The sequence below is a fragment of the Streptomyces sp. NPDC002054 genome, from assembly GCF_040296685.1.
GTDB lineage: Bacteria > Actinomycetota > Actinomycetes > Streptomycetales > Streptomycetaceae > Streptomyces.
This window is the reverse complement of the sequence record NZ_JBEOXT010000022.1, coordinates 1-57,671: the sequence shown is the minus strand read 5'-3', so window position 1 is coordinate 57,671 and position 57,671 is coordinate 1. Positions and strand designations below refer to the sequence as shown.

11 protein-coding genes and 2 pseudogenes (1 of these 13 running past the window's edge) are annotated in these 57,671 nt (G+C 73.5%); 6 read left to right on the top strand and 7 right to left on the bottom strand.

The window, feature by feature from the left end:
• The 3 genes and pseudogenes from ABT123_RS21560 to ABT123_RS21550 all read right to left on the bottom strand — a co-directional run.
• A pseudogene (locus ABT123_RS21560) lies at positions 1–9,360 on the bottom strand (type I polyketide synthase) (its annotated part extends 6,570 nt beyond the left edge of the window); the annotation flags it as partial.
• A 96-nt stretch (positions 9,361–9,456) separates the two neighbouring features.
• A complete protein-coding gene (locus ABT123_RS21555; RefSeq protein WP_351316992.1) occupies positions 9,457–19,365 on the bottom strand; it encodes an SDR family NAD(P)-dependent oxidoreductase in 9,909 nt (3,302 codons plus the stop codon).
• 11 nt (positions 19,366–19,376) lie between these two features.
• Positions 19,377–48,017: a type I polyketide synthase gene (locus ABT123_RS21550; RefSeq protein ID WP_351316989.1), complete on the bottom strand. Its 28,641-nt coding sequence runs from the start codon at positions 48,015–48,017 to the stop codon at positions 19,377–19,379.
• A gap of 173 nt (positions 48,018–48,190) precedes the next feature.
• Between ABT123_RS21550 and ABT123_RS21545 the strand changes: the two genes are divergently transcribed.
• The gene (locus ABT123_RS21545) at positions 48,191–48,436 is read left to right on the top strand and encodes a chorismate mutase family protein (protein WP_351316986.1); all 246 of its coding nucleotides are present in this window, start codon (positions 48,191–48,193) and stop codon (positions 48,434–48,436) included.
• Between the two features lie 333 nt (positions 48,437–48,769).
• Entirely contained in the window at positions 48,770–49,546 is a 777-nt protein-coding gene (locus tag ABT123_RS21540) for a GNAT family N-acetyltransferase (protein WP_351316983.1), read from the top strand.
• 2 nt (positions 49,547–49,548) lie between these two features.
• Here the strand turns inward: ABT123_RS21540 and ABT123_RS21535 are convergent, their stop codons facing one another.
• Both ABT123_RS21535 and ABT123_RS21530 read right to left on the bottom strand, forming a co-directional pair.
• Complete coding sequence (locus tag ABT123_RS21535; protein ID WP_351316980.1) at positions 49,549–51,126, bottom strand: GlnX family signal transduction membrane protein; 1,578 nt, start codon at positions 51,124–51,126, stop codon at positions 49,549–49,551.
• Positions 51,127–51,348: 222 nt separating this feature from the next.
• Positions 51,349–51,537, bottom strand: a pseudogene (locus tag ABT123_RS21530) (response regulator); the annotation flags it as partial.
• Positions 51,538–51,715: 178 nt separating this feature from the next.
• On the opposite strand from ABT123_RS21530, the gene ABT123_RS21525 reads away from it, so the two are divergent.
• Complete coding sequence (locus tag ABT123_RS21525) at positions 51,716–52,276, top strand: hypothetical protein (protein ID WP_351316977.1); 561 nt, start codon at positions 51,716–51,718, stop codon at positions 52,274–52,276.
• Here ABT123_RS21525 and ABT123_RS21520 read toward each other — a convergent pair.
• Positions 52,254–54,164, bottom strand: coding sequence for a serine/threonine-protein kinase (locus ABT123_RS21520; RefSeq protein ID WP_351316974.1), 1,911 nt, complete (start codon positions 54,162–54,164; stop codon positions 52,254–52,256). The two genes, ABT123_RS21525 and ABT123_RS21520, sit on opposite strands and share 23 nt — an antisense overlap.
• Positions 54,165–54,207: 43 nt before the next feature.
• Complete coding sequence (kdpB, locus tag ABT123_RS21515) at positions 54,208–56,367, bottom strand: potassium-transporting ATPase subunit KdpB (RefSeq protein WP_351316971.1); 2,160 nt, start codon at positions 56,365–56,367, stop codon at positions 54,208–54,210.
• A 288-nt stretch (positions 56,368–56,655) separates the two neighbouring features.
• Between kdpB and kdpF (ABT123_RS21510) the strand changes: the two genes are divergently transcribed.
• The 3 genes from kdpF (ABT123_RS21510) to ABT123_RS21500 form a co-directional block, all read left to right on the top strand.
• Positions 56,656–56,745, top strand: a complete 90-nt coding sequence (gene kdpF, locus ABT123_RS21510) for a K(+)-transporting ATPase subunit F (RefSeq protein ID WP_351316968.1) — start codon at positions 56,656–56,658, stop codon at positions 56,743–56,745.
• 288 nt (positions 56,746–57,033) lie between these two features.
• Positions 57,034–57,123 (top strand): K(+)-transporting ATPase subunit F, encoded by a 90-nt coding sequence (gene kdpF, locus ABT123_RS21505; protein ID WP_063789431.1) that lies wholly within the window; start codon positions 57,034–57,036, stop codon positions 57,121–57,123.
• A gap of 6 nt (positions 57,124–57,129) precedes the next feature.
• Positions 57,130–57,671, top strand: a 542-nt coding sequence (locus ABT123_RS21500) for a potassium-transporting ATPase subunit KdpA (RefSeq protein ID WP_351316963.1), incomplete at its 3' end; no start/stop codon positions are given.

The following is a 57,671-nucleotide window of genomic DNA, read 5'->3' as shown; positions in this document are numbered from 1 at the left end:
GAGTTCGGCGAGCAGGTGCTCGGCGAGGACGGTGGCGGTCGGGTAGTCGTAGACGGTGGTGGCGGAGAGCTTGAGGCCGGTGGCGAGGTTGAGTCGGGCGGGGAGTTCGACGGCGGTGAGCGAGTCGAATCCGAGGTCGCGGAATTTCCGGTCGGCGGAGACGGCCGCCTTGCCGCTGTGGCCGAGGACCGCGGCGACGTGGGTGCGGACCAGGTCGGTGACGAGGGTCAGGCGCTCGGCGGCGGGCAGGGCCCGCAGCCGCAGGGTGAGTTCGTGCGCCTGCGAGGTCATGTCCTCCCGGGCCGTCTCGGCGTCGGCGAGGGCCTGCCGGGCGGCGGGAAGTCCGGCCAGCAGCGGGTTGCCGCGCAGCCCTACGAGGGTGTCGAGGATCTGCGGCTGCCGCAGGTCGAGCACGATCAGGGTCGGAGCGGACCGGGTAACGGCCTGCCGCAGCGCGGCAAGCGCCAGCTCGGGGTGCACGGCGGGCACGGCCGTACGGCGGGACGCGCCGTCGGCCGGACCCTCGTCGACAGCAGGTTCGGCGTCCATCCAGGCGCCCCAGGCCAGCGAGTTCGCGGGCAGGCCGCGGGCGTGGCGCTGATGGGCGAGCGCGTCGAGGACGGCGTTCGCGGCGGCTACCGCCGCCCGGCCGGGGGTGCCGACGGCGCCGGCCACGGACGAGAACAGCACGAACGCCGACAGGTCCAGCCCGCGCGTCAGCTCGTCCAGGTGGAGTGCCGTCAGCGCCTTGGCCCGGTGTACGGCCGTCAGCCGCTCCGGGGTCAGGTCGTCCAGCACCCCGTCGTCGACGATGCCGGCCGCGTGGACCACGGCCGTGAGCGGGTGCTCGGCGGGGACGGCCGCCAGTACGGCGGCCAGGGCCTCCCGGTCGGCGGTGTCACAGGCCACGACGGTGGCTTCGGCGCCCAGGGCGCGCAGTTCGTCGACGAGTTCGGCGCTGCCGGGTGCGGCGGGGCCGCGTCGGCCGACGAGCAGCAGGCGGCGTACACCCGCAGCCGCGAGCCAGTGTGCGGTACGGCTGCCCCGGCCGCCGGTGCCGCCGGTGACCAGCACCGTGCCGTCGGCGTGTGCGGCGGCGGGCTGCCAGCCCGCGTCCGGCGAGCCGGCAGGCGCGGGCACCAGCCGTCGTACATACACGGCGGAGTCCCGCACCGCGATCTGGTCCTCGCCGTCGAGCCCCGCCAGGACGGCGCCGAGCCGCCGGGCGGCCCGCCCGTCGAGGGTTTCGGGGAGGTCGATGAGCCCGCCCCAGCGCTGCGGGTGCTCCAGGGCGGCGACCCGGCCGAGTCCCCAGATGCCGGCCTGGGCCGGGGACGGCAGGTCCTCGGTCCGGGCGACGGCGACCGCGCCCCGGGTCACGCACCAGAGCGGCGCCGTGATCCCCGCGTCGGCCAGGGCCTGGAAGAGCACGGCCGTCGCCGCGGCGGCGACCCCACCCGGGGTCGGTAGAGCCAGTACCCCGACGAACCCACCTACAGGAGAGGGGAGTTGCCCCAGCAGGGCGGCCAGCGAAGCCCGGTCCGCCCCCGCCTCCACCGTGAGGTGCACCGCGTCGGGCCCGGCCGCTTCCCGCACCGGGGCGGTCCAGCTGTCGTCCGCGCCGTCGGCGGGTACGACCACGAGCCAGGTCCCGGCGGGCTTGCCGCCCGCCACCGCGCCCAGCGGCTGCCACGCCTCGTGGAACCGCAGGGCGTCGAGCAGTGCCTGGTCACGGCGGTGCCTGCGCCAGTTCGACAGCGCGGGCAGCACAGCGCCGAGCGCCTCGCCGTCCACGTCCAGGTCGGTGGCCAGGGCGGCCAGGTCCTCGCCCTCGACAGCCGTCCAGAACTCCGCGTCGGCGGGATCGGCCGCAGTGGCGGGGGCGATCCCAACCGCGGGGCCGGTCTGCGGCCAGTGGCGGGCGCGCTGGAAGGCGTACGTGGGCAGGTCGACGGACCGCGCGGCGGTGCCGTCGAAGAGCCGCGTCCAGTCGACGCGTACGCCGCTGACGTGCAGCCGGGCGAGCCCCTCGACCAGGGCCCGCTCCTCGGGCCGGCCGGCCCGCAGCGCGGGCACGGCGGCGCAGACCTCGTCCTGGCCTCCGAGAGCGGTACGGGTGGCGGCGGTGAGGATGCCGTCGGGGCCGAGTTCCAGGAACGCGGACACCCCGGCCTCGCGCAGCGCGCCGACCCCGTCGGCGAAGCGGACGGTCTCGCGGACGTGCCGCACCCAGTAGTCGGGGGTGGAAACGAGCTCCGGGCCGGCCACCGCACCCGTCAGGTTCGACACGAGCGCCAGCTGCGGCTCGGCGAAGGCGATCCGAGCCGCCACGGCCCGGAACTCGTCCAGCATCGGGTCCATCAGCGGGGAGTGGAAGGCATGCGACACCCGCAGCCGGGTGACCTTGCGGCCCGCGGCCTCGAAGTGCGCGCCGATCGGCGCGAGCGCGTCGGCGGCGCCGGAGACGACCACCGAGGACGGCCCGTTGACCGCCGCGATCGACACCACACCGGCATCGAGCAGCGGGCGCACCTCCTCCTCCGTGGCCTGTACGGCCAGCATGGCGCCGCCCTCGGGCAGAGCCTGCATCAGCCGGCCGCGCGCCGCGACCAGCGCGCACGCGTCGGCGAGGCCGAACACCCCGGCGACGTGCGCGGCGGCGATCTCGCCGACCGAGTGGCCGGCCACGAACTCAGGCCGCACACCCAGCGATTCGACCAGCCGGAACAGCGCCACCTCGACGGCGAACAGCCCCGCCTGGGCGTACGCCGTACCGTTCAGCGTGTCCTCGTCCTCGCCCCACACGACCGTACGGACGGGACGGGTCAGGTGCTCGTCGAGCGCCGCGCACACGGCGTCGAAGGCCTCGGCGAACACCGGGAAGCGCGCGTACAGCTCCCGGCCCATGCCGAGCCGCTGCGAGCCCTGCCCGGAGAACAGCACGGCCGTGATCCGGCTCTCCGCGGCCGTGCCACGGGCGATCTCGGCGCCGTCCACCAGCACGGCCCGGTGCTCGAACGCGCCGCGCCCCGCGGCGAGGGAGTACGCGACGTCCAGCGCGGGCAGGGCGCCGCCGAGCAGCGGGGCCAGCCGGTCCGTCTGCGCGTCGAGGGCGGCCTCGGACTTGCCGGACACCACCCAAGGCGCGACGGCAGGCAGCACGGAGGCTTCCTGGGCCGGCGCGTCAACCGGCGGGGCCTGCTCGATGATCGTGTGGGCGTTGGTGCCGCTGATACCGAACGCCGATACGGCGGCCCGGCGCGGCCGGTCGACCGCCGGCCAGGGCGTGGTCTCGGTGAGCAGCCGCACGTCACCGGCGGACCAGTCGACATGGGTGGAGGGTGCGTCCACGTGCAGGGTCCGCGGGACGGTGTCGTGGCGCAGGGCCATGACGATCTTGATCACACCGGCCACACCGGCCGCGGCCTGGGTGTGCCCGATGTTCGACTTGAGCGAGCCGAGGAGGAGGGGCAGACCGCCCTCGCCGCGCTCCCGGCCGTAGGTGGCCAGCAGGGCCTGCGCCTCGATCGGGTCGCCGAGGGTGGTACCGGTGCCGTGTCCCTCGACCACGTCGACGTCGGCGGCCGTCAGGCCCGCGTTGGCGAGGGCCTGACGGATGACCCGCTGCTGGGCGGGTCCGTTGGGGGCGGTGAGGCCGTTCGAGGCGCCGTCCTGGTTGACGGCGGAGCCGCGAAGCAGTGCCAGGACCCGGTGTCCGTTGCGGCGGGCGTCCGAGAGCCGTTCCAGTACGAGCACGCCCACGCCCTCGGACCAGCCGGTGCCGTCGGCGGCGTCCGCGTACGCCTTGCACCGCCCGTCGGTGGCGAGGCCGCCCTGCCGGGTGAAGCCGGGGAATCCGAGGGAGGAGGACATCACGGTGACGCCGCCGGCGAGAGCGAGCGAGGATTCGCCGCTGCGCAGCGACTGGGCGGCCAGGTGCATGGCCACGAGGGAGGAGGAGCAGGCGGTGTCCACGGTCACGGCCGGGCCTTCCAGCCCGAAGGTGTAGGACACCCGGCCGGAGACCACGCTGGCCGCGAGGCCGGTGCTGGCGTGGCCCTCGATGTCCTCGGGGGAGTTCATCACGAGGGTGAGGTAGTCCTGGCCGCCGGTGCCGACGAACACGCCGGTCGCGCTGCCGCGCAGGGCGGCCGGGTCGATGGCGGCGCGCTCGATGGCCTCCCAGGAGGTCTCCAGGAGCAGCCGCTGCTGCGGGTCCATGGCGAGGGCCTCACGCGGCGAGATGCCGAAGTGGCCCGCGTCGAACTCGGCCACGCCGTGCAGGAATCCGCCCCTGGCGGTGGCGCTGCGGCCCCGGCCGTCCGGGCCGTGACCGGCACCGAGGAGGGTGTCCAGGTCCCAGCCCCGGTCGGTGGGGAAGTCGGCGATTCCTTCCCGGCCTTCGAGGACGAGGTCCCACAGGTCTTCGGGCGAATCGATGCCACCGGGCAGCCGGCAGGCCATGCCGACGATGGCGATCGGGTCGTCGGCCACGCCGGTGGCCACGGCGGCCGGGAGGCGTACGTCGCCGTTCTCGTCGAGCAGTTCGGCGAGGAGGTGGGCGGCGAGTGCGGTGGGGGTGGGGTAGTCGAAGACGAGGGTGGCGGGCAGCCGCAGGCCGGTGACGTCGGTGAGGCGGTTGCGCAGTTCCAGTGCGGTGAGGGAGTCGAGCCCCAGGTCGTGGAAGTCCCGGTCCGCGCCGATGGTCTGCGCGGAGGCGTGTCCGAGGACGGATGCCGCTTCGGTACGCACCATCTCTACGACGGCACGGATACGGTCCGCCTCGCGCAGCTCCCACAGCCGGGCGGCGAGCGCAACGGCCGTTGCGGCCCCGCCGGCGGTGGTGGCGGCCATCCGCCGCCCACCGCGGACCAGCCCGCGGAACATGGTGGGCACTTCGCCGCGCAGCCGCGCGCCGGCTCCGGTCGCGAGTCGGCCGAGGGGGGCGAGGAAGGGGGTGTCCGTGGCCATCGCCGCATCGAGGAGGGCCAGCCCCTGCTCGACGGAGAGCGGCGGAACACCCGAGGAAGCGATCCGCTCCCGGTCCGCCTCGGACAGGGTCGCGGTCATACCGCCGGTGGGCGCCCAGGCGCCCCAGGCGAGGGACTGCGCCGCCAGACCCTGAGCACGGCGGTGTTCGGCGAGGGCGTCCAGGAAGACGTTGGCGGCGGCGTAGTTGCCCTGACCCGCCGAACCCATCACACCCGAGATCGACGAGAACATCACGAACGCCGAAAGGCCCATCTCGCGGGTCAGCTCGTGCAGATGCCAGGCCGCGTCCACCTTCGGACGCAACACCTTCGAAACCCGCTCGGCGGTCAGCGAGGTCACCACGCCGTCGTCAAGCACACCAGCAGTGTGAATCACCGCCGACAGCTGAACGCCGGCCAACACCCCTGCCAGCGCAGCCCGGTCCGCCACATCACACGCGACGACAGAGACATCCGCACCGGAAGCGGCCAGTTCGTCCCGCAGCTCCACCGCGCCCGGAGCATCCAGCCCCCGACGCGACACCAGCAAAAGGCTCCGCACCCCGTGCACGGCCACCAGATGCCGGGCCACTTCACGACCCAGACCACCCGTACCACCGGTCACCAGCACAGTCCCGTCCCCCAACGGGGACTCCACCACACCGAGCGAGGACTTCAACCGGGCCAGCCGCGGCAGGTGCACTGCTCCGTCGCGCACCAGAACCTGCGACTCACCCGCCGCAAGCACCTCCGCGACCGGCAGCTCGCCGCCGTCCTCGATGTCCACCAGCAGGAACCGGCCCGGGTTCTCCGACTCCGCCGCCCGCACCAGACCCCATACCGCGGCACCCGCCAGATCAGCACCCGAGACCGCACCCCGCGTCAGGACGACCAGGCGCGAGCCCTCGGGCCCCTCCAGCACGTCCTGCACCGCGGCAAGAGCCCGGGCACACGCCTCATGGACGGCCTCAGGCGAGACACCGCCCTCGACCGGGAAGACCGTGAGCGCAGCATCATCGGCAGCGGACGCTGCCGACACATCGGCCGGCACCCACTCCAGGCCCAGCAGCCCGTCCCGTTCCGGCACCGCCCCGACCGGCACCACCGGAGCGCCCAGAACGAGCTCCTCTACCGACAGCACCAGCCCGCCCTCGGCGTCCACCAGCGCCAGCGAAACCGAGTCCTCCGTCATACGGCCGATCCGCGCCCGCACCACCGACGCACCCGCCGCATGCAGCGAAACCCCACGCCAGGACACCGGCACCAGCTCCCGATCCCCCGCCGCATTCCGCACCACCTCGGCCAGCAACGCCGGATGCAGACCAAACCGATCCGCCTCCCGCGCCACCTCACCCGACAGCGCGAACTGCACCTCCGTGTCGGTGGCCTCCACCGCCGCGGCAGACGAACCGGCGACCAATACGCCCGTGGCGTGCTCGGTCCACTCGGCGTCCGAGTCCTGCTCACGCCGTGAGTGCAGCCGGAACGGCCGTGCGCCCGACGCGTCCGGGGCGCTCACCCAAACCTGAACGGCCACCGCGCCGTCCTCCGCGAGCACCAGCGGTTCGGTGTGTGTCAGTTCTTCGACACGTCCGCAGCCGACCTGGTCGGCGGCCCGGATGGCGAGTTCCAGCAGTCCGGTTGCCGGGAAGACCACCTGGCCGTCCACCACGTGCTCCGCCAGCCACGGCTGTGAGGCGCACGACAGCCTTCCCGTGAGCACCGTCCCGTCCGAACTGGCCAGGAAGACCGCGGCTCCCAGCAGCGGGTGCTCGGCAGGCATCAGCCCGGCGCCGGCGACGTCCCCCACGGGCAGCGCGGGCCGCGGCCAGTACCGCTCGTGCTGGAAGGCGTACGTCGGCAGGTCGACGCCCTGAGCGCCCGTACCGTCGTACCAGCTCGCCCAATCCACCCCCACGCCCGCGCAGTGCAGCCTGGCCAACCCGGCGGCCAGCGCGCTCTCCTCACTCCGGCCCTTGCGCAACACCGGGGTGACGGCCACGGCATCCACGCTCAACTGGGCCAGTGCGCACAGGCTGCCGTCCGGACCCAGCTCCAGGAAGGTGTCCACACCCTGGCCGGCCAGAACACGCACCGCATCGGCGAACCGTACGGTCTCCCGGACATGCCGCACCCAGTACTCCGGGTCGCACACCAGCTCGGCATCCGTGGCCAGCGCAATCTCAGGCGCCGAGAACGACAGCCCCGACACCACCGCACGGAACTCGTCCAGCATCGGATCCATCAACGGCGAATGGAACGCGTGCGAGACCCGCAGCCAGGTCGCCTTGCGACCCAGCCCCTCGAAGTGGCCTCGTACGGCCTCAACCGCCTCCTCGGCACCCGAGACAACAACGGCCGAAGGACCGTTGACCGCCGCGATCGAAACGGACTCGCCCAGCAGCGGCTGGACTTCCTCCTCCGTGGCCTGGACGGCGAGCATGGCGCCACCCTCCGGCAGCGCCTGCATCAACCGGCCGCGCGCCGCGACCAACGCACACGCATCTGCCAACGACAGCACACCCGCCACATGAGCAGCCGCGATCTCACCCACCGAATGACCGGCCACAAAATCCGGCCGCACACCCAGCGACTCGACCAGCCGGAACAGAGCCACTTCCACAGCAAACAGACCCGCCTGGGCATACGCCGTACCGTTCAGCGCCTCCTCGTCCTCACCCCACACCACCTCACGCACCGGCATGCCCAGCCCCGCACACACCGCGTCAAAGGCCTCCGCAAACACCGGGAAACGCGCATACAACTCCCGCCCCATCCCCAGCCGCTGCGACCCCTGCCCCGAGAACAACACCGCAAGAGACCGATCACCGGCCACACCACGCGCAATCTCGGCGCCCTCCACCAGGACGGCCCGGTGCCCCAGGTTCGTGCGTCGCGCGGCCAGCGAATAGCCCACGTCCAGCGGGGACTTTCCGAGGACCGTGGCCGTGCCCAGCCGCGTCAGCTGCGCGTCCAGCGCGGCCTGGGACTTGGCCGACACCGCCCACGGAGCGACGGTCGGCGTCACGGTCGGCTTGGTCTCGTCGCCCTCGGCGGGCGGGGCCTGCTCGATGATCGCGTGGGCGTTGGTGCCGCTGATACCGAAGGCCGACACGGCGACCCGGCGCGGTCGGCCCGTGGCCGGCCAGTCCGTCTGTTCGGTCAACAGCGAGACGTCACCGGCCGACCAGTCCACGTGCGTGGTCGGCTTGTCCACGTGCAGGGTGCGCGGCAGCACGCCCTCCCGCATGGCCATGACCATCTTGATCACACCGGCCACACCGGCCGCGGCCTGGGTGTGCCCGATGTTCGACTTGAGCGAGCCGAGCAGGAGCGGTCTGCCCTCGGGGCGGTTTTCGCCGTACGTCGCCAGCAGTGCCTGCGCCTCGATCGGGTCGCCCAGCGGCGTACCCGTACCGTGCCCCTCCACCGCGTCCACATCCGCCGCCGACAGGCCGGCAGCCGCCAGCGCCTGGCGGATCACCCGCTGCTGCGACGGACCGTTCGGCGCGGTCAGGCCGTTGGACGCACCGTCCTGGTTCACGGCCGAGCCGCGGATCACGGCGAGGACGTCGTGACCGTTGCGCTTGGCGTCCGAGAGGCGTTCCAGAACCAGTACGCCCACGCCCTCGGACCAGCCGGTGCCGTCGGCGGCGTCCGCGAACGCCTTGCAGCGCCCGTCGCCCGCCAGCCCGCCCTGCCGGCTGAATCCGGCGAAGCTCATCGGCGTGGACAGGACCGTCACACCACCGGCCAGGGCCATGGTGCAGTCGCCCGAACGCAGGGCATGGGCGGCGACATGGAGCGCGACGAGCGAGGAGGAGCACGCCGTGTCCAGGGTGACCGCCGGTCCTTCCAGGCCCAGGGCGTACGAGATGCGGCCGGACAGCACGCTGGCCGTCAGACCGGTGGTCGCATGGCCTTCCACGTCCTCCAGGGAGTTCATGACCACGCCGACGTAGTCCACGCCCGCCGTGCCGACGAACACGCCGGTCCGGCTGCCGCGCAGGATCGTCGGGTCGATGCCGGCCTGCTCGAACGCTTCCCAGGAGGTCTCCAGCAGCAGCCGCTGCTGCGGGTCCATCGCCATGGCCTCGCGGGGAGAGATCCCGAAGAAGTCCGCGTCGAAGGATGCGGCGTCGACGAAGCCTCCCTCTACCGAGGCACTGCTGCCGTTCCCCTCGCCTGCCAGGGCCGCCAGGTTCCAGCCCCGGTCGGTGGGAAAGGCAGAGATGCCGTCGCGGCCCTCCGTCACCAGCCGCCACAGGTCCTCGGGCGAGCGCACCCCACCCGGCAGGCGGCAGGCCATGCCGACGATCGCGATCGGCTCCTGCTTCTCCGACTCGGCTTCCAGCAGTCGTTGGCGAGTCTGGTGCAGATCAGCAGTGACCCACTTGAGGTAGTCAACGAGCTTGCCGTCGTTCGACATGGGGGTGGAGCCTTCCTACAGCGTGAGAGAACAGGTGAATGACGACAGACGGCCGGATCAGCGGTCGCTCAGGCGGCCGAGCTCGTTGTCGATGAACGCGAGGACTTCGTCTGCGGTCGCGGATTCGATCCGCTCCACGACATCGGCGGACTCCCCGCCCTCGTCGTCGGCGCGCCACTTCTCCAGGAGGTGGCGCAGCCGCTGGGACACCGCCATACGGGTGTGCTCGTCGGGCTCCGACGCCGTCAACGCGGCGTCCAGCCGGTCGAGTTCGGCAAGGAGGGCGGACTGCCCGTCCCGGCTGTCCCGGTGTTCGTGGAGCAACGTGGCCAGCAGGTGCTCGGCCAGGGCGTTCGGCGTCGGGTAGTCGAAGACGAGGGTGGCGGGCAGCCGCAGTCCGGTGACGGACGTGAGCCCGTTGCGCAGTTCCAGCGCGGTGAGGGAGTCGACACCGAGGTCCTTGAAGTCCAGCCCGGCGTCGACGGCCTGCGCCGATGCGTGCCGGAGCACGGCCGCTGCCTCTGCCTGTACGAGTTCCCGTACGTGCCGCAGCCGATCCCCTTCGCGCAGCTCGCGGAGCCGGGCGGCGAGCATGTCCTGGGTGCCGGCCGCAGGGCCGCCGCCGGCGGCGGCCTGCCGCTTGGCGCTCTTGACGAGCCCGCGCAGCAGCGGGGGCACTGCACCGCGCATCTGGGGTGCGCCCGTGCGGGACATCCGGCCGAGGGCGACGAGGTACGGGATGTCGGTGGCCATGGCCGCGTCGAGGAGGGCGAGACCTTGCTCTACGGAGAGCGGCGGGACTCCGGAGGCGGCGATCCGCTGGCGGTCCGCTTCGGACAGGGTCGCGGTCATACCGCCCGTGGGGGCCCAAGCGCCCCAGGCGAGGGACTGGGCCGGAAGGCCCTGGCCCTGGCGGTGTATGGCCAGAGCGTCGAGGAAGACGTTCGCGGCGGCGTAGTTGCCCTGACCCGCCGAACCCATCACACCCGAGATCGAAGAGAACAGCACGAACGCCGACAGGTCCATCTCGCGGGTCAGCTCGTGGAGGTTCCAGGCCGCATCCACCTTCGGACGCAGCACCTTCGACAGCCGCTCGGCCGACAGGGAGGTCACCACGCCGTCATCCAGCACACCCGCGGTGTGAATCACCGCAGACAGCTCGACCCCGGCCAACAGACCCGCCAGCGCAGCCCGGTCCGCCACATCACACGCGACGACAGCGACGTCCGCACCGGCAGCTGCCAGCTCGTCCCGCAGCTCCACCGCACCGGGAGCATCCAGCCCCCGACGCGATACCAGCAGAAGACTCCGAACTCCCTGGGTGGTCACCAGATGCCTGGCCACCTCACGACCCAGACCACCCGTACCACCCGTCACCAGCACGGTCCCGTCCCGCAGCGGGGATTCCACCACACCGAGCGAGGAGTTCAGCCGCGCCAGCCGCGGCAGGTGCACTGCTCCGTCGCGGACCAGAACCTGCGACTCACCCGCCGCAAGGACCTCCGCGACCGGCAGCTCGCCATCGCCTTCGATGTCCACGAGCAGGAAGCGGCCCGGGTTCTCCGACTCCGCCGCCCGCACCAGACCCCACACTGCGGCACTCGCCAGGTCGGCACCCGACACCGCACCCCGCGTCAGGACAACGAGACGCGAGCCCTCGGGCCCCTCCAGCAACTCCTGCACCGCGGCCAGCACACCAACACACGCTGCGTGCACGGCCTCGGGCGACACACCACCCTCGACCGGGAGGACCGTGAGCGCCGCGTCATCGGCGCCAGAGGCTCCCGACACGTCCGCCGGAATCCACTCCAGGCCCAGCAGCCCGTCCCGGCCCGGCACCGCGCCCACAGGCACGGCAGGAGCCCCGAGTACCAGCTCCGCGACCGAGAGCACTGGCCCGCCCTCGGCGTCGACCAGCTCGACGGACAGCAGGTCCTCGCCCGTCTGCACGATGCGCGCCCGTACCACCGACGCGCCCGCTGCATGCAGCGAGACCCCGCGCCAGGTCACCGGCACCAGATCCCGCTCCCCCGCGACCGCCCGTACCACGTCGGCCAGCAACGCCGGATGCAGACCGTAGAGCCCCGCGTCGTCCGCGCGGCCCGGCAGGGACGCGTCGACCATCACACCGCCGTCGCCAAGGTTCACGTCAGCCGTCGCAGGCGTCAGCCGTCCCGCGGCGTGGCAGGCCCACGGCCCGTCGGGCGTCTCCTCGGGGCGTGCGTAACAGCCGACCGTACGAGCCCCGGTCTCGTCGGGAGCAGAGACCGTCACCTGGACGATCACGGCGCCCGTCGCGGGCAGGACGAGCGGCTGGTCGGTGAGGGTGAGTTCCGCGACGTGCTCGCAGCCGGCCTGTTCCCCGGCTCGCAGCACCATCTCCAGGAGGCCCTCGCTCGGGAGGACGGCCACCCCGTCGACGAGGTGGTCCTCGAGCCACGGCAACGCCGCCGCGGACAGCCGGCCGGTGAGCAGCACGCTGCCGCCGGAGTCGGCGGGGGTCACCGCGGCGCCCAGGAGGGCGTGCCCGGTCGGCGCGAGGCCGGCGCCCGCCACATCGCCCGTACGGACGGCCGGGACGGGCCAGTACCGCTCGCGCTGGAAGGCGTACGTCGGCAGGTCCACCCGCCGGGCGCCGGTACCGTCGTACAGGCGCGTCCAGTCCACCGCCACACCCGCGCAGAAGAGCCGCGCCAGCCCTTCGACGAGCGCGTTCTCCTCCTCGCGGCCCTTGCGCAGCACCGGGGCGCACACGATGTCCGCCGGGTCCTCGCCACCCAGGACCTCCTGGGCGAGGGCGGTCAGGACGCCGTCCGGGCCGAGCTCTGCGAAGGCGGTGGCACCGGCCGCGCGCAGGGCGCGTACGTCGTCGGCGAACCGTACGGTCTCCCGGACGTGCCGCACCCAGTACTCGGGGTCGCACACCAGCTCGGCATCCGTGGCCAGGGCGGTCCGGGGGGCCGAGAACGACAGCTGCGAGACCACCGCACGGAACTCGTCCAGCATCGGGTCCATCAGCGGGGAGTGGAAGGCGCGCGAGACCCGCAGCCGGGTGGTCTTGCGACCCATGCCGCGGAAGTGCACGTCGATCTTCTCGACGGTGTCCTCGGTGCCGGAGACGACCAGGGAGGACGGGCCGTTGATGGCGGCGATGGAGACGAACTCGCCCAGCAGCGGACGCACTTCCTCCTCCGTGGCCTGGACCGCGAGCATGGCACCGCCTTCGGGCAGCGCCTGCATCAGCCGGCCTCGGGCCGCGACCAGCGCACACGCGTCCGTCAGCGACAGCACCCCCGCCACATGAGCAGCCGCTATCTCGCCCACCGAATGCCCGGCCACGAACTGCGGGCGCACACCCAGCGACTCCACGAGCCGGAACAGCGCGACCTCGACCGCGAACAGCGCGGTCTGCGCGTATTCGGTCCGGTTCAGCGCCTCTTCGTCCTCGCCCCACACCACATCCCGGACCGGTACGTCCAGCTCAGCACAGACGGCATCGAACGCCTCCGCGAACACCGGGAAGCGCGCGTACAACTCCCGGCCCATCCCCAGCCGCTGCGACCCCTGGCCCGAGAACAGCACCGCGAGCGACCGCTCGCGCGCCACCCCGCGGGCCATCTCGGCACCGTCCACCAGCACCGCGCGGTGCGCGAACCGCGCCCGCGAAGCCGCCAGCGAGAAGCCGACATCCAGCCCGGACCCCGTGACCCCCGCCAGCCTCTCCAGCTGCGCGTCGAGCGCGGCTTCCGACCTGCCCGACACCACCCAGGGCGCCAGGGTCGTCGCATCCGAGAGTTCGCCCGGTGCTTCGACCGCCTGCTCCAGGACGAGGTGCGCGTTCGTGCCGCTGAGGCCGAAGGACGAGACACCCGCCCGCCACGGCCGGCCCGCTTCGGGCCAGGCGGTGTTCTCGGTGAGAAGGTTGATGGCGCCCGCCGACCAGTCGACGTGCCGCGACGGCGCGTCCACGTGCAGGGTGCGCGGCAGGACGCCCGCCCGCATCGCCATGACCATCTTGATCACACCGGCCACACCGGCCGCGGCCTGGGTGTGCCCGATGTTCGACTTCACCGAGCCGAGCAGGAGCGGCCGACCGGCCTCCCCCCGCTCCCGGCCGTACGTGGCCAGCAGCGCCTGCGCCTCTATCGGATCGCCCAGCGGCGTACCCGTGCCGTGGCCCTCGACCGCGTCCACGTCCGCCGCCGACAGACCGGCGGCCGACAGCGCCTGCCGGATCACGCGCTGCTGCGACGGACCGTTCGGGGCGGTCAGGCCGTTGGACGCGCCGTCCTGGTTCACGGCCGAACCACGGACGACGGCCAGCACCTCGTGCCCGTTGCGGCGGGCGTCCGAGAGCCGCTCGAGGACCAGGACACCCACGCCCTCGGACCAGCCAGTGCCGTCGGCGGCGTCCGCGAACGCCTTGCAGCGGCCGTCCCCCGCCAGCCCGCCCTGCCGGCTGAAGCCGAGGAAGCTCATCGGCGTGGACAGGACGGTGACGCCGCCGGCTAGGGCGAGCGAGGATTCGCCGCTGCGCAGCGACTGGGCGGCCAGGTGCATGGCCACGAGGGAGGAGGAGCAGGCGGTGTCCACGGTCACGGCCGGGCCTTCCAGCCCGAAGGCGTAGGACACCCGCCCGGAGATCACACTGTTCGCCAGACCCGTGCTGGCGTGGCCCTCCACGTCCTCGCGCGAGTTCATGACGAGCGAGGCGTAGTCCTGCCCGGTGGTGCCCACGAACACACCGGTCCGGCTGCCGCGCAGCCGGGAGGCATCGATTCCGGCCCGCTCGAAGGCCTCCCAGGAGGTCTCCAGCAGCAGCCGCTGCTGCGGGTCCATGGCAAGGGCCTCGCGCGGCGAGATCCCGAAGAATCCGGCGTCGAAGTCGCCGAGCGCGGCGAGGAATCCGCCGCGCCGGGTCGCGCTGGCTCCCCGATTGCCGGGGGCGCTGTCACCGAAGAGAGCGGCCAGGTCCCAGCCGCGGTCGGTGGGGAAGTCCGCCATCCCTTCCCGGCCCTCCAGAAGCATCGCGAACAATGCCTCCGGCGTGTCCACGCCGCCGGGCATCCGGCACGCCATGCCGACGATCGCGATCGGGTCGTCGGCTGCGGACACCGCCGGCCCGTCCGTGTCCACGACCTGGTGCTCCTCGAGCAGTTCGGCCAGGAGGTGGGCGGCGAGCACGGCCGGAGTGGGGTAGTCGAAGACGAGGGTGGCGGGCAGGCGCAGGCCGGTGACATGGCCCAGCCGGTTGCGGAGTTCGAGTGCGCTGAGGGAGTCGACACCCAGGTCCTTGAACTCCCGCTCCGGGTCGACCGCCGTGGCCGACGCGTGCCCGAGTACCCCGGCGGCCTCGGTCCGTACGAGGTCCAGCACGTGCCGGAGCCGTTCCTCCTCGGCCAGGCCGCCGAGCCGCAGCCCGAGGGCACCGGCAGTCGTCGACACGGCCATCCGGCGCACGCCCTTGAACAGCCCGCGGAACAGCGGGGGCACGTCGATGCCCGGGCGCCGTTCGCTCGCGAGTCGGCCGAGGGGGACGAGGAAGGGAATGTCGGTGGCCATCGCCGCGTCGAGGAGGGCCAGACCCTGCTCGACGGAGAGCAGCGGAGCACCGGAGGACGCGATCCGCTGCTGGTCGGCCTCGGACAGGGTCGCGGTCATACCGCCCGTGGGCGCCCAGGCCCCCCAGGCGAGGGACTGCCCCGGCAGACCGAGCCCACGGCGATGCGTGGCGAGGGCGTCCAGGAAGACGTTGGCGGCAGCGTAGTTGCCCTGACCCGCCGAACCCATCACACCAGAGACCGACGAGAACATCACGAACGCCGACAGATCGAGGTCCCGCGTCAGCTGGTGCAGGTTCCATGCCGCATCCACCTTCGGACGCAGCACCTTCGACAGCCGCTCCGGCGTCAGCGAGGTCACCACACCGTCATCGAGCACACCAGCGGTGTGAATCACCGCCGACAGCTCAACGCCGGCCAACACCTCCGCCAGCGCCTCCCGGTCCACCACATCACACGCGACGACGGATACAGCAGCACCCTTGGCGACCAGCTCGTCCCGCAGCTCCACCGCACCCGGAGCATCCAGCCCCCGACGCGACACCAGCAACAGACTCCGCACACCATGGGTGACCACCAGATGCCGGGCCACTTCACGGCCCAGACCACCCGTACCGCCGGTCACCAGAACCGTGCCATCCCCCAACGGGGACGCCACCACACCGAGCGAGGAACCCAACCGGGCCAGCCGAGCCACGTACACCACACCATCGCGGACCAGAACCTGCGACTCACCCGCCGCAAGCACCTCCGCGACCGGCAGCTCATCACCGTCTTCGGCGTCCACCAGCAGGAACCGGCCCGGGTTCTCCGACTCCGCCGCCCTCACCAGACCCGAGACAGCGGCACCGGCCAGGTCCCCCCGCACCACGACCACCAGGCGGGCATCCGCCGGCCGCTCCTCCGCCAGCCACTCCTGCAGCGCACCCAGCACGCGGGCACAGGCTGCGTGCACCGCCTCGGCCGTCTCGCCGCCCTCGACACGCAGAACCGTCAGTGCCGCGTCGTCGACAGCAGACGCCGCCGACACATCGGCCGGCACCCACTCCAGACCCAGCAGCCCGTCCCGCCCCGGCACCGCCTCCACCGGCACCACCGGAGCCCCCAGAACGAGCTCCTCCACCGACAGCACCAGCCCGCCCTCGGCATCCACCAGCGCGAGCGAAACCGAGTCCTCCGCCGTACGGCCGATCCGCGCCCGCACCACCGACGCACCCGCCGCATGCAGCGAAACCCCACGCCAGGACACCGGCACCCACTCCCGGTCCCCCGCCACATTCCGCACCACCTCGGCCAGCAGCGCCGGGTGCAGACCGAACCGGTCAGCCTCCCGCGCCACCTCGCCCGACAACGCGAACTCCGCCTCGGCGCCGGTCACGTCCGTGACCGGCCGGCCGGTGGCGGGAGCGAGTACGCCGGTCGCGTGCTCCGTCCACACCCCGTCGTTCGCCCGCGAGAAGAAGGCGACCGTACGTGCACCCGCCTGATCGGGCTCCCCCACCCGGACCTGGAGCATGACGCTGCCGTCCACGGGCAGGGACAGGGGGGCGGTGTGCACGAGGCGCTCGACGCGGTCGCAGCCGACGTGGTCGCCGACGCGGAGCGCCAGTTCCAGCAGGCCGGTCGCCGGTGTCGTCTGCCCTGCCAGCCAAGGCTGCGCGTGGATCGAGAGGCGGCTGGTGAAGACCACGCCTTCCGACTGGGCGAGCGGGAGGACCGCCCCGAGCATGGGGTGTGCGTCGGCGATCAGTCCGGCCGCCGTGACATCGCCGGCATCCGGGGTGAGTGCCGGCCAGTACCGCTCGTGCTGGAAGGCGTACGTCGGCAGGTCGATACGGCGGGCGCCCGTACCGTCGTACCAGCTCGCCCAATCGACCACCACACCCGCGCAGTACAGCTTCGCCAGTCCGTCGACGAGGGTGCGCTCCTCGGACCGGCCCTTGCGCAGCACCGGAGCGGCCACGGCATCCACGCTCAACTGGGCCAGCGCGCACAGGCTTCCGTCCGGACCCAGCTCCAGGAACGTGTCCACACCCTGGCCGGCCAGAACACGCACCGCATCGGCGAACCGTACGGTCTCCCGGACATGCCGCACCCAGTATTCCGGGTCGCACACCAGCTCGGCATCAGTGGCCAGCGGAATCTCAGGCGCCGAGAACGACAGCCCCGACACCACTGCACGGAACTCGTCCAGCATCGGGTCCATCAGCGGGGAGTGGAACGCGTGCGAGACCCGCAGCCGGGTGGTCCTGCGGCCCGAGCCTTCGAAATGAGCCCGCACGGCCTCCACACCGGCCTCGGCGCCAGAGACCACGACAGCCGACGGGCCGTTGACCGCCGCGATCGACACCAACTCGCCCAGCAACGGCCGTACTTCCTCCTCGGAAGCCTCCACCGCCACCATCGCACCGCCCTCGGGCAGCGCCTGCATCAGCCGGCCACGCGCCGCGACCAACGCACACGCATCTGCCAACGACAGCACACCCGCCACATGAGCAGCCGCGATCTCACCCACCGAATGACCGGCCACAAAATCCGGCCGCGCACCCAGCGACTCCACCAGCCGGAACAGAGCCACTTCCACGGCAAACAGACCCGCCTGAGCGTACGCCGTACCGTTCAGCGCCTCCTCGTCCTCACCCCAAACCACCTCACGCACCGGCAGATCCAGCCCCGCGCACACCGCGTCGAAGGCCTCCGCAAACACCGGGAACCGCGCATACAACTCCCGCCCCATCCCCAGCCGCTGCGACCCCTGCCCCGAGAACAACACCGCAAGGGACCGATCACCCGCCACACCACGCGCGATCTCCGCACCGTCCACCAGCACCGCCCGGTGCGCGAAGCGCGCCCGCGAGGACGCCAGCGAGGAGCCCACATCGAGTCCGGAGGACCCCGTGACCCCGGTCAGCCGTTCCAGCTGCGCGTCCAGCGCGGCCGAGGACTTGCCCGACACCACCCACGGGGCGAGCACCGCCGCCTCCGAGGGAGCGGCGGCCGGCTCCGCCGGGCCTTCCTCCAGCACCACGTGCGCGTTCGTCCCGCTGATGCCGAACGAGGACACGCCCGCCCGGCGCGGGCGGTCACCGGCCGGCCACTCCGCGGCCTCCGTGAGCAGCCGTACGCCGCCCGCCGACCAGTCGACGTGCCGGGACGGCGCGTCCACGTGCAGGGTGCGCGGCAGCACGCCCGCCCGCATCGCCATGACCATCTTGATCACACCAGCCACACCGGCAGCCGCCTGCGTGTGCCCGATGTTCGACTTCACCGAACCCAGCCACAGCGGTGGCCGGCCGTCCACCCCCCGCTCCCGGCCGTACGTGGCCAGCAGCGCCTGCGCCTCGATCGGGTCGCCCAGCGGCGTACCCGTACCGTGCCCCTCCACCACGTCCACGTCCGCCGCCGACAGACCGGCAGCCGACAACGCCTGCCGGATCACCCGCTGCTGCGACGGACCGTTCGGCGCGGTGAAGCCGTTGGACGCACCGTCCTGGTTCACGGCCGAGCCGCGGACCACGCCGAGGACGCGCCGTCCGTTGCGTACGGCGTCCGACAGGCGCTCCAGGACGAGTACGCCCACACCCTCCGACCAGCCGGTGCCGTCGGCGGCGTCCGCGAACGCCTTGCAACGGCCGTCGCCCGCCAGCCCGCCCTGCCGGCTGAACTCCATCAGGGAGCCGGGCGTGGACATGATGTTCACGCCGCCGGCCAGGGCGAGCGAGCATTCGCCCGCCCGGAGGGACTGGACGGCCCAGTGCAGGGCGACGAGGGACGAGGAGCAGGCGGTGTCCACGGTCACCGCCGGGCCTTCCAGGCCCAGCTGGTAGGCGAGCCGGCCGGAGACGGCACTGGCGGCGATGCCGGTGCCGATGTCCCCGGTGGCGTCATCGAGGGACCGGACGAGGAGATAGGCGTAGTCCTGGCCATTGGTGCCCATGAAGACGCCGGTCCGGCTGCCGCGCAGCCGGGACGGATCGGTCCCGGCCCGCTCGAAGGCCTCCCAGGAGGTCTCCAGCAGCAGCCGCTGCTGCGGGTCCATCGACACGGCTTCGCGCGGCGAGATGCCGAAGAAGTCCGCGTCGAAGCCGGCCACGTCGTCGAGGAATCCGCCGCCCCGGCTCACGCTGTGCCCGCGCGCGTCGACTCCGGCGCCGCGCAGGGCGTCGAGGTCCCAGCCCCGGTCGGCCGGGAAGTCCGACATGGCGTCGGTTCCGGCCGCGACGAGGTCCCACAGGTCCTCGGGCGAGTGGACCCCGCCCGGGTAGCGGCAGCTCATCGCCACGATGGCGATGGGTTCGGTGGCTGCGGCGACCAGGTTCAGGTTCTGGCGCCGCAGCCGCTCGGTCTCCTTCATCGAGGACCGGAGCGCTTCGACGACCTTGTCGTGGGGCGTGGGCGTGGCCATGTTCTGCTCCGTCAGCTCCGTCGGTCCTGCGGCTCGTCGCGCTGGATCGGTTCGGATGTGGTGGTGTTCGGGGTCGTGTTGGTGTTCGGGGTCGTGTTCGTGTTCAGGGCCGCGTGGACCAGAGCGTCCAGGTCCATCGCGTCGATGGAGTCGGCGTAGGCGGGTGCCTCGGCCGCCCCGTCGGCGGGCTCGTCGCTCCGGCCGTGTTCGGCGGCCAGTTTCAGCAGCGGCTCCAGGACGCCGATGCGGCGCAGCTGGGCCACGGACACGGAGGCCAGCAGGGCCTGGAGCCGTGCCTGGTCCACGTCCTCCGGTTCGGCGCTGTCGTCGGAGGCCGCCGGGTCCAGCTGCCGGGCGATGTGCTCGGCGAGCTCGGCCGGGGTGGGGTGGTCGAAGACGAGGGTGGCGGACAGCTCCAGGCCGGTGGCGGCGGTGAGCTGGTTGCGCAGTTCCACGGCGCCGAGGGAGTCGAAGCCCAGGTCGCGGAAGGCCTTCTCGGAGCCGACGGCTTCGGCTCCGGTGAGGCCGAGGACCTCGGCGGCCCGGGTGCGTACGAGCTGGAGTACCGCGGCCCTGCGCCGGGCCTCGGGCAGGGCGGCCAGTTCGGCGCGCTGCTCCGGCACCGCCGGTGCTGCCTCCGGGCCTGCCGCGGCCGTGGCCTCGGGCACGGGCAGGCCGGCGATCAGCCTGCTCGGGCGTACGGCCGTGAAGGCGCGGACGAACCGTCCGGGGTCGACGTCGGAGATGACGGTGGTCGGCTCGGGCTCCATCACGGCGCGGCGCAGCACCGTGACGGCCAGGTCCGGGTCCAGGGGCCGGATGCCTGCCCGGTGGGCGGCTCCGGCGGCCCGGTCGGCAGCCGCCATGCCCGCTCCGCCCCAGGCGCCCCAGGCGACGGAGGTGGCGGCGAGGCCGCGGGAGCGGCGCTGCTCGGCGAGGGCGTCGAGGACGGCGTTGGCCGCCGCGTAGTTGCCCTGGCCGGGGTTGCCGACGGCGGCGGAGGCGGAGGAGAAGAGGGCGAACACCGCCAGGTCCAGGTCCCGGGTGAGCTCGTCGAGGAGCAGCGCGGAGGTGACCTTGGCGCGGAAGACGGCGGTGAACCGGTCCGGGGTGAGGCTGTCGATGACCGCGTCGTCGAGTACGCCGGCGGCGTGGACGACGGCGGTCAGCGGCGCCCGGTCCGGGATGGCGGCGAGGACGGCGGTCAGTGCCTCGCGGTCGGCGGCGTCGCAGGCGGTGAGGGTGACCTCGGCGCCCGCTTCGGCCAGTTCGGCGCGCAGGGCGGTGGCGCCGGGGGCGTCCGGGCCGCTGCGGCTGAGCAGGACCAGGTGGCGGGCTCCGGCGGCGGCGAGCCGGCGGGCGACGTGCACGCCCAGGGCCCCGGTGCCGCCGGTGATCAGGACGGTGCCTTCCGGGTCCCAGGTGCGGGTGGGCACCGGGGCGGGCGTGCGGCGAGCCGTCAGCGGGCTCAGCCGGCGGCCGTGGAGCGTGCCGGGCCGGATGGCGACCTGGTCCTCCCCGTCGGGTGCGGCGAGGAAGGCGGTGAGCCGGTCGAGGGCCGCGGGGTCGGCGTGGAGGCCGGCTTGGAGGTCGGCCGGGAGGTCGATCAGGCCGCCCCAGCGCTGCGGGTACTCGAGGGCGGCGACCCGGCCGAGACCCCAGACGGCGGCCTGGGCCAGGCCCGGTACGGGCTCGCCGGGGGTCACGGCGACCGCGCCCCGGGTGACGCACCACAGGGGTGCGGTCAGGCCGGCGTCGCCGAGTGCCTGGAGGAGGGTGGCGGTCAGCGCCACGCCCTGCGGGACCTCGCCGGTCTCCTCGAGGGCGAGGAGAGAGACGATGCCGGTGAACTCTGCGCCCGAGGTGGCGGCCAGTTCGCGCAGCCGCTTCGCCATCCGTTCCCGGTCCGCGTCGGCGTCCACGGCGATCTCGAAGCGGACGGTGTCCGGGCCGAGGTGGCCGATGACGGAGGTCGTCCAGGGGTCGGCGGCGTACGCGGCGGGGAGGACGGCGAGCCAGGTCCCGGCGAGCGGGGCGGTACGGCTCGGGGTGCCGGCGAGCGGCTGCCAGGTGATGTGCTGCCGCCAGCCGTCGACGGTGCTCTCCTCGGCGCGGCGGCGTCGCCAGTCGTCCAGGGCGGGCAGCACCTTGGACAGTGCGTCGCTGTCGACGTCGAGGGTCCCGGCGAGCGAGTCGAGGGTTTCGGAGCGTACGGCGGTCCAGAAGGCGTCGTCCGTTCCGGTGGCCGTGGCGGCCACCGAGGTGGCCACGGTGGCCGCGGTCGGGCTCGTGTGGGCCCAGTACCGCGCCCGCTGGAAGGCGTACGTCGGCAGCGGCACCCGGCGGGCTCCGGTGCCGGTGAAGACGGACGGCCAGTGGGGCGCGCAGCCTTCGACGTGCAGCCGGGCGACGGCGGCGAGGAGGGTGTCCTGTTCGGGGCGCCCCTTGCGCAGGGCCGGTACGGCGGTCACGGGGGCGGCGCCCGGCGCGCCGTCGGTGTCCTGGGCCAGGGCGGACAGGGTGGCGTCCGGGCCGAGTTCGAGGAAGCGGGTGACGCCACGGGCGGCGAGGGCGCGCAGCCCGTCGCCGAACCGGACGGTCTCCCGGACGTGCCGCACCCAGTAGTCGGGGGTGCAGACCAGCTCGGCGTCCGCCGGTTCCCCGGTCAGGTTCGACACGAGGGGCAGGCTCGGGGCGGTGTAGGTGATGCCCCGGGCCACTCGTGCGAAGTCGTCGAGCATGGCGTCCATGTGCACGGAGTGAAATGCATGGCTGACCCGCAAACGCCTAGTTTTGCGGCCGGCGTCCGCGAAGGCCCGGGCGATCCGGTCCACGGCGGCCTCGTCGCCCGCGACGACGAGGGCCCGGGGGCCGTTCACCGCCGCCACCGACACCCCTTCAGTCCCGGCTCCGGCCTCGGCGAGGCGTTCGCGCACCTCGTCCTCGGTCGCCTGGAGGGCGGCCATCGCACCGCCCTCGGGCAGTGCGGCCATCAGCCGGGCCCGGGCGGCCACCAGGGTGCACGCGTCATCGAGGGAGAACACACCCGCCACGTGGGCGGCGGCGATCTCGCCGATGGAGTGCCCGGCGACGAAGTCGGGGCGCAGGCCCCAGGATTCGACGAGCCGGTAGAGGGCCACCTCGATCGCGAACAGGGCCGGCTGGGTGTAGCCGGTGTGGTCGAGCAGGGCGGCCTCCGGGGTGCCCTCCTCGGCGAACAGCAGCTCGCGCAGCGGCCGGTCCAGCTCCAGGTCGAACCGGGCGGTCACCTCGTCCAGGGCGCGTGCGAACACGGGCTGCCGGGCGTGGAGTTCGCGGCCCGCGCCCGCTCGCTGGGCGCCCTGGCCGGAGAACAGGAAGGCGGTCTTGCGGCTGCGGGCGGTGGCCTCGCCGCGCAGTACGTGCGGCCCGGTGCGGCCGTCCGCGAGGGCCGCGAGACCGGCGAGGAGTTCCTCGCGGTCACCGGCGAGGACGGCGGCCCGGTGGTCGAAGGCGGACCGGGTGGTCGCCAGGGAGTAGCCGAGGTCGGCGGCCGAGAGGGCGGGCCGCTCGGTGACGTGGGCGTGCAGGCGGGCGGCCTGGGCCCGGAGGGCGTCGGGGGTGGTGGCCGAGACGGGCACGGGGATGCGTACGGCAGCTCCGCCCGTCGTACCGGTGGTGACGGCCGGTTCCGGCACCTGTCGTGCCTCGGTGAGGGGTTCGTCCTGCATGGGGTCGGTTGCCTGTTCCAGGATGACGTGGGCGTTGGTGCCGCTGGCACCGAATGAGGAGATACCGGCGCGGCGCGGGCGGCCGGTGTGCGGCCAGGAGGTCTCCTCGGTGAGGAGCTCCACCGCGCCGGCCGTCCAGTCGACGTGCGAGGAGGGCGCGTCCAGGTGGAGGGTCTTCGGCAGGACGCCGTACCGCATCGCCATGATCATCTTGATCACTCCGGCGACGCCCGCGGCGGCCTGCGTGTGCCCGATGTTGGACTTGACCGCGCCGAGGAGCAGCGGCTGCCCTGCGTCCCGGCCCCGGCCGTAGGTGGCCAGCAGCGCCTGCGCCTCGATCGGGTCGCCCAGCTTGGTGCCGGTGCCGTGCGCCTCGACGGCGTCCACTTCGGCGGCGGTGAGCTTGGCGTTGGCCAGGGCGCGCCGGATGACGCGCCGCTGGGACGGGCCGTTCGGGGCGGTGAGGCCGTTGCTCGCGCCGTCCTGGTTGACGGCGGAGCCGCGGAGGACGGCCAGGACGTCGTGGCCGTGGCGGCGGGCGTCGGAGAGGCGTTCGACGACGAGTACGCCGACGCCCTCCGACCAGCCGGTGCCGTTCGCCGAGTCGGCGAAGGCCCGGCAGCGGCCGTCCGGTGACAGGGCGCCCATCTCGCCGAATTCGACGAATCCGACGGGGCTGGACATGACGGTCACACCGCCGGCGAGGGCCATGGAGCACTCACCCGCCCGCAGGGCCTGCGCGGCCAGGTGCAGCGCGACCAGCGAGGAGGAGCAGGCGGTGTCCACGGTCACCGAGGGCCCTTCCAGGCCCAGGGTGTACGACAGCCGGCCGGACAGCAGGCTGGCGGACTGGGCGGTCTCGACATGGCCGAGCTGCCCGATGGCGGGCCGGTAGTCGCCGCTGCCACCGCCGATGAACACGCCGGTGTCGCCGCCGCGCAGGGTGTGCGGGTCCACGCCGGCCCGCTCCAGGGCCTCCCAGGCCGCCTCCAGCACGATCCGCTGCTGCGGGTCGACGATCATCGCCTCGCGCGGTGAGATGCCGAAGAAGGCGGCGTCGAAGTCGGCGACGTCGTAGAGGAAGCCGCCGTTCTGGGTGACGCTGCGGCCACGGCTGTCGGCGTCACCGTGGGCGAGCCGGTCCAGGTCCCAGCCGCGGTCGGCGGGGAAGGTCCCGATGGCGTCGACCTCGGCGCGCAGCAGCTCCCACAGGTCCTCGGGGGACTGCACGCCGCCGGGGTAGCGGCAGCTCATGCCGACGATGACGATCGGGTCCTCGGCGGTGTCGGCGGTGCCGGCGGTCGCGCCGACGGCCGTCGTGCCGGTCGTGGCGGCCGATGCGGCCTCCTCGTCCCCCTCCTCCAGCAGTTCCGCGCGCAGCTGCGCGGCGAGGGCCGTCGGAGTCGGGTGGTCGAAGGCGAGCGTGGCCGGCAGGGTCAGGCCGGTGGCCTTGGCCAGCTGGTTGCGCAGGTCGACGGCGGTGAGCGAGTCGAAGCCGAGGTCCTTGAAGGCCTGCCCGGCCGGGATGGCCTCCGCGTCCTGGTAGCCGAGTACGGCGGCCACTTCGCGGCGTACCAGGGCCAGCAGCACCTCGTCGCGCTCGGTGCCCTCGGGCCGGGCCAGCAGTTCGGCGCGCAGCGCTGCCGCAACACCGGTACCGGTCGCCGTGTCCCCAGGGGTCCCGGCCCGTCCTTCGGCGGGTGCCAGCGCGGCGCGGACCTCCGGCAGTTCGGCGAACAGCCTGCTCGGCCGGGCCTGCCCGAAGGCGGGCGCGAAGCGTTCCCACTCCACGTCCGCGACGACCACGGCGGCCGTACCGTCGCCGGTGGCCCGGCGCATGGCGGCCAGGGCCCGCTCGGGGTCCATGGCGGGCAGCCCGCTGAGCCGCAGGTGCCGGTCCATGGAGTCGTCGGTGAGCCCGGTCCAGGCTCCCCAGGCCACGGCGAGGGCGGCGGCACCGGCGGCACGGCGGCGTTCGGCGAAGGCGTCGAGCCAGGCGCTCGCCGCGGCTCCCCGGCCTTGGCCGCGTACGCCCCAGACGCCGGCGATCGAGGTGAACAGGACGAAGGCGTCCAGTTCCCGGTCCCCGAGGACGTCTTCGAGGGCCTTTTCCAGGGTCTCCACGCCGGCCCGGACCAGGTCCGGTCCGGTCGGTTCGGTCGGCCCGGTCGGTTCGGCGCCGTACCCGGTGTGGATCACCGCGGTCAGCGGCCGGTCGGAGGGGATCGCGGACAGGGCCGCGGTCAGCGCGGTCCGGTCGTCCGGGGCGGCGGTGGCCACCGTGAGGGTGGCCCCGTGCCCGGCCAGCCGGGATCCGAGTTCGGTGCTCAGCGCCGCGTCCGGCTCGCGGGTGCCGACGAGCAGCGCGTGAGCCGCGCCCTGCCGGGCCAGCCAGTCGGCGGTGTGTCCGCCGAACTCCGCGGCCTCACCGATGACCAGCACGGTCCCGGACGGGGTCCAGGACCCGGCCGCCGGGTCGGCGGCCGACGACCGCACGAGGCGGCGGGCATAAGCACCGGACGGGCGCAGTGCCAGCTGGTCCTCACCGCCGGAACCGGCGGCGAGCAGCGAGCGCAGCCGGGCGGCCGTGCGCGCGTCGGGCACCTCGGTCACATCGAGCAGTCCGCCCCAGCGGGCGGGGTCTTCGAGGGCCGCAACCCGGACCAGGCCCCAGACGGCGGCCTGCGCCGGATCGGCGGGCGCATCGGCGCGGCCCACGGCCACCGCCCCCCGGGTGACCCACCACACCGGCGCCTCGACACCGGCCGCCGTGAGGGCGGCCGACCAGGCGTCGGGCAGCGTGGCCACGGCGGGCAGCAGGGACAGAACGCCGTCGAACCGCCGGTCGAGCCCGGCCAGCCGCGCGATGAGGCCTTCGGCGTCGGCAGGGTCGACCAGGACGCGTACCGCGTCCGGTCCGAGGGCGTCCACGATCCCGGCCGCCCATGCGTCGTCCGCACGGCTCTCCGGGACGAGCGCCAGCCAGCTGCCCGTGAGGGCGTCGGCCGGGGCGGCGTCGATCGGCTTCCAGGTCACCCGGTAGCGCCAGCCGTCCACCACCGCGCTCTCGTCACGGCCGCGACGCCATGCGGACAGGGCCGGCACGAGCGCCGACAGCGCCGCCTCGTCCTCGGACAGGCCGAGGGTGGCGGACAGTTCGGGCAGGTCCTGCCGTTCCACCGCCGCCCAGAAGGCGGCGTCGTACGCGTTCTGTTCCTGCGTACCGCCGCGGACCGGAAGGGCCGCGGGCTCGGGCCAGTACGGCTCGCGCTGGAAGGGGTAGGTGGGCAGGCCGGTGCGCCGGGCGCCGGTGCCCTCGTACAGGCGGGTCCAGTCGACCCGTACGCCGGCCACGTGCAGCCGGGCCAGCCCGGTGACGAGCGCGGACTCCTCGGACCGGTCCCCACGCAGGGCCGGGGTGACCACCAGGTCCCCGCCCGTCAGGTTCTGCTCGGCGAGGGCGGCCAGGACACCGTCCGGGCCCACTTCCAGGAAGGCGGTCGCCCCCGCCTCTCCGAGGGCGCGGACGCCGTCGGCGAAGCGGACGGTCTCGCGGACGTGCCGGACCCAGTACTCCGGGTCGCACACCAGCTCCGCCGTCGCAAGCCCACCCGTCACGTTCGAGACGAGCGGCAGCAGCGGCGCGGCGAAGGACAGCCCGGAGACGACCTTCCGGAAGGCGTCCAGCATCGGCTCCATGAGCGGCGAGTGGAAGGCGTGCGAGACCCGCAGCCGGGTCGTCCTGCGCCCCATCGCCGCGAACTCGGCGCGTACGGCCTCCACGGCGTCGGCCGCACCGGAGACGACCACCGAGGCCGGTCCGTTCACGGCCGCGAGGGACACGTCCGCACCGAGCAGCGGCCGGACCTCGTCCTCGGTCGCCTGGAGCGCGGCCATGGCGCCGCCCTCGGGCAGGGCCTCCATCAGCCGGCCGCGGGCCGCGACCAGGGTGCAGGCGTCGGCGAGCGTGAGGACGCCCGCGACGTGCGCGGCCGAAACCTCACCGACCGAGTGGCCGGCCACGAACTCCGGCTGTACGCCGAGCGATTCGGCCAGCCGGTACAGCGCGACCTCGACCGCGAACAGTCCGGCCTGCGCGTACTGCGTACGGTCGGCCAGGGCGGCGTCCGTCCCCCAGACCACCTCGCGGAGCGGGCGGTCCAGTTCGCGGTCCAGTCCGGCGCACGCGGCGTCGAAGGCCTCGGCGAACACCAGGAAGCGCTCGTACAGTTCGCGGCCCATGCCCAGGCGCTGGGAGCCCTGGCCGGAGAAGAGGACCGCGAGGGACCGCTCGGCGGCCGTGCCGCGGGCGACCTCGGTACCCGCGACGAGCACGGCCCGGTGCGCAAGATGCGTACGTCCGGCGGCGAGCGAGAAGCCGACGTCCACCGGGGACGCCTCTGTCATGGCGGCCAGCTGCGCGAGCTGCGCGTCCAGCGCGGCCTCGGACTTGGCGGACACCACCCACGGTGCCACAGACAGCGCCACGGAGGGCGCGTCCGGGGCGGGCGCGGGCGGCGCCTGCTCCACGATCACGTGCGCGTTGGTGCCGCTGACGCCGAAGGCGGAGACACCCGCCCGGCGCGGGCGCCCGGTCGCGGGCCAGGCCTGCTCCTCGCGGACCAGGGTGACCGCCTCGTCCGTCCACTCCACGTGCGTGGACGGGGAGTCCACGTGCAGGGTGCGCGGCAGGACGCCATGCCGCATGGCCAGGACCATCTTCATGACGCCGGCCATGCCGGCGGCGGCCTGGGTGTGGCCCAGGTTGGACTTGACGGCGCCGAGGAGCAGCGGCCGTTCCCGGTCCTTTCCGTACGCGGCCATCAGGGCGCCGGCCTCGATCGGGTCACCGAGCGGGGTGCCGGTGCCGTGTGCCTCGACGGCGTCGACCTCGGCGGGCGTGAGGCCCGCGTCGACCAGGGCCTGGCGGATGACCCGCTGCTGGGCGCGCCCGTTGGGTGCGGTCAGTCCGTTGCTGGCGCCGTCCTGGTTGACGGCGGCGCCGCGCAGCACGGCGAGCACGGGGTGGCCGTGGCGGCGGGCGTCGGAGAGGCGTTCCAGGACGAGGACGCCCGCGCCCTCCGACCAGGAGGTGCCGTCGGCCGCTTCGGCGAAGGCCTTGCAGCGGCCGTCGGGGGCCAGTCCGCCCTGCGCGGAGAACTCGATGAACGAGTCGGGGCTCGACATCACCGACACGCCGCCGGCGAGGACGAGGGAACACTCGCCGCCGCGCAGCGCGCGGACGCCGAGGTGGAGGGCGACGAGCGAGGAGGAGCAGGCGGTGTCGACGGTGACGGCCGGGCCCTCCAGGCCCAGGGTGTAGGAGAGGCGGCCCGACATCACGCTGGCGGTGTTGCCGGTGGCGACATGGCCCTGGACGTCGGCGGTGCCGCGGCGCAGGACGGAGGTGTAGTCCTGGCCGTTGGTGCCGATGAACACCCCGGTGGAGCTGGCGCGCAGCGAGTCGGGCGCGATGCCCGCCCGCTCCAGGGCCTCCCAGGAGGTCTCCAGCAGCAGGCGCTGCTGCGGGTCCATGGCGAGGGCCTCGCGCGGCGAGATGCCGAAGAAGCGGGCGTCGAAGTGGCCGACGCCGTCCAGGAAGCCGCCCTCCAGGGTGGCGGAGCCGCCCCGGCCGAGGCTGTCGAGGTCCCAGCCGCGGTCGGCAGGGAAGGCCGAGATGGCGTCCTCGCCGTTCGCCAGCAGCCGCCACAGGTCCTCGGGCGAGGTGACCCCGCCCGGGAACCGGCAGCCCATGCCCACGATCACGATCGGGTCGTGGTCGTGGTCGACGGCGGTCCCGGCCGACGCCACCGGTGCGGCAGCGTCTTCCGCTCCGCCCAGCAGCTCGGCGAGCAGGTGCGCGGCGAGGTCCTGCGGGGTCGGGTGGTCGTACACGAGGGTCGCGGGCAGCCGCAGACCGGTGGTCGCGGTGAGGGTGTTGCGCAGTTCGACGATGGTCAGCGAGTCGAAGCCGAGGTCGGTGAACGCCTGGTCGGCGCCGATGGCGACCGCGTCGGCGTGACCGAGTACGGCGGCCACCTGGGCCCGCAGGAAGTCCAGTACGAACTTGGCGCGGCCGGCCGCGGGCAGGGTGGTGAGCCGCTGCCGCAGGCCGCTCTCATCCCCTCCGGCCTGCTGCTCGCGTACGACGCCTCGGGGCTCGGCGAGGTCGGCGATCAGCGGGTTGGACCGCACCGCCGTGAACACCTGGGCGAACCGGGCCCAGTCGATGTCCGCCACGGTCAGCGTGGCCGGGTCCGCGTGGTCCAGGGCCTGGGTCAGCGCGTCGAGGGCGAGCTCGGGTGCCATGGGCGTGTAGCCGCCCCGGCGGACCCGGGCTTCGACGCCGGTCCCGTCGCCGGCCATGCCGGTGCCGGCCCACGGTCCCCAGGCGAGGGAGGTCGCGGGCAGGCCCTGCCCGCGCCGGTGCTCGGCGAGGGCGTCGAGGACGGCATTGGCGGCGGCGTAGTTGGACTGTCCGGCGGCGCCGAGGCTGGCCGCGGTGGACGAGAACAGCACGAAGGCCGCCAGGTCCGTCTCGCGGGTCAGCTCGTGCAGGTGGAGCGCGGCCGTGGCCTTCGGGCCGAGTACGGCGGCGAACGCCTCCGGGGTGAGCGTGTCGAGGACGCCGTCCTCGACCACACCGGCCGCGTGGAAGACCGCGGTCAGCGGCAGTTGCTCCGGGATGTCGGCCAGGACGCCGGCGAGTGCGTCGCGGTCGGCGATGTCGCAGGCGGCCAGGGTGACGCGGGCGCCCAGCGCGGCGAGTTCCTCACCGAGTTCCACGGCGCCGGGCGCGTCGGCGCCACGCCGGCTGACGAGCAGCAGGTGTGCGGCGCCGCGGGCGGCGAGCCGGCGAGCAAGGTGCGCGCCGATCCCGCCGGTGCCGCCGGTGATCAGGACGGTGCCGGTGGGGGCGTACGGGCGTACGTCTGCACGGTCGGCCGGCGCGAGGCGGGCCAGCCGGCGGGCGTACACACCCGAGGCGCGCACGGCCACCTGGTCCTCGCCGCCGGTGGCCCCGGTCTGCGCGAGCAGTCCGGCGATCCGGCGGGCAGCGGGCTCGTCGAGGGTCTCGGGCAGGTCCAGCAGGCCGCCCCAGCGCTCGGGGTGCTCCAGGGCCGCGCTGCGGCCCAGACCCCACACGGCTGCGTGGGCGGGCCGGCCGAGCCGGTCGGAGCGGCCGACGCTGACGGCGCCCCGGGTCAGGCACCACAGCGGGGCCTCGATCCCGGCGTCGCCGAGGGCCTGGAGGGCGGTGGCCGTCGGCAGCAGGCCCTCGTCCTGGAGCGCCAGCAGGGACAGCACTCCGGTGAACTCGTCGCTCGCCTCTGCCAGTTCGCGCAGCCGCTCGGCGAGGTCGCCGCGCGTCTCCCCGCGCGGGACGGTGAGGGTGTACCGGTCGCCGCCGAGGGCGTCGAGCAGTTCCTCGCAGCCCTCCCCCTCAGCGGGTACCAGGCAGAGCCAGGTGCCGGCGAGGGTGGCGGACGCGGCCGGGGCGGCGGCCAGTGGCTTCCAGGTGCTGCCGTAGCGCCAGCCGTCGACGGTGGACTCGGCGCGGCGCTTGCGGCGCCACGAGGTGAGGGCGGGCACGACGGCCGTCAAGGTGGCGTCGTCCAGCCCGAGATCGGCGCCGAGCGCGGGCAGGTCCGCCCGCTCCACGGCCGCCCAGAACGCGGCGTCCACCGGGTCAGCGGCGGGCCCGGCCGTACCGGCCATGCCGGCCCGGCCGGCCTCCGGCCAGTAGCGCTGCCGCTGGAAGGCGTACGTCGGCAGGTCCTCGAAGGCGACGGCGCCGCTTCCGGGGAAGAACGCGTCCCAGTCGACCCGTACGCCACTCACGTGGAGGCGGGCCAGGGCGGTGGCCAGTGCCGGGGCCTCCGCGCGGTCCCGGCGCAGGGCCGGTACGGCGGTGACCCGCTCGTCGGCCACGACTTCCTGGGCCGCGCCGCTCAGCACGGCGTCCGGGCCGATCTCCAGGAGCACGGTGGCGTCGAGCTCGGTGAGGCGGCGGGCGGCATCGGCGAACCTGACCGTGCCGCGCACCTGCTCGACCCAGTACTCGGGGGTGCACAGCCGCTCGGATTCGGCGAGTTGGCCGGTCACGGTCGACACGAGGGAGATCGCCGGTGCGTGGTAGGTGATCCCGCGGGCGACCTTGGCGAAGGCGTCGAGCATCGGGTCCATGTGCGGCGAGTGGAAGGCATGGCTCACCCGCAGCCGCCGGGTCCGGCGGCCCTGCGCGGCACAGCGCGCCGCGAGCTCCAGGACCGGCTCCTCGTCACCGGACAGGACCAGTGAGCGGGGGCCGTTGACGGCGGCGAGCGCCATCCGGTCCTCGTGGCCGGCCAGCAGCGGCAGCATCTCCTCCTCGGTGGCCTCCACGGAGACCATCGCGCCCCCGCCCGGCAGGGCGGACATCAGCCGGCCGCGCGCGGCGACCAGCGTGCAGGCGTCCTCCAGCGAGAACACCCCGGCCACGTGAGCGGCGGCGAGCTCGCCGATGGAGTGCCCGGCCAGGTGGTCGGGCCGGATGCCCCAGGATTCGACGAGCCGGTGGAGGGCCACCTCCAGGGCGAACAGGGCGGGCTGGGTGTAGGCCGTGTCGTCGAGCAGCGCGGCTTCGGCGCTGTCGGGCTCGGCGAACATCACCTCGCGCAGTGGCCGCTCCAGTTCGAGGTCGAAGCGGGCCAGTACGGCGTCCAGTGCGTCGGCGAACACCGGGTGGCGCTCGTACAGTTCGCGGCCCATGCCGGGACGCTGGCTGCCCTGTCCGGTGAAGAGGAACGCGGTCCGGCCGCGCCCGGTGGCGCGGTCGGTCAGCAGGGCGGAGTCCGGCAGGCCGTCGCGCAGGGCGGTCAGGGCCCGTACGCACTCCTCGTGCGTGTCGGTGGCCACGGCGGCCCGGTACTCCAGGGCGGCGCGGCCGGTGGCCAGCGCACGCCCCAGGGCGGGGAGCGCGAACGCGTCCGACCTGCCGGTGACCGTGTCGAGCAGGCGCCCGGCCTGGGCGCGCAGCGCGGCCTCGGTCCGGCCGGACAGCACGAGCGGAACCACGCCCGCCGGCTGCGCGGTCTCCTGCTCCGGCGCGGACTCCGTGACCGGGGCCTGTTCCAGGATGGTGTGGGCGTTCGTACCGCTGAGGCCGAAGGAGGACACGGCGGCGCGGCGCGGCCGGCCGGTCTCCGGCCAGTCCCGTTCCCCGGTCAGCAGCTCGATCGCGCCGGCCGTCCAGTCCACGTGGGTGGAGGGCCGGTCGATGTGCAGGCTCGCGGGCAGTACGCCGTGGCGCATGGCCATGACCATCTTGATGACGCTCGCGACACCGGAGGCCATCTGGGTGTGGCCGATGTTGGACTTCACCGAGCCGAGCAGCAACGGCCGCTCGGTGTCACGGTCCTGGCCGTAGGTCGCGAGCAGAGCCTGGGCCTCGATGGGGTCGCCCAGGCGGGTGCCGGTGCCGTGGCCTTCGACGGCGTCGATGTCGGCGGCGCGGACGCCCGCGTTGGCGAGCGCCTGGCGGATGACGCGCTGCTGGGAGGGCCCGTTGGGGGCGGTCAGGCCGTTGGACGCGCCGTCCTGGTTGACGGCGGAGCCGCGGATGACGGCGAGCACCCGGTGGCCGTTGGCCAGGGCGTCGGACAGCCGCTCGACGAGGACCAGGCCCACGCCCTCCGCGAGGCTCATACCGTCGGCGGCCTCGGCGTACGCCTTGCAGCGTCCGTCCACGGCCATGGCGCGCTGCCGGCTGAAGCCGACGAAGGCGTTGGGCGTGGCCATGATGCTGACGCCGCCCGCGAGGGCGAGCGTGGACTCGCCGTTGCGCAGCGACTGGCAGGCCAGGTGCAGCGCCACCAGCGAGGAGGAGCAGGCGGTGTCGAGGGTGACGGCGGGGCCTTCGAAGCCGAAGCTGTACGAGATTCGCCCGGACAGGACGGACGGGAGGGTGCCGGTGACCAGGTGGCCCTCGGCGCCGTCCTGGGCGGAGCCGCCCGAGGTGTAGTCCTGGTAGCTGGCGCCGATGAAGGTGCCGGTGCGGCTGCCGCGCAGGGCGCCCGGGTCGATCCCGGCGCGCTCCATGGCCTCCCAGGAGGTCTCCAGCAGCAGGCGCTGCTGGGGGTCCATCGACAGGGCCTCGCGCGGCGAGATGCCGAAGAAGCCCGCGTCGAACTCGGGGGCGGAGTCCAGGAATCCGCCGCGCGTGGAGTACGTCTTGCCGGGGCGGTCCGGGTCGGGGTCGTAGAGCCCGTCGGCGTCCCAGCCGCGGTCGAGGGGGAAGTCGCCGATGGCGTCGGCCCCGGCGGCGACCAGCCGCCACAGGTCCTCGGGGGAGGCGACTCCGCCCGGGTAGCGGCAGCTCATGCCGATGACCGCGATGGGTTCGTCGTCGGCGAGCGGCGATGCGGCCACAGCGGCCGGGGCCGCCGTTCCGGTCTGCGCGCCGGCGACCTGCGTACGCAGGAACTCCACCAGGGACAGCGGGTTGGGGTAGTCGAAGACCATGGTGCTGGGCAGGGCCAGCCCGGTCACGGCCGACAGCCGGTTGCGCAGGTCCACGGCGGTCAGCGAGTCGAAGCCGACGTCGCGGAACGCCCGCTGCTCGGACAGCACGTCCGGGGAGGCGTGCCCGAGGACGGTGGCCGCCTCGGCGCGTACGAGGTCCAGCAGTGCCCGGTCCTGTTCGACGGCGGGCAGCGTCCGCAGCCGCACGATGAACTCGCTGTCACCGGAGGGCCGTTCGGTGGCCTGCCGCTCCAGCTTCCGGACCTCGGCGATGTCCTCGAACAGGGCGGTGGGCCGCCCGGAGGTGAACACCGGGTGGTAGCGGTCCCAGTCGATGTCGGCGACGGTGAGCACCTGCGCGTCCTCGGCCAGGGCCTGCCGCAGCCCGGTGAGGGCCTGCTGCGGGTCCATGAAGTTCAGGCCGCTGCGCCGGATCTGGCCGGGGTCGACCCGGCCGAGCTTCAGGTCGTCGGACCAGATGCCCCAGGAGATGGAGGTGGCATGGGCGCCGCGCGCCCGGCGGTGCTCGGCGAGCGCGTTGAGGTAGGCGTTGCCCGCGACGTACGCGGCGTGTCGGCCACTGCCCCACATGCCGGCGGTGGAGGAGTACAGGACGAACGCGTCGAGCTGCTCGTCGTCGAGGAGTTCGTCCAGGTGCCGGGCTCCGGTGACCTTCGCATCGACGACCTTGGCGAATGCCTCGGGGCCGGTCTCCTCCAGGGAGGCCAGTTCGATGACGGCGGCGGTGTGCACGACGGCCCGTACGGTGCGGCCGTCGGCCGTCAGGCCGTCCAAGAGGGCGGCGACGGCCGCGCGGTCGGTGAGGTCGCAGCTGCGGAACTCCGCCTCGCAGCCCAGCTCGTGGAGTTCGGCGAGCAGCTCGGCGGTGCCGGGCGCGTCGGCGCCGCGCCGGCTGGTGAGGACGAGGTGCTCGGCGCCCTGCCCGGCGAGCCAGCGGGCCAGGTGCGGGGCGAGGGTGCCGGTGCCTCCGGTGATCAGGGTGGTGCCACGCGGACGCCAGGTGTCCCTGCTGTCGGCGGCACTGCCCGCGGTGGCACGGGTGATCCGCCGGGCCAGGGCACCCGAGGTGCGCAGGGCGAGCTGGTCCTCGCCGGTCGTCCCGGTGAGGACGGCGGCGAGGCGTTCGCGACCGCGTGCGTCCAGGGGGGTCTCGGGCAGGTCGATGACGCCGCCCCAGCGCTCGGGGTGTTCCAGGGCGGCGGTCCAGCCCAGGCCGTGGATCTGGGCCTGGACGGGCCGGGTGAGCCGGTCGGCGCGGCCGGTGGAGACGGCGCCCCGGGTGACGCACCACAGCGGTGCGCCGATTCCGGTGTCGCCGAGGGCCTGGACGAGGGCGAGGGTCAGGGCGAGCCCGGTGGTGAGCGCGGGCACGGCCCGGCTCGGCGCCTCGTCGGCGGCGAGCAGCGAGACGATCCCGGTGAAGTCCGCACTCTCGGCGGCGAGACGGTCGGCCAGGACCGACCGGTCGGCGCAGGTCTCGTCCAGCACCAGGTGCCGTACGTCGGCCCCGGCGGCCGTCAGCGCCTCGATGACGTCGGCATCGGCCGGAGAAGTGGCCGGGGCGACGAGGAGCCAGGTGCCGGTGAGCCGGGCGCCCGAGGGCAGTCCGCCGAGCGGCTTCCACGCGGCGCGGTAGCGCCAGGAGTCCACCGCCGCACGGTCGCGGCTGCGGCGCCGCCAGCCGGCGAGCGCGGGCAGCAGCGGGGCGAGGTCGGACTGCTCCAGCTGCAGGCCGGCGGCCAGCGACTCGACGTCCGCCTCTTCGACGGCGGTCCAGAACTCGGCGTCCGCCGGGTCCCCTTCGCCCGCGGTGCGCGGCCTGCCGGGCACCGCCCACAGGTGCTCGCGCTGGAAGGCGTACGTGGGCAGGGCGACGCGGTGCGCGCCGGTGCCCTCGAAGGCGCCAGTCCAGTCCACCCGGGCGCCGCGGACGAACGCCTCGGCGAGGGAGGTCAGGAAGCGGTCGGTGCCGCCCTTGTCGCGGCGCAGGGTGCCGATGGCGGCGACCCGGTGCCCGCTGTCCTCGGCCACGGCCTGGACGGCCATGGTCAGCACGGTGTGCGGGCTGGTCTCGACGAAGACCTGGTGGCCCTGGTCGAGCAGCGCGGCCACGGCCGGGCCGAAGCGGACGGTGCGGCGCAGGTTGCGGTACCAGTACGCGGCGTCCAGCACGGCCGTGTCCAGCCAGTCGCCGGTCACGGTCGAGAAGAAGGGGATCTCGGCGGTGCGCGGGCGCACCGGTGCCAGGGCGGTCAGCAGCTCGTCCTCCAGCTGCTCGACCTGGGCGGAGTGGGAGGCGTAGTCGACGGCGATGCGACGGGCCCGGACGTTCTCGGCGGCGAGCTCCTCGATGAGCGCGTCCAGCTCCTCGGGCGCGCCGGCGACGACCACGGTCCGCGGCCCGTTGACGGCGGCGACGGAGATGCCGGCGCTGCGGGCGGCGATGCGCTCCTCGACCTCGTCGGCGGACAGCGGTACGGAGACCATGCCGCCGGAGCCCGCCAGCCGGCGGGCGATGGCCTGGCTGCGCAGGGCCACCACGCGGGCGGCGTCGTCCAGGGTGAGGGCCCCGGCGACGGCCGCCGCGGCGATCTCGCCCTGCGAGTGGCCGAGGACGGCGTCGGGGGTGATGCCGTACGAGGCCCACAGGTGGGCCAGCGACACCATCACGGCGAAGGTCGCGGGCTGCACGACGTCGACCCGGTCGAGGGAGGGCGCGCCATCGGCCTGGCGCAGGACGTCGACCAATGACCAGTCGGTGTAGGCCGACAGGGCTGCGGCGCACTCGTGCAGCCGTTCGGCGAAGACCGGGGACTCGTCGAGGAGTTCGGCGGCCATGCCGATCCACTGGGAGCCCTGGCCGGGGAAGACGAAGACGGTCTTGCCGTCGAGGTCGGCAGTGCCATGGACGACGGCGGCGGACGAGCCGCCGCTCGCGAGCGCCTCCAGGTGCTCGCGCAGTTCCCCGGCACGGTCGCCGAGGACGACGGCACGGTGCTCGAAGAGCGCGCGCGTGGTGGTGAGGGAGTGGCCGATGTCGGCCGGCCGCACCCCGGACTCGGCACCGAGGCGGTCGAGGTGCTCGACCAACTGCGCGGCCTGACCGCGCAGAGCGCCGGGCGTCCTGCCGGACAGCACCCACGGCACCACGCCGAGGGCAGCCGGGGTCGCCTGCGCGGCGGACGGCTCCGTGGCCGCCTGGGCCGGCTCCTGGCCGGAGGGCAGCACCGGCTCGCCGCCGGAGGCAACGGTCGGGGCGTCCTCCAGGACCACGTGTGCGTTGGTGCCGCTGATGCCGAAGGAGGACACCGCGCAGCGGCGGGCCTGTTCACCGGACGGCCAGGCGGTCGGGGTGTGCAGGAGGGCGACGGTGCCGTCGGTCCAGTCGATGTGCGAGGACGGCTCGTCGGCGTGCAGGGTCTGCGGGAGCAGGCCGCCGCGCAGCGCCATGACCATCTTGATGACGCCGGCGACGCCGGCCGCCGACTGGGTGTGGCCGATGTTGGACTTGACAGAGCCGAGCAGCAGCGGGTTCTCGGCGTCGTGACCCTGGCCGTAGACGGCCTGGAGGGCCTGCGCCTCGATGGGGTCGCCGAGGGCCGTGCCGGTGCCGTGGGCCTCGACCGCGGTGATGTCGGCGGCGGTCAGGCCCGCGTTGCTGAGGGCCTGGCGGATGACGCGCTGCTGGGAGGGCCCGTTGGGGGCGGTGAGCCCGTTGGACGCGCCGTCCTGGTTGATGGCGGAGCCGCGGACCACGGCGAGGATCTCGTGCCCGTTGGCCTGGGCGTCGGAGAGCCGCTCCAGGACGAGGACGCCGACGCCCTCGGCCAGGGTCATACCGTCGGCGGCCTCGGAGAAGGGCTTGCAACGGCCGTCGACGGCCAGTGCCCGCTGCCGGCTGAAGGCGATGAACGGGTTCGGGTTGGTCATGACGGTGGCGCCGCCCGCCAGCGCGAGCGAGCTCTCCCCGTTGCGCAGGGACTGGCAGGCCAGGTGCAGGGCCACCAGTGAGGAGGAGCAGGCGGTGTCCACGGTGACGGCCGGGCCTTCGAGGCCGAAGAGGTAGGCGAGCCGGCCGGAGAGGACACTCGGGCTGGTGCCGGTGACGGCGTGCCCGGCGGACGCGTCGTCCATGCCGGTGCCGTACTCCTGGTAGGTGGAGCCGATGAAGGTGCCGGTGGCGCTGCCGTGCACGGCGGCAGGGTCGATGCCCGCCGATTCGAAGGCCTCCCAGGTGGTCTCCAGCAGCAGCCGCTGCTGGGGGTCCATGGAGAGGGCCTCGCGCGGGGAGATGCCGAAGAATCCGGCGTCGAACTCCCCCGCCTCGTGCAGGAAGCCGCCTCGGGTGGAGTACGTCTTGCCGCCCGCGTCGGGGTCGGCGTCGTACAGGTTCTCGTCCCAGCCACGGTTGACGGGGAACTCGGAGGTGGCGTCCACGCCGTCGGCGATCAGCTGCCAGAACTGCTGCGGGGAGCGGACCCCGCCGGGGAAGCGGCAGCTCATGCCGACGATGGCGACGGGTTCGTCGTACCGGCCGGCGACGGTGGCCCGCGGGGCCGCCTGGGCCTCGGCGGCGCCGAGGATCTCGCCGCGCAGGAAGGCGGCGAGGGCGACGGGCGTCGGGTGGTCGAAGGCCATGGTGCTGGGCAGCGTCAGGCCGGTTACGGTCGCCAGCCGCTTGCGCAGCTCGACGGCGGTCAGCGAGTCGAAGCCGGCGTCGCGGAAGGCGCGGGTGGGGGCGACGGACTCGGCGGAGGCGTGCCCGAGGACGGTGGCGGCCTCGCGGCGCACCAGGTCCACCAGCGTCCGGTCTCGCTCGGCGTCCGACAGCGCGCGGACCTTGCGTACGAACTCGGAGACGGCGGCCTCGGCCTTCGGCGCCGTCGCGAGTGCGCGCACCTCGGGCAGTTCGCCGAAGAGCCGGCTGGGCCGGGCCGCGGTGAAGACGGGGACGTACGTGGTCCAGTCGACGTCGGCGACGGTGACGTCGGTGTCCTGCTGGAGGATCGCCCGGCGCAGTTCGGCCAGGGCGGTGGCGGGTGCGAGGAAGCGCAGGCCCTGGCGGGCGAGGCTGTCGGAGACGGCCTCGTGGGTGGCCATGCCGGCTTCGGCCCAGGGGCCCCAGGCCACGGAGGTGGCAGTCAGGCCGCGGGCGCGGCGGTGCTCGGCGAGCGCGTCGAGGTAGGCGTTGGCGGCGGCGTAGGCGCTCTGCCCGGCGCTGCCCCAGATGCCGGCGACGGAGGAGAACAGGACGAAGAAGTCCAGGTCCTGGCCCTCGAGCAGGGCGTCGAGGTGGGCCGCGCCGAGCATCTTGGCGGCGGCGTAGGCCGCCACGTCGGCGAGCGGGGTGGCGGCGAGCGGCGAGGCCTGGCCGAGGCCGGCCGCGTGGACCACACCGGTCAGCGGGTGCTCGGCGGGTACGGAGGCCAGCAGGGCGGCGAGCGCGTCGCGGTCGGCGACGTCGCAGGCGGCGAGGGTGACCTCGGCGCCCAGCTGCCGTATCTCCTCGGCCAGTTCGGCGGCGCCCGGGGCGTCGGCGCCGCGCCGGCTGGTGAGGATCAGGTGCGCGGCGCCGTGCCGGGCGAGCCAGCGGGCGACCTCGGCGCCCAGCGCGCCGGTGCCTCCGGTGACGAGCACGGTGCCGGTGGCGGTGAAGGCGCCGTCCTTGGGGAGTTCGGCGGCGGGGCGGCGCACCAGGCGGCGGCCGTAGGCGGCGCTGCCGCGCAGGGCGAGCTGGTCCTCGGCGGCCTCGCCCGGGGTGGTGGCCAGCGCGCTGACGAGGCGCTGCACGGTGGGCGCGGTGAGGGTCTCGGGCAGATCGACCAGTCCGTGGAAGGCCTGCGGGCGCTCCAGGGCGGTGACCCGGCCCAGGCCCCAGGCGGCGGCCTGGACGGGCCGGATGACCGGGTCGGCGGCGCCGGTGGAGACAGCGCCGCGGGTGACCGTCCACAGCGGGGCGGTGCTGCCGGTGTCGTGCAGGGCCTGGGCCAGGACCACGCCAAGCGCGAGGCCTGAGGGCAGACCGGTGCCCTGGAGGTCGGTGCCGTCGGCGAGCGGGAGCAGGGACAGCAGGCCCTGGTGCTCCCCCGCCTCCGTGATCCGGGCGGCGAGTTCGGCGCGGTCCAGGCAGGCGTCGTCCAGGACGAGGCGGGTGAACCGGGCGCCGTGGCCGCGCAGGGCGTCCAGCAGCTCGGCGTCCTCGATCCCGTCAGTGGTCAGGACGAGCCAGGTGCCGTCCAGGACGGGGGCGGCACCCGAGCGGACCTGCTGCCACTGGATCCGGTGGCGAGCGGAGTCCAGCAGGGTCTGCTCGGCGTGGTGGCGCCGGTAGGTGGACAGGGCGGGCAGCAGGGCGGCGAGGCCGGCGTGCTGTTCGTCGCGCAGGCCGAGGATGCCGGCCGCACCGGCGGTGTCACCGCGTTCGACGGCGCCCCACAGGGCGGTGTCGGCGGGGTCCGCGGCGGCGACGGCCGCCGTGGCGGTGGTCCGCTCGGGCCAGTAGCGCTCGTGCTGGAAGGCGTACGTGGGCAGTTCGACCCGACGGGCGCCGGTCCTGGCGTGGTAGGCGGCCCAGTCCACAGCGATCCCGCGGACGTGGAGCCGGGCGAGGGCGGCGGTGACGCTCTGCTCCTCGGCACGGCCGGTGCGCAGCAGCGGGACGGATTCGGTGTCGTCCCCGAGGACGTCCTGGGCGAGGGCGGACAGTACGCCGTCCGGGCCGAGTTCGAGGAAGGCGGTGGCACCGGCGGCGCGGGCGGCGCACACTCCGTCGGCGAAGCGGACGGCACGGCGGACGTGCTCCACCCAGTAGCCGGCAGTGCACAGCTCCTCGGCGGTGGCAATCGCACCGGTCAGGTTGGACACCACGTCGAAGACCGGCGCGGTGTACGTCAGCTGCTCGGCGACGGCGCGGAAGGCGTCGAGCATGGGCTCCATACGGGCCGAGTGGAAGGCGTGGCTGACCCGCAGCCGCTTGGTCTTGCGGCCCTCTGCGGTGAACTGCTCCGCCAGCGCGAGGACTTCGGCCTCCTCGCCGGCGATGACCACGGCGCGGGGGCCGTTGACGGCGGCGACGGAGATCCCGTCGGTGAGCCGGGCAAGGACCTCCTCCTCGGTGGCCTGGAGGGAGACCATGGCGCCGCCCTCGGGCAGGGCCTGCATCAGGCGGGCCCGGGCGGCGACCAGGGTGCAGGCGTCGGCGAGGGTGAACACCCCGGCGCAGTGCGCGGCGGCGATCTCGCCGACGGAGTGGCCGAGCAGCGGGCCGGGGCGCACGCCGAGGGAGGTGATCAGCCGGAAGAGGGCGACCTCGACGGCGAACAGCGCGGGCTGGGCATAGCCGGTGCGGTCGAGCAGGGCGGCCTCAGGGCTGCCCTCGGCGGCGAACAGCACCTGGCGCAGCGGGACCTCGTACCCGTGGTCCAAGTACCCCAGGGCCTCGTTGAGGGCGGCGGCGAACACCGGGAAGCGGCCGTACAGCTCGCAGCCCATGCCGGCCCGCTGGGAGCCCTGTCCGGCGAAGAGGAAGCCGAGCCCGGCGGCGCCGGTCTCGCCTTCCCACAGCGCCGGGTCGGCCTCGCCACTGGCCAGCGCCCGCAGGGCGCGCAGCAGTTCGGTGCGCCCGCCGACGGCGACGGCGCGCTGTTCGAAGGCGGACCGGGTGGTGGCGAGGGAGAGCCCGATGGCGGCCGGGTCGAGCTCGGGGTGGGCCTCGGCGTACGCGCGCAGCCGGCCGGCCTGGTCGCGCAGCGCGGCCCGGGTCCTGCCCGAGACCGGCCAGGCGGTGACCTGGGTTTCCTCGTGCGCGGCGGGCGTGGGAAGGGCCGGCGCCTGCTCGATGACGACGTGGGCGTTGGTGCCGCTGATGCCGAAGGAGGAGACACCGGCGCGGCGCGGTCGGCCGGTCTCGGGCCAGGCCGTCTCCTCGGCCAGCAGTTCGACGGCTCCGTCCTGCCACTCGACGTGCCGGGAGGGCTCGGCGGCGTACAGGCTGCGCGGGGCCAGGCCGTGGCGCAGGGCCATGACCATCTTGATGACGCCGGCGACACCGGCGGCGGCCTGGGTGTGGCCGATGTTGGACTTGACCGAGCCGAGCAGCAGCGGCCGTTCGGCATCGCGGTCCTGGCCGTAGGTGGCGAGCAGGGCCTGGGCCTCGATGGGGTCGCCGAGGGTGGTGCCGGTGCCGTGTCCCTCGACGACGTCGACGTCCGCGGTGGTCAGGCCGGCGCCGGCCAGGGCCTGGCGGATGACGCGCTGCTGGGAGGGCCCGTTGGGGGCGGTGAGGCCGTTGGACGCGCCGTCCTGGTTGACGGCGGAGCCGCGGACCACGGCGAGGACGGTGTGTCCGTTGCGGCGGGCGTCGGAGAGCCGTTCCAGGACGAGGATGCCGACGCCTTCCGCCCAGCCGACGCCGTCGGCGCCGTCGGAGTAGGCCTTGCAGCGGCCGTCCGGGGACAGGCCGCGCTGGCGGGAGAACTCGATGAGGGAGGTCGGGGTGGACATGACGGTGACGCCGCCCGCGAGGGCGAGCGAGCACTCGCCGGCGCGCAGGGCCTGCATGGCCCAGTGCATGGCGACGAGCGAGGAGGAGCAGGCGGTGTCCACGGTGACGGCCGGGCCTTCGAGGCCGAGGGTGTAGGACACCCGGCCGGAGGCGATGGACGGCGAGGTGCCGCTGCCCTGGTGGCCTTCGAAGCGGCTGTCGGCGAGGGTGGCGGCGTAGTCGTTGTACATGACGCCCGCGAACACGCCGGTCTGGGAGCCGCGCAGCGAGAGCGGGTCGATGCCCGCGCGCTCGATCGCCTCCCAGGAGGCCTCCAGCAGCAGCCGCTGCTGGGCGTCGGTGGCCAGCGCCTCGCGCGGGCTCATGCCGAAGAAGCCGGGGTCGAACTCGGGGGCCTCGTGCAGGAATCCGCCGAAGCGGGTGTAGGCGGTGCCGGGGTGGTCCGGGTCCGGGTGGTAGAGCCCGTCGAGGTCCCAGCCGCGGTCGGTGGGCAGGCCGGAGATGGCGTCGGTGCCCTCGCGGACCAGCTGCCACAGGTCGTCGGGCGAGGCGACCCCGCCCGGGTAGCGGCAGCTCATGCCGACGATGACGATGGGGTCGTCCGAGGCCGCGGCGGTGCGCGGGGCGGTGGCCACGGCGGCGGCGCCCTGGTCCCCCATGAGTTCGTCGAGGAGGTGCGCGGCGAGCGCGGTGACCGTCGGGTAGTCGAAGATCACGGTGGCGGAGGTGCGCAGTCCGGTGGTGGTGCGCAGCCGGTTGCGCAGTTCGACGGCGGTGAGCGAGTCGAAGCCGAGGTCCTGGAACCGGCGTACCGGGTCCACGTCCTCGGGTCCGCCGTGCCGCAGTACGGCGGCGACCTGGGTGCGGACGAGGTCGACGACGGCCGCGGCGCGGTCCTGCTCGTCGAGGCGGGCGAGCCGCTGGACGAGTCCGGCGGCTGCCTCGGAGCCGGCGACGACGGAGCGCCGGGCGGGGCTGCGGACCAGTCCGCGCAGCAGCGGCGGTACGTCGCCCAGCGCGCGCAGGACCGGCAGGTCGAGCCGGGCGGGCAGCAGGACGGGCGCGTCCACGACGAGGGCCGCGTCGAACAGGGCGAGTCCGTCCTGCTCGGTCAGGGCGGGGGTGCCCCTGCGGGCGAGGCGCTCCAGGTCGGCCTCGGTCATCCCGCCGGTCATGCCGGCGGTGGGAGCCCATGGGCCCCAGCCGAGCGAGCGGGCGGGCAGTCCGGCGGCGCGCCGCAGCTGCGCGAGGGCGTCGACGAAGGCGTTCGCGGCGGCGTAGTTGCCCTGGCCGGGGGCGCCCGCGGTGCCGGAGAGGGAGGAGAACACCACGAAGGCGGAGAGGTCAGGGCAGAGTTCCGCGGTGGCCTGGTGCAGGTGCCAGACGGCGTCGGCCTTGGGCCGCAGGACGGCGCTGATCCGCTCGGGGGTGAGGGAGGTGAGGACGCCGTCGTCGAGGACCCCGGCCGTGTGCACCACGGCGGTGAGCGGGTGCGCTGCGGGGACGGTGGCGAGCAGCCGGGCGGCGGCGGCCGGGTCGGTGAGGTCGCAGGCTTCGATGGCGACCTGTGCGCCGAGCGTGCACAGCTCGTCGGCGAACTCGGCGGCGCCTTCGGTGGCGGGGCCGCGCCGGCTCGCCAGCAGCAGGTGGCGTACGCCGCGCTCGGTGACCAGGTGCCGGGCCAGGGCCCGGCCGAGGCCGCCGAGGCCGCCGGTGATCAGGACGGTGCCCTCGGGGTCGAGGACAGTCTCGGCCGGCTCGCGGCGGGCCCGGGCGAGCCGGGCGACCAGCACGGAGCCGTCCCGGACGGCCAGTTGCGGCTCGTCACTGGCCAGGGCCTGCGGGGGGACGGCGGCGGGCGCGTCGGGGTCGAGGTCGAGGAGGCCGAAGCGGCCGGGGTGCTCGGCCTGCGCGGAGCGTACGAGGCCCCAGACGGCGGCGGCCGGCAGGTCGGTGACGCCCTCGCCGTCGGCCGCGGCGACGGCGCCGCAGGTGACGAAGGTCAGCCGGGTCTCGGCGGTGGTGTCGTCGGCGAGCCAGTCCTGGATCTGCCGCAGGACGCGCGCGGTCAGGGCGTGCGCGGCGGCGGCCGGGTCCTCGGTGGGCGCGGCGACGGCGGGGGCGAGGACCACGGCGGGCGGCTCGGCGCCCTCGGTCCGCACGAGCGGGGTGCCGAGACCGTACGGGTCGTCGCCGAGGACCGCGACGGAGGCCGGGGCCGGCTGCGCGGTGGTGCCGCGCAGCCGGGTCCAGCGCAGCTCGAACAGGGCTTCGCGGACCAGCGCGGTGGCGGGGTTCAGCTCCATGTCCGGCAGGGCGCGCAGGACGAGCGAGCCGACGGTGGCGACCGGCCGGCCCTCGGTGTCGGCGACGGCCAGCGCGACGGCGTCGTCGCCGGCGAAGGAGAGCTTGACCCGGACGGCGGTGGCGCCGGTGGCGTGCAGGGTGACGTCCTGCCAGGCGAAGGGCAGTCCGCCGCGCCCGTGTTCGCCGAGGTCGAGGAAGGCGCAGGGGTGCAGGGCTGCATCGAGCAGGGCGGGGTGGATGCCGAACGCGTCGGCGGCGGTCCCGGCCCCGGTCCCGGTCTCGGGCAGCGCCACCTCGGCGTACACGTCGTCGCCGACCCGCCAGGCTGCCCGTACGCCCTGAAACAGCGGCCCGTACCCGAAGCCGGTCTCGGCCATCCGCCCGTAGAACCCGTCGAGGTCCAGCGGGCGGGCGTCGGCCGGGGGCCATGCCCCGGCCGCGAACTCGTCCCCGGCCGGGGCGTGCTGGTCCGTGGCGGCCAGTACACCCTGGGCGTGCTGCGTCCACGGCTGTTCGTCGGCGGCTCCCCCGTCCTGGCCGGCCTCGGGCCGGGAGTGGACGGTCAGGGTGCGGCGGCCGGTCTCGTCGGGGCTGCCGACCCACACCTGTACCTGTACGCCGCCCTGTTCGGGCAGGACCAGGGGCGCGGCGAGGGTGAGCTCCTCGACGCGGTCGCAGCCCACCTCGTCGCCGGCCCGGACGGCCAGCTCCAGGAAGCCGGTGCCGGGCAGCAGGACGGTGCCGCGTACGGCGTGCTGGGCCAGCCAGGGGTGGGACTGGACGGAGAGCCGGCCGGTGAGCAGCAGTCCGTCGGAGTTGGCGAGGGACACGGCGGCGGCGAGCAGCGGGTGGCGGGCGGCGCCCAGGCCGGCGCCGCGCACGTCCCCGGCGTGCCGGCCGAGCGCGGTGCGGGGCCAGAAGGCACGGTGTTCGAAGGCGTACGTGGGCAGGTCGACGGGGCGGGCCCCGGTGCCGGCGAACCAGCCGTCCCACTGGACGCGGATGCCTCGTACGTGCAGGGCGGCGACGGCCTCGGTGAGGGTGTCGGTCTCGGGGCGGCCGGGGCGCAGCAGCGGACTGGCGACCGGCTCCTCGGGACGGGCCTGCGCGAGGGCGGACAGCACGCCGTCGGGGCCGAGTTCGAGGAAGGCGCCGGCGCCGTGCCCGTTCAGCCAGTCGAGTGCGTCGGCGAAGCGGACGGTGTGGCGGGCGTGGTCGGCCCAGTAGTCGGGGGAAGCGAGCTGCGCGGCGGTGGCGGGAACGCCGGTGAGGGTGGAGATCACCGGGATGACCGGGGCCTGCGGGGTGAGTCCGGCGACGACGGCTCGGAACTCCGCGAGCATCGGCTCCATCAGGGGCGAGTGGAAGGCGTGCGAGACGCGCAGCGGCTTCGTCCTGCGGCCGATCGCGTCGAAGTGCGCGGCGACGGCGGCGGTTTCGTCGGTGGCGCCGGCCACGACGACGGCGTTCGGTCCGTTGACGGCGGCGACGGAGACTCCGTCGGTGAGCCGGGCGAGGACCTCCTCCTCGGTGGCCTGGACGGCGATCATGGCGCCGCCCTCGGGCAGGGCCTGCATCAGGCGGGCCCGGGCGGAGACCAGCGTGCAGGCGTCGGCGAGGGTGAACACCCCGGCGCAGTGCGCGGCGGCGATCTCGCCGATGGAGTGCCCGGTGAGGAAGTCCGGTGTGATCCCGAGGGATTCGACGAGCCGGAAGAGAGCGACCTCGAGGGCGAACAGGGCGGGCTGGGCGTAGCCGGTACGGTCGAGCAGGGCCGCCTCAGCACTCCCCTCGGCGGCGAACAGCACCTCGCGCAGCGGGACCTCGTACCCGTGGTCCAAGTACCCCAGGGCCTCATCGAGGGCGGCGGCGAACACCGAGTACCGGCTGTACAGTTCCTGCCCCATACCGGCCCGCTGGGATCCCTGCCCGGCGAAGAGGAAGCCGAGCTTCGTCCGCCCCTGGACGGCGCCCCGCAGAGCGGTGCCGTCCTCGCCCTCCGCGAGGGCGGTGAGCGCGGCCTTGGCCCCGGCACGGTCGGCGGCGGTGACCACGGCGCGGTGCTCGAGGCCGGCCCGGGTGGTGGCGAGGGAGTACGCGAGGTCGGTGTCGCGGTGCTGCGGGTCGGCGGCCAGGAACTCCAGCAGCCGTGCCGCCTGCCCGCGCAGGGCCTGCGGGGTGCGGCCGGACACCAGCCACGGCAGCGTGCCCGGCGCCACGGGCTCGGAGTCCTGCGGCGCGGGCTCGGAGGCCTCCTCCGGGGCCTGCTCGATGACGGCGTGCGCGTTCGTACCGCTGAGGCCGAAGGAGGAGACGCCGGCCCGGCGCGGTTCCTCGCGCTTCGGCCACGGGGTGGGTTCGGTGAGCAGGCGTACGGCGCCGGCCGACCAGTCCACGTGGGTGGACGGCTCGTCCACGTGCAGGGTCCTGGGCAGCAGCTCGTGCCGCAGGGCGAGCACCATCTTGATGACGCCGGCCACACCGGCGGCGGCCTGGGTGTGGCTGATGTTGGACTTCACGGAGCCGAGCAGCAGCGGCCGGTCCTCGGGGCGGCTCTGGCCGTAGGTGGCGAGCAGCGCCTGTGCCTCGACCGGGTCGCCGAGGGTGGTGCCCGTACCGTGGGCCTCGACCACGTCCACCTGGTCGGCGGAGAGCCGGGCGCCGCGCAGCGCCTGCTCGATGACCCGCTGCTGGGAGGGTCCGTTGGGGGCGGTCAGGCCGTTGCTCGCACCGTCCTGGTTGACGGCGGTGCCGCGTACGACGGCCAGCACCCGGTGCCCGTTGCGGCGGGCGTCCGCGAGCCGCTCCAGGACGAGCACGCCGACGCCCTCGGCCCAGCCGGTGCCGTTCGCGGAGTCGGCGAAGGAGCGGCAGAGGCCGTCCGCGGCCAGCCCGCCCTGCCGGGCGAACTCCACGAAGGTGGTGGGGCTGGACATGACGGTGACGCCCGCGGCGAGCGCGAGTTCGGATTCCCCGGAGCGCAGCGACTGCGCGGCCAGGTGGATGGCGACGAGGGAGGAGGAGCAGGCGGTGTCCACGGTGACGGCGGGGCCGACCGTGCCGAGGACGTAGGCCAGGCGGCCGGAGATGATGCTGGTCGCGTTGCCGGTCAGGACGAAGCCCTGCACGTCGTCGTCGGGCCCGGTGCGGTACTCCTGCGGCATCGCGCCGACGAACATGCCGGTGCGGGTGGAGCGCAGGGCGAGCGGGTCGATGCCGGCCCGCTCGAAGGCCTCCCAGGACGCCTCCAGCAGCACCCGCTGCTGCGGGTCCATGGACAGGGCCTCGCGGGGCGAGATGCCGAAGAAGGCGGGGTCGAAGTCGGCGGCGCCGCGGAGGAATCCGCCGCGGATGTCGGTGGGCCCGTCGGCGGGGTCGAGTTCCCAGCCGCGGTCGGCGGGCAGGCCGGTGATGCCGTCCCGTTCCTCCACGAGCATGTCCCACAGGTCTTCGGGGGAGGCCACCCCGCCGGGGTATCGGCAGCTCATGCCGACGATGGCGATCGGCTCGGTGGCCGCCGCCTCAAGCTCGTTCACCCGCTGCCGCGAGCGCTGCAGGTCTGCGCCGGCCCGCTTGAGGTAGTCCCGGAGTTTCTGCTCGTTGTCCATATCAACTCAACCCATCTGGAAGACCGGCGGACAGCAGGCGATCGGGCGCGGCGACGCGCGCATACCTGCAGACCAGCGGCAAGTCTCCGATCGCCCTCGCCAGGAAAATCCCTAGTCATGGACCACTCATGGACTAGGGGTTTGGAGAGCGGCGGGAGGGCAGGATCGGCGGCATGTCCGAAACCGTGGAGAACGGCTCCGCGCCCGACGAACTCGACCGGCTCGACGAAGAGCTCATCGCTCTGATGCTGCTGCGAGCGCGGCGGGCCCGCGCCCGGCAGCTGGACCAGCGGGCGTCCGGTCTGCCGATGTCACCACTCGCCCGGGAGAACGCGATGCTGCGGCTCTACGCGCAGCACCTCGGCCGCGAGGGCACCGCCATAGCCCTGGCCGTCCTCGCGCTGTCGCGCCGGCAATAACGTGTCCGCATACAAACGTCAGAAGGCTGTCAAGGACCCGTTCAGAATCTTGTCCACCTGTCCCGGATGCGCTGGGATGAGGTCATGAACAGCGGTCCGCGCCACAACGACCGGCCACCGAATCCGGTGCAGCCGACGGCGCCCGCTGTCCGCCCTGCCGACTGACACCGGCACCGGCACCGGCCGCGCGTCGTCACGTACGTGCCGTCGTTCCTCGAAGGGGCCGACCCAGGCCTCGTACGCGTCTCCGCCCCTACCCGCATGCGCTGAGCAGCCCGCACCCACCGTTCGCCGGGGGCGCCGGGCCCGTCCGCCATGCCCCGAGGAAGAATCATGATCAACCTGCCGTCCCACCGGCTCCCGTCCCTCACCGGCTGGTTCCCCGCCGGCGCCCCCGGCCCGTCCGCCCTCACCGAGCACGCCCTGACCACGGAGGCCGGCCGCTGGTGGGTGGACCGGGTCATCCAGCCGCGCGTGATCGCCGCCGAATGCGGGCACCACGTGCTCCTGCGCGGCGACCCGCAGGCCCTGACGCCGAAGAGCCTCGCGCGCTTCGCCGACCGCCACATCGAGGCTCCCGGCCGCTTCCTTCCGCTGATCAGGACCGCTTTTGACCAGGTCTCACCGCGGCAGCGGATGGTGCATGTCAGAAGCTCGGGCGCATCGTCCGCCCAGCCACCGCGGGGCGTCACGGTGCGCAGGCTCAACGCCGGGGACGCCCGCGCGCTCGCCACGCTTCCGCCGGCGATGAGCTGGGTCCACTGCACCTGGGGCGGCCCGGAAGCCCTCGCACGCTCCGGTTACGCCTGGGCCGCCTTCCACGGCAACCGCATCGTGGCGGTCGCCTGCACCTACTTCCTCGGCTCCGCCTACGAGGACATCGCCTGCGTCACCGTCCCCGACCCCCGCATCCAGTACCTCGCGCTCGACTGCGTGAACGCCCTGTGCTCGGACATCACCGCCCGGCGTCACACACCGAGTTGGACCTGTTCCACGGGCAACCGGCCAGGGCGCCTGCTCGCATGGACGGCGGGCTTCCGGCCCAAGATCGAATACACCCACTATGTCGTCGGCGCCCCGGCTGCGGAGGAACGAGTGGCGACGGGATAGCGTTACCGGAACTCGGCCAGTCGGCGGCGCAGCCCAAGCACGGTCAGCCCGGCCGCGAGCAGCAACGCACCGCCGGCCAGCGGGGCCTGCGTGGCCAGCGCCTCGCGGCCGTCCCGGACGGCGAGGTCGAAGTGCCGCTGGTTGATGGCGGTCACCTCGTCCAGGGCCTTCATCCATTCCCCGAAGTGGGCGTTGGAGGTGTCCGATGCCCAGCCGATGCAGAAGACCGTGGCCTCCTGAGTCTTCCCCTCGGCCACCAGTCGCCGGAAAGTCCGGTCGTCACGCTGGTAGACGGCGTACGCCTCGACCGTCTTCTCGGCAGCCGCCCGCTCCCCCGCGAAGGTGATGTTGTCCAGTTCACGCCGGTACTCGCCGGTGAACCGCTTGTCGTTGTGGTCCTTGCGGTACGCGGACCAGCTCTCGTCGAGCTTCGCGTCGTAGGTGTCGAGTCCGGCGCCCGCGATCCCGTACAGCTGGTGCGACTTGTCGAGGAAGGACTGCTCGTACGTCGTGCGGCGGCCGGGGTCCAGGAGGTAGCGGCTTTCGTCCGCGTTGGCGTCGTAGCCGATCGCCTTGGACCGTGACAGCGCGATGACGGAGTCGAAGGCGTCCCGGCGGGCGACCTTCATCCGGTCGTAGTTGACCGTGAGCAGTTGCGCGGCGCACACCACCGCGACTGCGGCGCAGAGGGTGGCGGCGATCAGTCCCGGGTTGAAGACGCGGTGGAAGCGACGGGCGAGGTGGACCTGGAGCAGGACGAGCGCGGCGATCAGCAGCCCACCGAGGACCGCTGCGGCGGTCCGCTGCAGGTCGAGCCCGCCCCGCGCCGCGTCGTATTGACGCTCGTAGACGGTGTTGTTCACGTCGACGAGCCTGCGGGCCTCCGGCAGCAGCCGGTCGCTGAGGAGGTCGGTCGCGGTGCGGTAGTCCTCGCGGGCGGCGTCCTTGCCACCGGGGCGGCTGTCGTTCTCCAACGCCCGCCCGATCATCTCCTGGTAGTGCGCGAAGTCGTCGGTGAGGCTCACGACGGTCGCCTCGGTGGCCGGATCGCCCTCCGAGGCGGCGGCGAGTGCGCGCAGCGAGCGGCTGATGGTTTCCTGGGCATCCCGGTAGAAGCCGTTGGCCTTCGCGTACGACTCTTCCAGTCGGCCCTTCCCGGTTCCTGAATCGCCGCTGGAGAGAAGGATGTTGGCGGTTTGTGCGTCCATGTCGTTGAGCGCCAGGTTCAGCTGGGTCGCGGAGAGGGTGCGGGGCGCATCGCGGCGGGTCGTGTCGTCCCAGATGGTGGTCGCCCCCGTGGCCGCGACCACGAGCAGGATCAACAGCCCGGCCGCGAGGAGCACGCATGCCGTGCGGGCGAGGCGCAGTCGGCCCGGCAAGGTGGTCCAGTAGCGGTCGGCGATCTTGCGGGCCGCTCCGGCGACGGCGTGGCGAGAGCGCCGAGGCTGCCGTCCTTGCGGTTCCTCCCCGTCCCGCGATCCGGGAACCAGCCAGCTCGGAACGTCGGGTACCGGGGTTTCGACAGCGGCTTCCGGGCCCCCCGCCCGCTGGCCGTGTTCGGTACCGGCGGTGATCGTCACTCGCCCTCCAGCTCGCACCGGGGCCGTCCGTACGACCCCGTATGCACGCCAGCATCTGGCTCAACTGTTCGACTCACCAAGTGCGTTGATGCCCTTCATACGCAGCGGGCACCGAATTGACGGGGCCTTGACGGCGACGCCCCGGCCGGCTTCGCCGCATCACGTCTCGAAGCGGTACCCCAAGCCGGAGACCGTGATCAGATGGCGCGGGTGCGACGGGTCCGCTTCCAGCCGGGCCAGCAGTTCGGGCATGCTGAAGGGCTTGGTGATGTAGTCATCGGCGCCCGCGTCCAGGGCCTGGACCTTCTCCCGGGAGCCATGGCGGGCGGAGACCACCAGGATGGGCACCTGCGACCACGCGCGCAGCTGCCTGATCACATCGATCCCGTCCATGTCGGGCAGCCCGAGGTCGTGACCGCCCCTGCACGCCTTGGCGACGTCCATACGGCAAGGGGCGCGACCTTGACGACCCCCATACGCCCGCCACGGGCCGGCGCGGCACAGCGGCCGTCAAGATGTCGTCGCCACGGCGTCAGCAGTCCGTCAGGGGTGCATGGCCGAAAACCCGACCCGTCCTAACGTCGCTCGCATGGGACGACGTGTCACTCGGTCCGCGACCGGCGCAGGAGCCGGGAACGCGGGGCCTCCTGAGCCGCTCGCACAGGACATCCACTGGGCCGGGGAGAGACGATCGGCCATCGGTGTCGCCGCCCTGCTCCTCACTGCCCTGTTCCTGCTGGACGCAGGCGCCGGCCGGCTCGACCTGACCCGCGGCGCCCTGTGGACCGGCCTGGCCGCCCTCGTCTTCGTGATCCTGCTGCCGCCCCGGGTCTCCACACGGCCAGGTCTGCTGAGCGTCCGCGGGTTGCTCGTGGAGCACAGCGTCCGCACCGACTCCCTCGTCTCGATCCGGTGGTCCGACGGAGTGTCTCAGCGGATGATCCTCCGGGACACGGAAGGAAGCCGGGTCGAGATCGACCCGGCCGTCCTCGTCCGCAATTCCGCCATGTGGCGGCGTCTCGACACGGACACCCGCACCTCCGTCCAGCGCGGCACCCTGCTGTGCGGCGAGACCGCCCTGCGCCGGCTGGCGGGACGCATCGACCGCGAGACGGCTCACTCGGTCTTCAAGGTGTCCGGTCTGGAGTGACCGGCTCCCGCCGGACCGGTACCAGCAGCCGGGCGAGTGTCCGTCCGTCGCCGGTCGGGGGCAGCAGGACGATGCTCAGCTCGGCTGCGATGGCCTCGTCCTCGTCCTCGTCCTCGTGGCGGCCGGGCGGCAGGTCCAGCCGGAGGTGGTAGTCGCATGACTCGCCGTCCGGAACCTCGATGGGGTACTCGCCGGTACCGGGGGCAACCTGATACCCGTGGCCGGTGAGATCTTCCACGGACGGTGTGACCTGCTTGACGAACCGCACCTGACCGCCTCCGGGCATCGCGATCCGCAGGGCGAGGTCACGGGCGAATGCCTGGCGGGTCCGGGCGATGAGCAAGGACAGCTCCCCTGCGAGGTTCGACGTGGGCTGCGAGGGATGCATGACGATGCCCGACGTGCCGGACAGTGCCGTGGTGATGGATCTGATCGGCGCCACCTCCCAGTTGTTGCCGATGCCGCGGGCGTGGCAGGTGAAGCGGCCGGCACACGAGGCGAGCACTGCTGAAAGCTCTTCGGGGCTCTCGGCCGTGGCTTTCAGGTCCATCAGGAGGATCGCGGTGCGCACTGCGTCGCCGTGCGCAGCCAACAGCCGGTCGGCGAGCCGCAGCCATCGGCCGAAGGCGGCGGTCCCGATCGGTTCCAGCCGGGCCAGCGCGGCGTGCGCCTCGGCCTTGGTCGCCGCGTTCGCCCGGACCAGGCGCATGGTGTCGGGGTAGAGCATCCGGGCATAGTCCGAGCCCGCCACGACGGCGAAGGAGACACCCTCGTCCAGGCCGTCGATGGCGGTGCCGACCGCAGCCTTGACGGCACGGAAGTCCGCTTCGGGAAGGTCCTCGGAGAGCCCGAGCAGGAACACCAGCGCGCGGGGCGCCGCGGCGGCAATTTCGCCCAGGGCTGCGCCCGCACCTGTCACCGTCACGATCGCATTGACCTCGGTCGCTTCCGGGGGGAGGAGTTCGTTGTAGAACGCCTCCACGGTGAAAGCGGATGCGGGAGGAACAGCTGGTGCCGGGCGGCCGGCGTACGCGTACCGGGGGTCCGGTCCGCCGGTATGCCGGGAACCCAGGTTCCTGAGCCGGTCGGCGACAGCCCCGGCGTAGGAGGGGCGGTCACCGGGACTCTTCGAGAGCAGAACCGAGATGAGCCGGTCGAGCTCGTCGGGGACGCCTGGCCGCAGAGAGGCCAAGCGCGGGGGCGGCGTGTGGATGTGATCCATCATCACGACCCGGAAGTCTCCGTGCGTCGTGAACGGCGGCTTCCCGGTGAGGAGGGCGAACAGGACGCAGCCGAGGGCGTACAGGTCGGCCCGTCCGTCGACCCGATGCCCCTGACACTGTTCGGGCGCCATGTAGTCGGGCGTCCCCATGAGGCTGCCCTCGCGGGTCAGACCGGAGTCCGCCTGGACGAACCCTGCGATCCCGAAATCGCACACCTTCACCCGGTCGCCGGCGACCACCATCAGGTTGGCGGGCTTGATGTCCCGATGGACGACGTCCGCTCGGTGCGCGTACGAGAGCGCGTCGGCGACTTGTGCGGCCAGGTCCACGGCCCGGTGCACGGGCAGCCCGGACGGCTGTTCCTGCAGCACCGCGCCCAGATTCCGCCCGTCGAGCAGCTCCATGACCAGGTGGAGCTGCCCGTCCTGCGCACCGGTGTCGAAGACGTGGGTGATCCCCGGATGCTGGAGCCGCGCCGTGACCTGGGCCTCGCGGTGGAACCGGTCCACCACGTGGCCGTCGGCCAGATGCGGGGGAAGGAACTTGATGGCGACCTTGCGATCCAGCCGGGGATCGTAGGCCCGCCACACCTCGCCCATCCCGCCGCGTCCGAGCAGATCCTCCAGCCGGTACCGGCCGCCGATGTACATCCCAACGACATTCATGGCCCCCGCATTCTACTGAGCGCCAGCGCCATGCGGACGGACGTCAGCCGAGCCCGGGGATCGTGGACACGAACAGGTCGATGACCTTGATGCCGACGAACGGCAGGACGAGCCCGCCCAGGCCGTAGACGGCAAGGTTGCGGCGCAGCAGGTCGTGGGCCGAGGCCGGCTTGTAGCGGACGCCGCGCAGGGCCAGCGGGATCAGCGCGATGATGATCAGCGCATTGAAGATGATCGCCGAGGTGATGGCGGACAACGGGCTGTGCAGGCCCATGACGTTGAGCGCTTCCAGGCCGGGGTAGGCCGAGGTGAACATGGCCGGAATGATCGCGAAGTACTTGGCGACATCGTTCGTGATCGAGAAGGTGGTCAGGGCCCCTCGGGTGATCAGGAGCTGCTTGCCGATCCCGACGATCTCGATGAGCTTGGTGGGGTTGGAGTCCAGGTCCACCATGTTCCCGGCCTCCTTGGCGGCCGAGGTACCGGTGTTCATCGCCACGCCGACATCTGCCTGCGCGAGCGCCGGGGCGTCGTTGGTGCCGTCACCGGTCATCGCGACCAGCCTGCCACCCGTCTGCTCCCGCCTGATGAGGGCGAGCTTGTCCTCGGGCGTGGCCTCGGCAAGGTATTCGTCGACTCCGGCCTCGGCGGCGATGGCCCGGGCCGTCAGCTCGTTGTCGCCCGTCACCATGACCGTGCGGATGCCCATGCGGCGCAGCTCGGCGAACCGCTCCCGGATGCCCTCCTTGACGACGTCCTTGAGGTGGATGATTCCGAGCACTCGGGGCCCGTCCCAGTCGTGGACCGCCACGAGCAGGGGGGTACCGCCGGACTCCGACACGGTGGCCGACCATACGGCGGCTTCCGGCGGTACGGTCCCGCCGCGCCGCGTCACCCACTCGGACACCTGGGCCACGGAGCCCTTGCGGATGGCGCAGCCGGCCCCGTTGGACCAGCTCAGGTTGATTCCGCTCATCCGGGTACGGGCGCTGAACGCCTGGAAGCGCGGGTTGCTCAGCTCCTCCTCGGCCACGGCCTGCAGCCCGTACTGCTGGGCCAGGGCGACGACGGACCGGCCCTCGGGGGTCTCGTCGGACAGCGAGGCCAGCTGGGCCGCGTCCGCGAGCTTGATGTGGTCGATTCCAGGGAGCGGGATGAAGGCGGCTGCCTCGCGGTTGCCGTGGGTGATGGTGCCGGTCTTGTCGAGGAGCAGGGTGTTCACGTCACCGGCGGCCTCGACCGCGCGCCCGCTCATCGCGACGACGTTGCGCTGGACGAGGCGGTCCATACCCGCGATGCCGATCGCGGAGAGCAGCGCACCGATGGTCGTGGGGATGAGAGTGACGAGGAGGGCCACGAGGACGGTGGTCGACTGGGCGGCGCCCGCGTAGTCGGCCATCGGCTGGAGCGTGACGACGACCAGGATGAAGATGACGGTGAGAGCGGCCAGCAGGATGTTGAGCGCTATCTCGTTCGGGGTCTTCTGCCGGGACGCGCCTTCGACCAGGGCGATCATGCGGTCCATGAAGCTGTGTCCCGGGCGGGAGCTGACGCGTACGACGATCGAGTCGGACAGCACGGTCGTACCGCCCGTGACCCCGCTGCGGTCGCCGCCGGCCTCTCGGATCACTGCCGCCGATTCGCCGGTGACAGCGGATTCGTCGACCGCCGCGACGCCGTCGATCACGTCGCCGTCGGCCGGGATCAGCTCACCTGCCTCCACCAGCACGACGTCCAGGGGCTGCAGCTCGCTCGGGGCGACGGCCTCCGACTCGGCGGCCCGCAGGTTCATGCCGTACGTCCAGTGCCGCAGCCGCAGCGCGACGGTGTCCGTACGCGCCTTGCGCAGCGAAGCGGCCTGGGCCCGGCCGCGCCCCTCGGCCACGGCCTCCGCGAAATTGGCGAAGATCACCGTCAGCCAGAGCCAGACGCTGATCACCCAGGTGAACACCGACGGGTGGATGAGCGCCGACAGCGTGGTGAGCACGGAGCCGACCGCGACCACGAACAGCACCGGTTTTCGGATCAGCTCACGGGGTTCGAGTTTGCGTAAGGCCTCACGGAAGGAGGCCGCCGGCCGTGTCGACTCCAGCAGGGACCCGCGGCCTGGGCGCCTTCTGGGCGGCCGGCCGACCGGAACCTGCGACGGGGACAGGGACGGGGACGGAACGGGAGGTACCTGCCGGGTGGCGGCGGGAGGCATGGCGAGACCTTCTGGTCGAATCAGCGCAACCGGAACGAGGGCGGTCAGGAACCTACCGGGCCTCGAGCCCTCAACTGCCTTACTCGACAGCCAATTTGTGCCCTCTTAACGGCAGGCACATCGAAGGCGTCAGGACCCGGTGAAGGAGGCGTCAAGGACGGCCGGTGAGGGCGGGGCAGCGTCAGAGATCCGTCAAGAGGCGCTCTCCCTGTTGCCCTGGCTCCACAAAGGGGCAGGCTTGATCTGGCCGGCACCTGCCCGGCCGGAACACACGAGGAGAGAACCCTGATGAACGCGGAGAACGTGGTCGGCCTGCTCATCGCCCTGGCGCTGCTCGGCTATCTCGTGGTCGCTCTGATCAGGCCCGAGAAGTTCTGAACGCCTCGCTTCGGCCGGCCGGCCTGTGACCAGGGCTGACCAGGACTGACCGCCCGAAAGTGGCATGACCCATAAGGGTGGCGTTAAGGGTTCCCGTGCGCCCGTATGGATCTCGTCAAAGTGTCTTAGCACCTGAGTGAAGGCACGGTTATCTCGTCATCGGCCGTCTGGCTGATTCATTTCCTTCCACTTCACTCAGGAGCTCACGATGGCCGATCTGGCCTTCGTCGTCACCACGATCGCGGTGTTCGCGCTGGTGGCACTCATCGCCCGAGGGGTGACCAAGCTGTGACCGCCGAGAACATCGTCGGCCTCGTGGTGGCTGTCTCCCTGCTGGGATACCTCGTCCTTGCCCTTGTGTACCCGGAGAGGTTCTGAGCCCTGATGAGTCCTGTTCTTTCCGGTGTGCTCCAGCTCCTCGCCCTCGTGGTGGTGCTGGCGCTCGTCTACCGCCCGCTGGGCGACTACATGGCCAAGGTCTACTCCTCGGAGAAGCACTACGCTCCCGAGAAGTGGATCTACAAGGCCATCGGTGCCAACCCGACCGCTGAGATGCGCTGGCCCGCGTACCTGCGTGCCGTCCTGGCCTTCTCCGCGGTGAGTGTCCTCTTCCTCTACGGCCTCCAGCGCCTGCAGGGCTCGCTGCCCGGCTCGCTGGGCTTTGCGGCCATCGACCCGGACCAGGCCTTCAACACGGCCGCGTCCTTCGTCGCCAACACCAACTGGCAGTCGTACTACGGCGAGCAGGCCATGGGCCACGTCGTGCAGACCGGCGGCCTGGCGGTGCAGAACTTCGTCTCGGCGGCGGTCGGCATGGCCGTCGCGGTCGCCCTCGTCCGGGGTTTCGCCCGCTCCCGCACCGGTGAGCTGGGCAACTTCTGGGCGGACCTGGTCCGCGGCACCGTCCGCATCCTGCTGCCCATGTC

Coding starts and splice junctions, on each gene's coding strand:
- ABT123_RS21555 (WP_351316992.1), bottom strand. CDS start 19,365: ATGGCCACGCCCACGCCCCACGACAAGGTCGTCGAAGCGCTCCGGTCC.
- ABT123_RS21550 (WP_351316989.1), bottom strand. CDS start 48,017: ATGGACAACGAGCAGAAACTCCGGGACTACCTCAAGCGGGCCGGCGCA.
- ABT123_RS21545 (WP_351316986.1), top strand. CDS start 48,191: ATGTCCGAAACCGTGGAGAACGGCTCCGCGCCCGACGAACTCGACCGG.
- ABT123_RS21540 (WP_351316983.1), top strand. CDS start 48,770: ATGATCAACCTGCCGTCCCACCGGCTCCCGTCCCTCACCGGCTGGTTC.
- ABT123_RS21525 (WP_351316977.1), top strand. CDS start 51,716: ATGGGACGACGTGTCACTCGGTCCGCGACCGGCGCAGGAGCCGGGAAC.
- ABT123_RS21520 (WP_351316974.1), bottom strand. CDS start 54,164: ATGAATGTCGTTGGGATGTACATCGGCGGCCGGTACCGGCTGGAGGAT.
- kdpB (WP_351316971.1), bottom strand. CDS start 56,367: ATGCCTCCCGCCGCCACCCGGCAGGTACCTCCCGTTCCGTCCCCGTCC.
- kdpF (WP_351316968.1), top strand. CDS start 56,656: ATGAACGCGGAGAACGTGGTCGGCCTGCTCATCGCCCTGGCGCTGCTC.